Source organism: Streptomyces sp. NPDC005728, assembly GCF_040630895.1.
In the GTDB taxonomy this organism is placed as follows: domain Bacteria; phylum Actinomycetota; class Actinomycetes; order Streptomycetales; family Streptomycetaceae; genus Streptomyces.
On record NZ_JBEXYL010000039.1, the window covers coordinates 1 to 57,281 of the forward strand.

Annotated in this window: 47 protein-coding genes and 9 pseudogenes; 19 read left to right on the forward strand and 37 right to left on the reverse strand. The window is 68.6% G+C overall.

Features of this window, described 5'->3' with window-relative positions:
- Positions 1–269, reverse strand: a pseudogene (locus tag ABZ471_RS25145) (RNA-guided endonuclease TnpB family protein); the annotation flags it as partial.
- 71 nt (positions 270–340) lie between these two features.
- Positions 341–901, reverse strand: a complete 561-nt coding sequence (locus ABZ471_RS25150; RefSeq protein ID WP_359069155.1) for a hypothetical protein — start codon at positions 899–901, stop codon at positions 341–343.
- Between the two features lie 247 nt (positions 902–1,148).
- Between ABZ471_RS25150 and ABZ471_RS25155 the strand changes: the two genes are divergently transcribed.
- From ABZ471_RS25155 to ABZ471_RS25165, 3 genes and pseudogenes are all read left to right on the forward strand, one after another.
- Positions 1,149–1,553, forward strand: coding sequence for a hypothetical protein (locus ABZ471_RS25155; RefSeq protein ID WP_359069157.1), 405 nt, complete (start codon positions 1,149–1,151; stop codon positions 1,551–1,553).
- A 51-nt stretch (positions 1,554–1,604) separates the two neighbouring features.
- Positions 1,605–2,356, forward strand: a pseudogene (locus tag ABZ471_RS25160) (IS5 family transposase).
- Positions 2,356–3,260, forward strand: a pseudogene (locus ABZ471_RS25165) (IS110 family transposase); the annotation flags it as partial. The pseudogenes ABZ471_RS25160 and ABZ471_RS25165, both read left to right, overlap by 1 nt.
- A gap of 47 nt (positions 3,261–3,307) precedes the next feature.
- On the opposite strand, the pseudogene ABZ471_RS25170 reads toward ABZ471_RS25165, so the two are convergent.
- Positions 3,308–3,975 (reverse strand): annotated as a pseudogene (locus ABZ471_RS25170) (SOS response-associated peptidase).
- A 56-nt stretch (positions 3,976–4,031) separates the two neighbouring features.
- On the reverse strand, positions 4,032–4,175 hold the full coding sequence (locus ABZ471_RS25175; RefSeq protein WP_359069158.1) for a hypothetical protein: 144 nt from the start codon (positions 4,173–4,175) through the stop codon (positions 4,032–4,034).
- A 233-nt stretch (positions 4,176–4,408) separates the two neighbouring features.
- Between ABZ471_RS25175 and ABZ471_RS25180 the strand changes: the two genes are divergently transcribed.
- On the forward strand, positions 4,409–5,122 hold the full coding sequence (locus tag ABZ471_RS25180; protein ID WP_359069160.1) for an SDR family NAD(P)-dependent oxidoreductase: 714 nt from the start codon (positions 4,409–4,411) through the stop codon (positions 5,120–5,122).
- A 258-nt stretch (positions 5,123–5,380) separates the two neighbouring features.
- Here the strand turns inward: ABZ471_RS25180 and ABZ471_RS25185 are convergent, their stop codons facing one another.
- Positions 5,381–6,982: a TROVE domain-containing protein gene (locus ABZ471_RS25185; protein ID WP_359069162.1), complete on the reverse strand. Its 1,602-nt coding sequence runs from the start codon at positions 6,980–6,982 to the stop codon at positions 5,381–5,383.
- A gap of 752 nt (positions 6,983–7,734) precedes the next feature.
- On the opposite strand from ABZ471_RS25185, the gene ABZ471_RS25190 reads away from it, so the two are divergent.
- Positions 7,735–8,133, forward strand: coding sequence for a TetR family transcriptional regulator C-terminal domain-containing protein (locus ABZ471_RS25190; RefSeq protein ID WP_359069163.1), 399 nt, complete (start codon positions 7,735–7,737; stop codon positions 8,131–8,133).
- Positions 8,134–8,187: 54 nt separating this feature from the next.
- Here the strand turns inward: ABZ471_RS25190 and ABZ471_RS25195 are convergent, their stop codons facing one another.
- Complete coding sequence (locus ABZ471_RS25195; protein WP_359069243.1) at positions 8,188–8,427, reverse strand: ATP-binding protein; 240 nt, start codon at positions 8,425–8,427, stop codon at positions 8,188–8,190.
- A gap of 1,245 nt (positions 8,428–9,672) precedes the next feature.
- Between ABZ471_RS25195 and ABZ471_RS25200 the strand changes: the two genes are divergently transcribed.
- Complete coding sequence (locus ABZ471_RS25200) at positions 9,673–10,827, forward strand: PLP-dependent cysteine synthase family protein (protein WP_359069164.1); 1,155 nt, start codon at positions 9,673–9,675, stop codon at positions 10,825–10,827.
- Positions 10,824–12,119 (forward strand): MFS transporter, encoded by a 1,296-nt coding sequence (locus tag ABZ471_RS25205; RefSeq protein ID WP_359069166.1) that lies wholly within the window; start codon positions 10,824–10,826, stop codon positions 12,117–12,119. The genes ABZ471_RS25200 and ABZ471_RS25205 overlap by 4 nt, the downstream gene beginning before the upstream one ends.
- 342 nt (positions 12,120–12,461) lie before the next feature.
- On the opposite strand, the gene ABZ471_RS25210 is transcribed toward ABZ471_RS25205, so the two are convergent.
- Both ABZ471_RS25210 and ABZ471_RS25215 read right to left on the reverse strand, forming a co-directional pair.
- Positions 12,462–12,863, reverse strand: a complete 402-nt coding sequence (locus tag ABZ471_RS25210) for a hypothetical protein (RefSeq protein WP_359069167.1) — start codon at positions 12,861–12,863, stop codon at positions 12,462–12,464.
- Positions 12,860–14,005 carry a molybdopterin-dependent oxidoreductase gene (locus ABZ471_RS25215; RefSeq protein WP_359069244.1) on the reverse strand — a complete coding sequence of 382 codons (1,146 nt, stop codon included), beginning with the start codon at positions 14,003–14,005 and terminating at the stop codon, positions 12,860–12,862. The genes ABZ471_RS25210 and ABZ471_RS25215 overlap by 4 nt, the downstream gene beginning before the upstream one ends.
- A 1,033-nt stretch (positions 14,006–15,038) precedes the next feature.
- On the opposite strand from ABZ471_RS25215, the gene ABZ471_RS25220 reads away from it, so the two are divergent.
- A complete protein-coding gene (locus tag ABZ471_RS25220; protein WP_359069169.1) occupies positions 15,039–16,265 on the forward strand; it encodes a PP2C family protein-serine/threonine phosphatase in 1,227 nt (408 codons plus the stop codon).
- A gap of 334 nt (positions 16,266–16,599) precedes the next feature.
- Here the strand turns inward: ABZ471_RS25220 and ABZ471_RS25225 are convergent, their stop codons facing one another.
- The gene (locus tag ABZ471_RS25225) at positions 16,600–17,730 is read right to left on the reverse strand and encodes a sulfite oxidase (protein ID WP_359069171.1); all 1,131 of its coding nucleotides are present in this window, start codon (positions 17,728–17,730) and stop codon (positions 16,600–16,602) included.
- Positions 17,731–18,308: 578 nt separating this feature from the next.
- On the opposite strand from ABZ471_RS25225, the gene ABZ471_RS25230 reads away from it, so the two are divergent.
- The 3 genes from ABZ471_RS25230 to ABZ471_RS25240 are packed head-to-tail and all read left to right on the forward strand — an operon-like array spanning position 18,309 to position 21,115.
- Positions 18,309–18,518: a ferredoxin gene (locus ABZ471_RS25230; protein ID WP_359069246.1), complete on the forward strand. Its 210-nt coding sequence runs from the start codon at positions 18,309–18,311 to the stop codon at positions 18,516–18,518.
- Positions 18,508–19,875: an FAD-dependent oxidoreductase gene (locus ABZ471_RS25235; RefSeq protein ID WP_359069172.1), complete on the forward strand. Its 1,368-nt coding sequence runs from the start codon at positions 18,508–18,510 to the stop codon at positions 19,873–19,875. Before ABZ471_RS25230 ends, ABZ471_RS25235 begins: the two co-directional genes overlap by 11 nt.
- A 34-nt stretch (positions 19,876–19,909) precedes the next feature.
- Positions 19,910–21,115, forward strand: coding sequence for a cytochrome P450 (locus ABZ471_RS25240; protein ID WP_359069174.1), 1,206 nt, complete (start codon positions 19,910–19,912; stop codon positions 21,113–21,115).
- 163 nt (positions 21,116–21,278) lie between these two features.
- Here ABZ471_RS25240 and ABZ471_RS25245 read toward each other — a convergent pair whose 3' ends face one another.
- Entirely contained in the window at positions 21,279–21,455 is a 177-nt protein-coding gene (locus ABZ471_RS25245; protein WP_359069175.1) for a hypothetical protein, read from the reverse strand.
- Between the two features lie 582 nt (positions 21,456–22,037).
- Between ABZ471_RS25245 and ABZ471_RS25250 the strand changes: the two genes are divergently transcribed.
- From ABZ471_RS25250 to ABZ471_RS25260, 3 genes and pseudogenes are all read left to right on the forward strand, one after another.
- A complete protein-coding gene (locus ABZ471_RS25250) occupies positions 22,038–24,110 on the forward strand; it encodes a hypothetical protein (RefSeq protein ID WP_359069176.1) in 2,073 nt (690 codons plus the stop codon).
- Between the two features lie 40 nt (positions 24,111–24,150).
- On the forward strand, positions 24,151–24,441 hold the full coding sequence (locus ABZ471_RS25255) for a hypothetical protein (RefSeq protein WP_359069177.1): 291 nt from the start codon (positions 24,151–24,153) through the stop codon (positions 24,439–24,441).
- A 223-nt stretch (positions 24,442–24,664) separates the two neighbouring features.
- Positions 24,665–24,790, forward strand: a pseudogene (locus ABZ471_RS25260) (IS5/IS1182 family transposase); the annotation flags it as partial.
- Between the two features lie 126 nt (positions 24,791–24,916).
- Here the strand turns inward: ABZ471_RS25260 and zwf are convergent.
- From zwf to ppgK, 6 genes are read right to left on the reverse strand one after another with little or no spacing between them, the layout of a single operon-like run.
- On the reverse strand, positions 24,917–26,326 hold the full coding sequence (gene zwf / locus ABZ471_RS25265; RefSeq protein ID WP_359069178.1) for a glucose-6-phosphate dehydrogenase: 1,410 nt from the start codon (positions 26,324–26,326) through the stop codon (positions 24,917–24,919).
- A gap of 10 nt (positions 26,327–26,336) precedes the next feature.
- Positions 26,337–27,071 carry a 6-phosphogluconolactonase gene (locus ABZ471_RS25270; protein ID WP_359069180.1) on the reverse strand — a complete coding sequence of 245 codons (735 nt, stop codon included), beginning with the start codon at positions 27,069–27,071 and terminating at the stop codon, positions 26,337–26,339.
- 5 nt (positions 27,072–27,076) lie between these two features.
- Entirely contained in the window at positions 27,077–28,090 is a 1,014-nt protein-coding gene (gnd, locus tag ABZ471_RS25275; protein ID WP_359069248.1) for a phosphogluconate dehydrogenase (NAD(+)-dependent, decarboxylating), read from the reverse strand.
- A gap of 28 nt (positions 28,091–28,118) precedes the next feature.
- A complete protein-coding gene (locus ABZ471_RS25280) occupies positions 28,119–28,433 on the reverse strand; it encodes a hypothetical protein (RefSeq protein WP_359069181.1) in 315 nt (104 codons plus the stop codon).
- A complete protein-coding gene (gene tkt / locus ABZ471_RS25285; protein ID WP_359069183.1) occupies positions 28,430–30,496 on the reverse strand; it encodes a transketolase in 2,067 nt (688 codons plus the stop codon). Before tkt ends, ABZ471_RS25280 begins: the two co-directional genes overlap by 4 nt.
- Before the next feature lie 51 nt (positions 30,497–30,547).
- A complete protein-coding gene (gene ppgK, locus ABZ471_RS25290) occupies positions 30,548–31,321 on the reverse strand; it encodes a polyphosphate--glucose phosphotransferase (RefSeq protein ID WP_359069184.1) in 774 nt (257 codons plus the stop codon).
- Between the two features lie 549 nt (positions 31,322–31,870).
- Between ppgK and ABZ471_RS25295 the strand changes: the two genes are divergently transcribed.
- The gene (locus tag ABZ471_RS25295; RefSeq protein ID WP_359069186.1) at positions 31,871–32,881 is read left to right on the forward strand and encodes a hypothetical protein; all 1,011 of its coding nucleotides are present in this window, start codon (positions 31,871–31,873) and stop codon (positions 32,879–32,881) included.
- 83 nt (positions 32,882–32,964) lie between these two features.
- Positions 32,965–33,192 (forward strand): annotated as a pseudogene (locus tag ABZ471_RS25300) (hypothetical protein); the annotation flags it as partial.
- 91 nt (positions 33,193–33,283) lie between these two features.
- On the opposite strand, the gene pknB reads toward ABZ471_RS25300, so the two are convergent.
- The 9 genes and pseudogenes from pknB to ABZ471_RS25345 form a co-directional block, all read right to left on the reverse strand.
- Entirely contained in the window at positions 33,284–35,200 is a 1,917-nt protein-coding gene (gene pknB, locus ABZ471_RS25305; protein ID WP_359069249.1) for a Stk1 family PASTA domain-containing Ser/Thr kinase, read from the reverse strand.
- 270 nt (positions 35,201–35,470) lie between these two features.
- A complete protein-coding gene (locus ABZ471_RS25310) occupies positions 35,471–35,824 on the reverse strand; it encodes a DoxX family protein (RefSeq protein ID WP_359069187.1) in 354 nt (117 codons plus the stop codon).
- On the reverse strand, positions 35,821–37,662 hold the full coding sequence (locus ABZ471_RS25315; RefSeq protein ID WP_359069188.1) for an acetoacetate--CoA ligase: 1,842 nt from the start codon (positions 37,660–37,662) through the stop codon (positions 35,821–35,823). The genes ABZ471_RS25310 and ABZ471_RS25315 overlap by 4 nt, the downstream gene beginning before the upstream one ends.
- A 92-nt stretch (positions 37,663–37,754) precedes the next feature.
- Positions 37,755–38,003: pseudogene (locus ABZ471_RS25320) on the reverse strand (FAD-dependent monooxygenase); the annotation flags it as partial.
- A 20-nt stretch (positions 38,004–38,023) separates the two neighbouring features.
- A complete protein-coding gene (locus ABZ471_RS25325) occupies positions 38,024–38,962 on the reverse strand; it encodes a fumarylacetoacetate hydrolase family protein (protein ID WP_359069190.1) in 939 nt (312 codons plus the stop codon).
- Between the two features lie 34 nt (positions 38,963–38,996).
- The gene (locus ABZ471_RS25330; protein ID WP_359069192.1) at positions 38,997–40,142 is read right to left on the reverse strand and encodes a VOC family protein; all 1,146 of its coding nucleotides are present in this window, start codon (positions 40,140–40,142) and stop codon (positions 38,997–38,999) included.
- A gap of 212 nt (positions 40,143–40,354) precedes the next feature.
- Entirely contained in the window at positions 40,355–40,528 is a 174-nt protein-coding gene (locus ABZ471_RS25335; RefSeq protein ID WP_359069255.1) for a hypothetical protein, read from the reverse strand.
- A 61-nt stretch (positions 40,529–40,589) separates the two neighbouring features.
- Positions 40,590–41,138, reverse strand: a pseudogene (locus tag ABZ471_RS25340) (DUF2993 domain-containing protein); the annotation flags it as partial.
- A gap of 225 nt (positions 41,139–41,363) precedes the next feature.
- On the reverse strand, positions 41,364–41,828 hold the full coding sequence (locus tag ABZ471_RS25345; protein WP_359069194.1) for a TetR/AcrR family transcriptional regulator: 465 nt from the start codon (positions 41,826–41,828) through the stop codon (positions 41,364–41,366).
- Positions 41,829–42,018: 190 nt separating this feature from the next.
- Here ABZ471_RS25345 and ABZ471_RS25350 point away from each other — a divergent pair.
- Positions 42,019–43,628 (forward strand): annotated as a pseudogene (locus ABZ471_RS25350) (MFS transporter).
- Positions 43,629–43,843: 215 nt separating this feature from the next.
- Here the strand turns inward: ABZ471_RS25350 and ABZ471_RS25355 are convergent.
- Positions 43,844–44,491: a TetR family transcriptional regulator gene (locus ABZ471_RS25355; protein WP_359069196.1), complete on the reverse strand. Its 648-nt coding sequence runs from the start codon at positions 44,489–44,491 to the stop codon at positions 43,844–43,846.
- 121 nt (positions 44,492–44,612) lie between these two features.
- Positions 44,613–45,248 carry a TetR family transcriptional regulator gene (locus tag ABZ471_RS25360; protein ID WP_359069198.1) on the reverse strand — a complete coding sequence of 212 codons (636 nt, stop codon included), beginning with the start codon at positions 45,246–45,248 and terminating at the stop codon, positions 44,613–44,615.
- A 524-nt stretch (positions 45,249–45,772) separates the two neighbouring features.
- On the opposite strand from ABZ471_RS25360, the gene ABZ471_RS25365 reads away from it, so the two are divergent.
- Positions 45,773–46,459, forward strand: a complete 687-nt coding sequence (locus ABZ471_RS25365) for a GntR family transcriptional regulator (protein WP_359069200.1) — start codon at positions 45,773–45,775, stop codon at positions 46,457–46,459.
- Positions 46,460–46,559: 100 nt separating this feature from the next.
- On the opposite strand, the gene ABZ471_RS25370 is transcribed toward ABZ471_RS25365, so the two are convergent.
- The 4 genes from ABZ471_RS25370 to ABZ471_RS25385 all read right to left on the reverse strand — a co-directional run bounded on the left by ABZ471_RS25370 (position 46,560) and on the right by ABZ471_RS25385 (position 50,386).
- Complete coding sequence (locus ABZ471_RS25370; RefSeq protein ID WP_359069202.1) at positions 46,560–47,549, reverse strand: zinc-binding alcohol dehydrogenase family protein; 990 nt, start codon at positions 47,547–47,549, stop codon at positions 46,560–46,562.
- Between the two features lie 346 nt (positions 47,550–47,895).
- Positions 47,896–48,540 (reverse strand): 3-oxoacid CoA-transferase subunit B, encoded by a 645-nt coding sequence (locus tag ABZ471_RS25375; RefSeq protein WP_359069204.1) that lies wholly within the window; start codon positions 48,538–48,540, stop codon positions 47,896–47,898.
- Entirely contained in the window at positions 48,537–49,187 is a 651-nt protein-coding gene (locus ABZ471_RS25380; protein WP_359069250.1) for a 3-oxoacid CoA-transferase subunit A, read from the reverse strand. Before ABZ471_RS25380 ends, ABZ471_RS25375 begins: the two co-directional genes overlap by 4 nt.
- Before the next feature lie 5 nt (positions 49,188–49,192).
- A complete protein-coding gene (locus ABZ471_RS25385) occupies positions 49,193–50,386 on the reverse strand; it encodes a thiolase family protein (protein WP_359069206.1) in 1,194 nt (397 codons plus the stop codon).
- A 70-nt stretch (positions 50,387–50,456) separates the two neighbouring features.
- Here ABZ471_RS25385 and ABZ471_RS25390 point away from each other — a divergent pair, with 70 nt between their 5' ends.
- A complete protein-coding gene (locus ABZ471_RS25390; RefSeq protein ID WP_359069207.1) occupies positions 50,457–51,365 on the forward strand; it encodes a LysR substrate-binding domain-containing protein in 909 nt (302 codons plus the stop codon).
- Positions 51,366–51,379: 14 nt separating this feature from the next.
- On the opposite strand, the gene ABZ471_RS25395 is transcribed toward ABZ471_RS25390, so the two are convergent.
- The 6 genes from ABZ471_RS25395 to ABZ471_RS25420 form a co-directional block, all read right to left on the reverse strand.
- Entirely contained in the window at positions 51,380–52,192 is an 813-nt protein-coding gene (locus ABZ471_RS25395) for an ABC transporter ATP-binding protein (RefSeq protein ID WP_359069209.1), read from the reverse strand.
- Complete coding sequence (locus ABZ471_RS25400; RefSeq protein ID WP_359069211.1) at positions 52,180–52,986, reverse strand: ABC transporter ATP-binding protein; 807 nt, start codon at positions 52,984–52,986, stop codon at positions 52,180–52,182. Before ABZ471_RS25400 ends, ABZ471_RS25395 begins: the two co-directional genes overlap by 13 nt.
- Before the next feature lie 25 nt (positions 52,987–53,011).
- The gene (locus tag ABZ471_RS25405) at positions 53,012–54,295 is read right to left on the reverse strand and encodes an ABC transporter substrate-binding protein (protein WP_359069213.1); all 1,284 of its coding nucleotides are present in this window, start codon (positions 54,293–54,295) and stop codon (positions 53,012–53,014) included.
- A complete protein-coding gene (locus ABZ471_RS25410; protein WP_359069215.1) occupies positions 54,292–55,434 on the reverse strand; it encodes a branched-chain amino acid ABC transporter permease in 1,143 nt (380 codons plus the stop codon). The genes ABZ471_RS25405 and ABZ471_RS25410 overlap by 4 nt, the downstream gene beginning before the upstream one ends.
- A 62-nt stretch (positions 55,435–55,496) precedes the next feature.
- Positions 55,497–56,390: a branched-chain amino acid ABC transporter permease gene (locus tag ABZ471_RS25415; protein ID WP_359069216.1), complete on the reverse strand. Its 894-nt coding sequence runs from the start codon at positions 56,388–56,390 to the stop codon at positions 55,497–55,499.
- Positions 56,391–56,392: 2 nt separating this feature from the next.
- Positions 56,393–57,241 carry a fumarylacetoacetate hydrolase family protein gene (locus ABZ471_RS25420; RefSeq protein ID WP_359069218.1) on the reverse strand — a complete coding sequence of 283 codons (849 nt, stop codon included), beginning with the start codon at positions 57,239–57,241 and terminating at the stop codon, positions 56,393–56,395.
- Positions 57,242–57,281: the final 40 nt, after the last annotated feature.

Consider the following 57,281-nt stretch of genomic DNA (forward strand, 5'->3'; position numbering starts at 1 on the left):
TCGCGTATGAGCTGCTGCTGAGGTACCGACGAGCCGTCCCTCAACCAGGGGGTTACCCGCCGGGCCTGGGTCAGCATCCGGTCCAGCGCAGCCGGACCGACCTACTCACCCGCGGTATGGGCCTTCTTCGAGCGGGCCACGCACTCGTTCCAGATCCACCGGCACCGGTCCCACTCGGCTTCCCACGCACGCCACGCCGTCTTCGACAGGCGCACACGGTAGGTGATCCGGGCATACCCGGCCTCCTCCGTGATCGCTCCCGTCGTCATACACCCGAACCTACCCGGGGGGACTGACAGTTGGGCTGCCTCATCACGCACCGGCAACTCAGTGCATGGTGCTACCCGTTGTTCGTGACGGACCTTGCCCTTGCCGACGTTACATAGTACGGGGAGCCACGCCAGTTCTCGCGACCTACGGCAGACAGTGCCGGCTTCCATAGATGGACGCCGTGCCGACGTTCCCACCAGATCGCAGTCCACCAGGTGTGAAGGAGTCCGAGGCCCAGTATCAGCTGAAAGCCCAGGCCAAGGAGTGGCAAATGGGCGATGTACGCACCTCCGAGCGTCACCAGGAAAACGAAGGCCGCCACGCGAACGCAGCCTCGCCGCAGTTGGCGAGTCCGTTCCTCGTTCGGCTCCAGCACCGAGGCGTCTTCGACCGCCACAGCGGAGCTGAATGCACGCAGCTGACGCGGCCGGTACACCAGAAGATTGACCGCCCAGAGTAGCGCCAGAACGACAATGCCGCCGATCTGAACGCGCCCAGCGGTGCCGGAGAGCCTCAGATCATCCAGAGTGGAGAAGATCAGTACGTCCGCTGCAATCCCCACCATGATCCCTGCCAAGCCTTCTCCAAGCTCAGCAGCAACAATCCGCACAAGCGGTGGCGCATCAGCCATGGCAGTTTCACCCTCCCCCGTCGAGCGGACCGTCCTACATCGAACACTGTCCGCCCACGGCCGTCCAGGGCTCGCCAGGCCTCCTTGGCTACACAGGAGGTGTCTGAGGTGAAGTCTCCGGCGTCTTACTGATCGTTTCAGAATGCCTACCGACGGAGATGTCGGAGGCCCCGTGGAACAATCGCTTCGAGCGTGGAGGGGGCGACGCGGAATGGGACAGGCTTCGGCTGCGAGAGGGCCGCACGCGGTGACAGCGCACGACCTCGTGATCGGTTACGTCGATGCGCTCAACGCTGTTGGTGAGGCCATGAGGGTGGCGGTCCCCTCGATTGAACAGCTGGCGGACGTGCTCGGCCTGGTCCGTTCGCACCGGATCAGCCGGAACGGTGAAATCGGCGCCTACTGCTACAGCGTCCACGGAGCAGGCTGCCGCTTCACCAGCCACAACGGCACACAGATCGACGTGGATTTTGCGGCCGACGGGACTGAGATCTTCGATCTCTGGCGCCTGCGCTGCTACGGGCGGAGCTTGCCTGAGCCTCATGACCCGACGGATCAGGACTTGCGGACCGCGGTGGAGTCACTGACGCCTCTGCTCGCCGAGGTACGGCCCGGGTGGTTCAGCGTGGCCGAAGCCAGGGCTTCAGTGTGAGACCGGCGTGTCGTGTGGATGTCTGCGGCCCTGACGAGGAGAGTCCGCCGGGTGTCCGATGAGCTTGTCCCCGATGATCTGTGGGATCGCATAGCCCCACTGCTGCCGAAGCCACCCGAACGCAGGCACCGGTACGCGGGTCGGCTCCGGGTACCTGACCGCGTGGCGCTGGCCGGAATCGTCTACGTCCTCCGCAAGGGCGTTGCCTGGAGAGAAGTCCCCACGTCAGTGGTGGGCTGCTCCGGCGTGACCGCCTGGCGCCGGCTCCGCGACTGGACCGAGGCCGGCGTCTGGTCGCAACTGCACGCGGCACTGCTGACCGAGCTCCGCAAAACCGGGCTGCTGGACATGGACGCTGCGGCCGTCGACGGCTCCCACATCCGAGCCCTCAATGGGGGGACCAAGTCGGCCCCTCGCCGGTCGACCGAGGACGTCCCGGCTCCAAGCATCACCTGATCGTCGATCGCCATGGAACCCCACTCGCGATCTCGTTGACCAGCGGCAATCGCCACGATGTCACCCAGCTGATTCCGCTGCTGGATGCCATACCCCCGATCCGGGGCATACGCGGCAGACCCCGCCGCAGGCCCAAGAGGCTGTACGCCGACCGCGGCTACGACTTCGACAAGTACCGACGCCTCCTCTGGCAGTGGGGCGTCAAGCCGCTCATCGCGCGCAGAGGAGTCCCGCACGGATCCGGGCTCGGCCGCACTCGATGAGTGGTGGAGCGATCGTTCGCCTGGCTCCATCAGTTCAAACGACTCCGCATCCGCTACGAACGCCGGTCCGATCTCCATCACTGAGCGATGCCAAGGACGCCTTCATCATCGCTGCTCAGGCCCGCATGCGCCGCGGCCTGGAAGCAATGGACCGCAGCGACGACATCGCCGTGGACCTGCGCATCCTCACGTCGCGCCGCCTGGACCTGGCTACGGACCGCACCAGAACGATCAACCGGATGCGAGCCCAGCTGCTGGAGTACTTCCCCGAACTGGAACGGGCTTCGACTACAGCACCTCCAAGGCCGCCCTGATCCTTATGAGCGGCTACCAGACCCCGGCCGAGCTCCGCAGGATCGGTAAGAGCCGGCTCGCGACCTGGCTGAAGAACCGCAAGGTCCGCAACTACAACCAGGTGACTGCCACGGCCGTTGAGGCCGCCGAAGCCCAGCACACCGCCGTCGCCGGCGAGAGGCTGGCCTCCGTCATGGTGGAAAAGCAGGCGAGGGAGGTGATGGCCCTCGATGAGGAGATCGACGAGACCGATGTCCTGATCGAGGGCCGGTTTCATGACCACCTCGCCGCCGAGATCGTCCTGAGCATGCCCGGCATCGGCCCCATCCTGGCAGCGGAGTTCATCGCCCACACCGGCGGCGACATGAGCGTCTTCGGCAGCTCGGATCGCCTGGCCGGCGTCGCCGGCCTGGCCCCCGTCCCCAAGGACTCCGGACGCATCAGCGGCAACATGCGCCGCCCTCGGCGCTACAGCCGCCGCCTCCTGCGGGTCTTCTACATGTCAGCCATGGTCGCCGCACGTTCCTTCCCCGTCTCCCACGCCTTCTACGAACGCAAAAGAGCCGAGGGAAAGAGCCGCAGACAGGCAATCATCGCGCTCGCGCGACGCCGTGTGAACGTCCTGTGGGCCCTGATACGCGACGGTCGAACCTTCGAGACCACCCCACCACCGCCCCAGGCCGCACTCGGCTGAGACGCTCACACACTGTCACCGAAACCGGTTGGCAACTCCATTGGGAATCAGTAGAGCCAGTAAGGCGTGATCGCGTCGAGGAGTTGAGGGCCCTTGTTGCGGACGTTGTTGACGGCCGTGGCGGCCGGGCGGGCATCCAGGTGCCCGCCCGCGGGCTGGGTCAGCAGGTTTCGCCGTTCGTCGGGATCTTGGTGTGCGGGGTCGAGCCGCTCCTCGTAGTGGTCCTCGGTGAGCGCGAGGGGTATGCAGGGGTGCACATGACCGGCTGCGTCGATGGCCTCGGTGAGGATAATCGTGCAGGTCATCAGCCACGCGGCCGGGTCGTCGTCCTGCTCGACGACCGGGTCGCGCCAGTACTCGTACACACCGGCGAGCGCCTGTAGAAGTCGTCAGCCGGCAGCAGGCAGCGGCGTTTGACGACCGCGCGGCGGAAGGTCGGCTTCTCGTGCACGGTCTCCACCCTGGCGTTGATCATCCACGTGCCGATCTTCACGTCCTTCACCCAGGACGGCACCAGGCCCCAGCGCAGCGGTCGCAGCTCACGCCCCACCGGGGCGTCATCGGAGCCGCGAGGGCCACGCTCGAGGACGGCCCACACGTCGTTGGTCGGGGCCACGTTCCAGTTCGGTGCGAGCACGTCCTCGACACGCTAGTCGGTGACCTGGAAGAGCTGGGCCAGGTCCTGCGAGCTGCGGGTGGAGACGCCGCTCTCCATGCTGGTTGGCCACGCTGAGCATGACAGTCGGCCGTTCCCCGAGGTTGGATTCGGGGCTAGAGCAGGCCGATGTTGGTCAGCGGGATGTTCCAGTCGTCACTCCCTATGCCGCCCTGGCTGTCCCGAGCCGCGGCCGGTAATGCGGTCAGCATCAGCCCGGCGACGGCAATGGCCAAGGCAGCGGCGACACGACGCTTCAAGATTCCTCCTCGACGGCAACAACACCGACCACCCTCATCCGAGCCGACCGCCCCCGCCTGCCCAGACACACCGCTCAGCCTGCGGGTTCAGCCACTCGGGCTCGCTCAAATGGCTGCCGAAGTGGCCATCGGGGGTGGGTCCAGCCAGCGTGCTCAGACACGCCCCTTTGGCCGGCTGCCCGTTTGCCTTCCATCATCCAGTGGGGGTCTTCACGGAATTGGAAGGAGCTCCCATGTCCAAAGTGATCGCCATCTTCGGAGCCGGTCCCGGCCTCGGCGCATCCGTCGCCCGCCGATTCGCCCGCGAGGGCTTCCGCGTCGCCCTGGTCGCACGCCGCAAGGACCGCCTGGACGCCCTCGTCGAGCAGCTCACCGCCGAAGGTATCGAGACAGTCGGCTTCACCGCCGACCTGTCCCGGCCCACTGAGATGCCCGCCCTGATCGCAGGCATCCACGACCACTTCGGCCGCATCGATGTGATCGAGTACGGCCCGATCAGCGGCGAGCAGAGCTTCTCCCCGGCCACGAAGCTGGACGCGGCCACCTTGGAGAAGGACAGCCCGCTGCTGCTGCTCACCCCCGTCGAAGCGGTCCGCGCCGTGCCGCCGGAGTGGACCGGGCGCGGCAACGGCGCCTTCCTGATACCCACCGGTCACACCGCCGTGGAACCGCAGCCCCACATGAGAGGTGTGGGCCCGCTCATGTCGGCCGCTCGCAACTGGCTTTACTCCCTCAACGGCGAACTGGCCCAGATCGGCGCGTACGCCGGTACCCTCTCCGTCGCGGCCTTCATCGCAGGCAGCGAGATGGGCGAGCTGGCCGCCACGGCGATGCCCGACACGGTCGGCCCGCTCGTCGACCCGGACGACCTCGCCGCGCACTACTGGGACATGTACACCAAGCGTGACCGCGTTGAGCAGATCCGCCCCCAGCCCCAGCCGGACTGACTCGGTAGCCAAATGTCCCAGGCCGTGGGCGGCACACGCCGGCCACGGCCGGTCGGCGACGCGGCCAACTAGGTGTATCGATCACGAGCGTTGTTGACATTCATGGGTCTTGATCATGGCGAAGACGTTCGGTGTGGTGGAGCTGTCTAGGACTGCACCACACGGAGGTCTTCGTGCCCCACCGTAATGCCCGGCTGACCGTCTTCGGGAGACGGTTCCTTGTCGAACGTCAATACAGCTAGGCCGTGTCTGAACGGATCAGGCCAGCTCTGCGGTCCACGGCCAAGCGGCCTCGCGGCTGGCCTCGATGAGGCCGACCATCCGGAACGCGGCGTCCGTGAGGCCGCCGAAGGTGTGCCGGTGGGGGCCCGTTGGGCTGTGGGCGGGCCGGTACCCCGCCAGGTTCCAGATGTAGACCGGGATGTCGGCCGGGACCGGTTCGGCCGGCCCGCCGGGGCCGTAGGGGGCGGCCTGCTCGTCGGTGACGATCAGGACCCGGTTGTGCTCACGGTAATGGGTCCGCACCGCCTTCGTGGTGTGAGTGCCTCCGAGACTGTGGAACCGTTTCAGCACCTCGAGCACCGGCTCGCCCGGCTCGAACGGCACCTCCGCGCTGCTCCAGCCGAACTCCACCAGATCCGCCTGCTCGGCACGCATGGCCAACGCGGTGCCGAACACGGCCGCTGCGTCCGCCCGAGTCAGCTTGGACCGCTCGGAGACGGCGTCCCAGAACATGGAGTCGGACCGGTCCACCAGGATCAGAGTCCGGCCGGGCAAGGGCGGTACGTTGGCCAGGGAGTGGCCCAGTGCCCGTTCCAGCGCGGCCGCCCAGCGCTGCGACGGCGCGTGCTGGTGGGCGGCCAGATAGCGGAAGGGGAACTGCCGGGACCGGGCGACTTCGGAGGCGTCCGAGAGCTGTGCGGCGACCCGGGCCGCGACTTCGTCCGAGACCCCCGTCTCGTCGAAGTTCCGTAGGTTCCGCAGGAGCGCCATCGGCGCCATCGTGGGGATCACTGCTTCCCAGACAGCGGCGTCCATCGGTCCGTGGAGCCAGCCCGCCAGGGCCTCCCACGTCATGCCTGCCGCGGCCAGCAGCTCGGAGCCGCCCGGCCCGGTCACCACCGTGTGCCGCTCGTCCGCAGCCGACTCCATCAGCGCCCGGTGGGCGGTCAGCAGGTGGTCGGAGGCCGGCGGAAGCGCCTGTTGCGGGTGGTAGCGGCGGTCTAGGGCGTACCGGAAGAGTGCACCCTGCCAGGGCTTGTCCGGGTCGGGTGAGGCGTGCACCAGGTTGAGCACGTCGCCGAAGCGGAGGCCCTTGGACGCGGTGTCGTACTTGAGCAGGGACCGGGACGTGTACAGCCGGCGTACGCCGTCGGCGATGCCCCGCTTCACGGGCTGCGGCACGTTTCGCCCGTGCACCGAGATCCAGTAGGCGAGCAGTTCGCCGGGCTCGTCGGCGCGCTGGAGCACCGAGTCGATCACGGACCGGTTGGACGGGCCTCCGGACTCCCCGGCCTCAAGCCGGGCCTGCACGTACGCGGCAGCGCCCACCAGGGACGCCGTGCGCATGTTGCCCTCGCCGCGCAGCCAGCGCAGCAGGCCGGCCGTCCACACGGGGTCCTGGAGAGCGAGTTCACCGACGAGACGTGCGTACCGGTCGTCCCGCTCCTCACCGCTCTCGTAAAAGGTCTGCTGGGAGACGAAGTTGCCGACTGCAAGGAGGAAGAGCTCCTCGCGGGGCTCCCGGACGAAGGCCGGGCCGCCCTGGTAGGTGCAGAAGTCCGGCCTGACGGACCCGTGTTGGAGCCGTGGTGGGGGCAGGGAGCGGGCGGCCGCCGAGACGTGCGGGGCCACGAGCATCTCGGACCAGATCTTGGAGACGCGTGGGGTGTAACGAGGCAGCGAATCCCCCCGGATTCAAAGGATTGGACGGCCCCGGCCAAGAGGCCCGACGGGGCGAAGGCGCCCGCGCCTGCCGAGATCAAAAGGGGCGGCGGCGTCACTTGGTTGTCAGAAGGAAGTAGCCGCAGCCGAGCGCATCGGAGGCGCGGTCGCGATGCCAACGTACAAGTGTCACCGGGCCGCACACCAGCGATTAACGCAGGCCCGTTCTCGGACGTCATGCGTGTGATCGTCCGGCAGGTCTCCGACTGCCCCACGTCGTGGGTTGTGGGCTGGCGCTGTTGCCCGCCAAGAGCGATTCAGCGGCTCCAGGCGGCAGATCACCGCATCGTCTTTTGCTCCTCCCGGGCGTTCGCTCCCGTGCCCCGAAACACCCTCCCCTGCATCGCCCTGATGGCCACTCGTGAACCGAGAGCAGTGCCGGGGATGGCGGGACTTCGGGCTCTGTCAGTGGGGCCCATGCCGTTCGGCCAGGGGATACACAGCAGATGGGCGTTGACCGCAGGCCCCGAGGAGAGCCGGTTTCTGGAGGCGATGTTCACTCCGGGGGCGCACGTGGGCACGCATGCCGAAGATCCAGCGAGATCCGTGCACGTCGTCGAGGTGACGAAGGTAAGCCCGATCCGTGTGCCGAGCGGCCGGACGACCTGGAACGGGCTGCGCTGCTCAATGCCGCGCCGGCCGAATGTTTCCGGACCTGGACCCGACGGGTGGGGCAGGCAGTTTCCGCAGCGCCGGCGGCCAGCCCACGAGACCAGCTGAAACTCGCGCTCACCGCGGTGATCGATGCCTTCGGCGAGATGCGCCCGGCCATCATCGGCTGTGTCGAAGCCTTCCCACCTGCCCTGCGCTCGGCCGCACTTCGCACTCAACTCGCCGTTCACCTGGCCGAGACCCGCCAGTCCGGCGCAGCACTGATCACCTGGTCCCGTGCCGAAGCCGGCCTGGCCCTCCCGGTGCCCGCCGAGGTCATGGCTTCCATACTCGTCGCCTTGAGCGAGGGTTTGATGCTCCAATGGCTGCTCGATCCCGCTGGCACACCTACCGCAGACCAGGCTCTCCAGGCTCTGGGAGCCCTCGCGCCCTTCCTCGCGCCCGACCCGCAGTGAGCCCTTCCCCGCTCGGGCGGGGACGATCGAGCGTGACCGATTACCGACGGCGGCCTACCAGCACAACCCAACTGGCGGGACCAACCGCGGGCGCCGCGGACCATGCATCGGGGGGATACCGGGGCCCGTATCAGTCACGCGGAGATCCACCCAGTCCTTGTCCTGGCGAAGTGTGAGGGTGACCGTACCGCTCCTAGGTACGAACTTCAGGGCGTTCGTGAGCTGGTTGGTGACGATCTGTCGCAGCCGTACCGGGTCGCCGTCGACGCAGACCTCGGCCAGGTCGCCGAGCAGTTAGAATCACGGCATGATTACGGTCTGGTCGCACCGACGCATGGCAAGGGCGCGCGTTTCCGCGGCGCTGCCGCGCGTCGTGGTCCTTGCCGTACTTCTGCTCGGAGTCCTCTTCGCCCATGGCATACATGTCGAGGGCGTCAAAGGACACTTGTCGACCCGTGTCGCAGCCGCCCTGACGGACCCGGCCGAGACCCGGTATCGCGCCGCCGACGAACGTGCGCCGTTCCTGGCCGTGGCGTTGGACGGGGAGGACGACGGGCACGGCCCGTCGCACCCCTCCGAGCACTGCGCCTCCGGTCAGCCGCAGCAGGGGGCATCCGTGGCGTCTCCCTGCCTTGCCGTATCAGTTCGCGAACCGGTCACTTCGGTTCGTTCATCGGTGCAGCCGGGGCCAACCGGCGCCGCACTCCACACGGCGTCTGCGGTGGCCATGAGAGCGGCCGTGGTCCAGCAGGTGTAGCAGCCGCAGGGTCCTCCCGCCCGGCCGTTCCGCCACCGCAGCCGTCCATGCCGGACTGCACGCAGGACCGGCTCGCGGGTGTCCTGCGCGACGAGACCAGGGGCGGGTGTCCGACGTGACGTGCCTCCTGATGCGGCTCGTCGACACCGTCCGTTCCTCACCACCCATGCTCGCCGCTTCCCTCCCTTCCCAGCCGGCGGGAGGCGGTCGCACGGAGGTCCTGTGCTGCTTCATTTCCGCACGCCGCTGCGCGTCCCGTGCACTCCATCCGGCTCGCCCTGGCCGCGCCGACTCGTCACCCTGATCCAGGGTGTCCTGCTGCTGGTGACCGTCCTGTGCTCCGTCAGCCACGCGGAAACCGAGGAAGCACACGGGGCAATGCCTGCAGCAGTCACGGCATCGACGGCGATGCCGGGCGGCGCCGAGCAGCACGCACCGCACACCGCCCATGACTGTCCGCCGGACGCGGTCATCCGCACGGCGCCCCAAGAGCCGGAGCAGCCACTCGCCGATACGAAGCCGCCGGCAGCAGCCGCTGCCGCAGCAGTGGCCCTGGGACACCCGCGAGCGCTCTCTGGGACACGCCGACGGCAACGACCACGCAGCGGCCGGGCGGCGCTCGTGCGTACGTCTCGGTGGCGTATCTAGACCTCTCGCCCGCAGCCGGCATCGCAGGCTGCCGCGTCCTGTCGACGCCGAGTACGGACGAATCAGCGATCCGCCCGGTCGTCGTGGACGCGCCCGATGAACCCCCACCTGATTCATCGAGCGAGAGCGAAAGCATGCAGTCATTGACGAAGACCGCCCTCACTTCCGGCCAGTCCACCCTGTCGGCACTGATCGGGAACACGCCGCTGCTGCGCGTGTCGGAGCCGCTGGCCCCGACAGGCCGCGGCTTCTGGGCCAAACTTGAGGGCTTCAACCCCGGCGGCATCAAGGACCGTCCGGGACTCCACATGGTCGAGCGCGCCCGGGCCCGCGGCGATCTGCGGCCCGGCGGACGGATCATCGAATCCACCAGCGGCACCCTGGGCCTGGGGCTCGCCCTGGCCGGCATGGTGCACGGCCACCCGGTCACCCTGGTCACTGACCCGGGCATGGAGGCGGCCATGACCCGGCTGCTGACCGCGTACGGCGCCCAGGTCAACGTCGTCTCCGAGCCCCACCCGACGGGCGGTTGGCAGCAGGCTCGCCGCGAACGCGTGCAGCGGCTGCTGGAGCGGCACCCGGGCTCCTGGTGCCCGGACCAGTACAGCAACCCCGACAACGTCGCCGCCTACACCCCGCTGGCCCTAGAACTCGCCTCCGAGCTGAGCCACATCGACGTACTGGTGTGCAGCGTCGGCACCGGCGGCCACTCCGCGGGCGTCTCCCGCATCCTGCGGCAGCTCTACCCGGAGCTGACGCTCGTCGGGGTGGACACGATCGGCTCGACGATCTTCGGCCAGCCCGCGCGGCCCCGGCTGATGCGCGGCCTCGGCTCCAGCATCTATCCCCGCAACGTCGCCTACGGGAACTTCTCCGAGGTGCACTGGGTGACCCCCGCCGAAGCGGTGTGGACCTGCCGCCAACTGGCCGCCTCGCACTACGCCACCGGCGGCTGGAGCGTGGGCGCCGTGGCTCTGGTGGCCGGCTGGCTCGCCCGGACCATGCCGTGCGAAGCCCGTATCGCGGCGATCTTCCCCGACGGACCGCTGCGTTACCTGGGCACGGTGTATGACGACGACTACTGCGCCGCCCACGGTCTGCTGGACTCTCCTCCGGCTGTGGAACCGGAGGAGATCGGCCGCCAGGACGAGAAGGAGGTCGCATGCTGGACCCGGTGCTCAACCGTGGTCGATCCCCTCACGCTCCAGGACGTGTCGAAGGAGGAGTCCGACGAGAACCTCGGGGACGTCGCCGGCACGGGGTCCGACTCGACGGAGGGGGTCCGGTGACGGGGCTGTACAAGCAGGTGCGTTCGTACGAGCGAAGCGTCCAGTTGCTGATGGTGAATCAGTTCACCATCAATCTCGGCTTCTTCATGCTGATGCCGTATCTGGCCGCCCACCTCTCCGGCACCCTTGGCCTGGCCGGTTGGGTCGTCGGACTCGTCCTCGGCGTGCGCAACTTCAGCCAGCAGGGCATGTTCCTGGCCGGCGGAACGCTGGCCGACCGGCTCGGCTACAAACCGGTGATCGTGGCCGGGTGCGTTCTGCGCACTCTCGGCTTCGCGAGCCTCGGGCTGGTGGACTCGCTGCCCGCGCTGCTCGCAGCGTCAGCGGCGACGGGACTGGCCGGCGCACTGTTCAATCCGGCGGTACGGGCCTATCTCGCCGCGGACGCCGGGGAGCGCAGGGTCGAGGCGTTCGCGCTGTTCAACGTCTTCTACCAGGCAGGGATACTGCTTGGCCCGCTGGTGGGGATGGTGCTGACCGGGGTGAACTTCCGTGTCACCTGCCTGGTGGCGGCCGGGATCTTCGCCCTGCTCAGCCTCGTGCAGATCCGCGCGTTGCCCGCCCGGCGCAAGGGCACCGGGGAGGAACGCGGCGGGGATCGCGAGGGCGTGCTCACCCAGTGGCGGGGCATCCTCGCCAACCGGCCGTTCCTGCTCTTCTCGGCAGCCATGATCGGCTCGTACGTGCTGACCTTCCAGGTCTACCTGGCCCTGCCGTTGGAAGTGCGCCGGCTGGGCGGCGAAGGGGAGTTCGGGACCGCCGCCGTGGCAGTGCTCTTCGCGGTGTCCGGACTGAGCACCATCCTGGGCCAGACCAGGGTGACCGCCTGGTGCAAGGCTCGCTACGAGCCCGGCCAGGCACTCGTGAGGGGCCTGGCAGCGATGAGCCTCGCGTTCGTGCCGCTGCTGTTCGCGACCGCCGTACGCGTACCCGAGTCCGGCATGGGGCTGCGGCTTCTCGCCACGGTACCGCCGACTCTCGCCGCTCTGCTCCTGGCCGTGGGCACGATGATCGCCTACCCCTTCGAGATGGACACCATCGTCCGACTCTCCGGTGACCGGCTCGTCGCCACCCACTACGGTCTGTACAACACCGTCTGCGGCATCGGCATCACCGTCGGGAACCTGCTCACCGGGGTCGCACTCGACTCGGCCCGTGCCTCCGGGATGCCCGCACTGCCGTGGATCTCCCTGACCGTGCTCGGCCTCGCCTGCGCGGCCGCCCTTTACGGGCTGCACGCCACCGGTCGCTTGCAGGTGCCCGTCACCGAGCCGCGGCCTGCCATCGCCTGACCCACCTGACACAAGGATCGGGGGCGGGTACCGCTGGGTGCCCGCCCCCACCGGGAACGTGCCGCTCCCGGAGCGATCTACGACGCCTCTGCAGGTTGTTGACCTGCAGAAACAGCGGCGCAGTGCAAGAGGTGGTGGAACGTCGTCGGGCGTACGCAGGACGACGTTCCGGCGCTGTTGTGGACGGGGCAGCAGTCGATGGCGGGGCACCCATGCGGTCGTCCGAAGGACACCGAAGCGTCGCATCCGGTCGCCGTAGGAGGCCGCCCCGGCCCCCAGCGTCCCTGCCGGGTGCGCGCAAGACATCCGTAAGACGGCGGAGTTCGGGACGTGCCGCGGTCCTTACGACGGTGGCCGCCGGCTGCGGGCGAAACCCCGCACGGCAACCAAGAGGGCCGTCACCGTGGCCACGGCCACCACTGCGATCAGCCAGTTGCGGGGATAATCCAGCGGCAGCACCGAGGAGTTGGCGCGCGTCCCCGGGCGCAGCAGCACCGGCGCCGCCACCAAGGTCAGCGCACCCGCGACCAGCAGCGCCCCGCGGACCGGCCCGCGCATCCCGCCACGCACCAGAACCAGCCCGGCCAGCAGCACCAGCGGCGCGATCAACGCGTCGTGCAGCACCACGGCCCCGCCCAGCCAGACCAGCACGCCGGTCAGGTCTGGGACGTCGATCAGCAGGGAGGCGCCGACACCCATGAGCGCCACGCCGGCCACACCCGCGAGGAGACGTGTCACCTTCATGCGAGTACCTCCAGCCGGCCCACCCACTTGGTCTGCAGCACGCCGGGACGGTTGGGGGCGATGAGCCGTGCCGGAAAGCCGTGGTCGGGGTCGAGTTCCTCTCCGTTCAGACGCAGGGCGAGCAGGGTCAGCGGGTCCCGCGCGTGTTCGTGCCCCATCTCCGACACCCGGTAGCCACCGCGCAGTTGCAACGACACCACCCGCACCCGCACATGCGGCGGCGCGCCCGCCCGCTCCAGCAGGTCCACGACCCGCACCCCGGTCCAGTGCGCCGACTTGCTCCAGCCCTCGACGCAGGCGATCGGCAGCTCCACCTCGTGCTGGGGCAGAGCACGCAGCTCGTCCAGCGTCAGCGTGTACGGCCGCGGGCCGGCCACCACCAGCCGGTACTCCTCGTCGGCGATCCGGCCGACTCCGGCCGCTGCGGCGGTCCGGTTGACGGGCAGGGCCTGCGGGCCCTTGTCCGGATGGCGGGGCGCGAACAGGATGAAGTCCCCGAGAGGAGTGACGGACTGACCGACCGTGGTCAGCGTGACGGCCCCGACTGCCGCGCCCACCGCGGCGAGCAGCGACCGACGGTCGGCGCCGTCCTGCACGGGCAGGGCGAGAGTCCCGGGCGACCGCCGGCTCCAATGCGCCCGTATCTCCGGGGCCTTGACCGCGAAGTGCAGGACCAGCGCTCCGACCACCAGCCACGCCACCGCGTAGTGCACCGGCACGAACGAGAACGGCCACGGGTACCACTGGACCGTGTTCAGCAGACCGGTCGCCAGCTCGAATACGGCCCCGGCGACCAGCACCGCGATCGACAGCCGCTCCAGCGCGTGCCGGACCGACCGCAACGGCGGCCACTCGAACAACCGTGGATACACCGTCCACAGCTTGGCCAGCAGCAACGGAATCGCCGCGATGCCGGACGCGACATGCAAGCCCTGGGTGACTCGGTAGCCCCATGCCGGACGGCTCGGGATGTCATTGGCCAGCCAGCTCGGCGGATGTTGCATGAAGTGGCTGATCAGACCGGTGACGAAGCAGACGAAGAACGCCAACCCCAGCCACCGGCCGATCGAGGTCGCCGTGCGGGCGTCATGCAGCCTGCCCTGGAACACCGGCGGAGAGACACGCAGTTTCATGCCCTCCATCCCACTCGGCACGAGGCCGCTCCGGAAGCTGTGAACCCTTACGGAACAGGGACGTCACCGGGCTATCGGCGGAGGCCGGGTGAGCTGCCGCTGCAGGCCCACCGGATGGCGAGCCCTGCCGGACGCGGCGCTGCCGCCAGGACGACCCGGACGCCGGGGGACGCTCTCGTACAAGATGCAGCACACATGGCGCTACCCCGCCGTGTCCCCTCCTTGTCCGCCCTTCGCATCCAGCCGTTCAGGACGGCGCACGGGCAGGCCGTCCCGATCCGGCGTCGCGTGGCCGTTCCACCAGGCAACGCCCGGGACTTCGAACCGGTCGGGCCCCAGCCACCCGCACGCGGTCGCTACATCCACCACTGTCTCCGTTCACGCGGCTCTCATGACGCGGCCTCCGGTGACTCGGTCCCACTCCGGGCCCGTCGCAGTGGTGGGTGTACGGGGGACGGGTCACCCGGCTGCCCGAGGGCGGGACAGGCGCACTTCCTCGAGGTCGAGTTGCCTCTGTACGTGCCTCAGCACGGTGCCGCCCATCGCGCGTCCGTCACGCAGACGGAGTACGGCGGCGCCTTTACGGGCGAGCAGGGACCGGCGCAGCGCGGTACCACCTGCGGCCCAGCAGTCGGTCACCGAAGAGGAGCTTGTGCATGGCCCCCGCTCCTTCAGCCCGCCGCCGTGGCCGAGCTGCGAGCCGGGCCTGATGCTGCTCGTGCCACAGCAGCCCCAGCTCAGTGATGAGTTCACCGATCATATCCGGCGACCACTCCGTGACCCGGTACTCCGCCACGATCGGCTTTCGCGCCGGCCACCGGCCATGCACAGTTCAACGAGCTACCAGAGCCCCGAGCCACGGCCAGCCGCGCACGAGGTCGTCGGGCGAGGCGTTGCCCGGGCAAGGAGGTCCGACAGTGCATACGCCGTGGGGTGACATGCCGCGCATGGCGTAATGAGCCGCCCCGGTGGCTTGAGCAGGTCACGTTGTGCCAAGGCAGCGACAGGCGTAGGTGGCGGGAGGGTGGTGGCGGAACGGGCCATGGGCGAGAAGAGTGTGGAGCAGCCGGAGGGTTTCGGTGAGCGGCTGCTCGGCTTGCTGCTGGACAGGGCGCAGCAGATGCCGCCGCAGCTGATCGCCCCGCTGATCGCGGAGGAGGTGGCCAGGATCGGCGGCCGTGACGTCTCCATCCTGCTCCAGGACTACGCGCAGGAGCTGCTGGTGCCGCTACCGGGCAGGAAACTGCACGTCAGCCAGCCTCAGCCGGTGGCCGACTCCCCCGCCGGCCGGGCCTTCCTGCGGGCGCAGATCGTCGAGGTACCGCAGGCCGACGTCGGCGTCCGGATGTATCTGCCGCTGCTGGACGGCAGCGATCAGGTGGGTGTGATGGCTCTGACCCTGGATACCGTCGGCGACGACGACCGGCGCCTGCTGCGCCGGCTGGCCGGCCTGGTCGCCGACATGCTGATCACCAAGAACGCCTACACCGACCAGTTCTTCCTGGCCCGGCGCAGGGAGCCGATGAGCGTGTCCGCGGAGATCCAGTGGAGCCTGCTGCCGCCTCTCACGATGTCCTTGCCGCAGGTCGTCGTTGCCGGCAATCTGGAGCCCGCCTACCGTGTCGCCGGTGACAGCTTCGATTACGCCCTCAACGACAACGTACTGCACATGGCCCTGATCGATGCGATGGGCCATGGCTTGGACGCTGCCGTCATGGCGACCGTCGCCATCGGTGCCTACCGTCATGCCCGGCGCGTGTTCATCAGCCTGGCCGAGAAGTACGTCTTCATGGACGACGCCATCTCCCAGCAGTTCGGGCCCGACCACTTCGTCACGGCACAGTTGATGCACCTGAACATCGCCACCGGGGAGATGGAGCTGGTCAACGCGGGCCACCCCGCGCCGCTGCTGATCCGCGAGGGCCGGGTCGTGCGGCAGCTGGAGAGCGCGACAACGCTGCCCGTCGGCTTCGGTGGTGAACTGCCCCGGGTCAAAGAACACACGCTCCAGCAGGGCGACCGAGTGCTGTGCTACACCGACGGCATCATCGAAGAACACGTCGCCGGTGGGGAGCCATTCGGCGAGGAACGCCTCATCGCCTGCGTCAACCGCCTCGGGGAAGCGCCGTCAGAAGGGATGCGGGCGGACCTGCGCCGGCTCTCCCACACGTTGAAGAGGGAACGAGGCGGGCGCACCAGCGACGATGCCACCCTCTTCATGATCGAGTGGCGCGGTGGCGCCGCCGATCACCTCGCAGTTCTCGACTGAACATCTCGACGTCGACCGCGCCCGTACAGCCCGACGCGAAGGACAGGCCGGCCCGCAGGCTGATGGTTCTCATCGACATTGCCGCGTCATCCGCTCGCCGAGTGCCGCCCACAAGCGAGGACATGCGATCGCTCTCACTACACGCAACGCCTGCCGATCGGGCGGGCCGGCTCTCCTCTTAAGCCGCGACCCATGCCAGACAGACAGGACATCTCCAAGCTGACACAGGTCGGGCGGGCTGTCCGAGCCTGCGGTGCAAGCGGGTGTCGGTCGCCAGCCGAACGGTCGAACCAGTGCGGTGGGCAATCCCCCTGGCTCGCCGGTGCTCCGGCTGTCACGCGGTGTCGGCGGGGTCCGGGCAGAACACCGGAACGCGCTGGACGAGGTTGTTGGCAAAGCCGCCCCGGTTCCAGGGCTGTTCCAGCGGCTGGGTGTTCCCCGCCTCGTCCGTGGCGCGGGCGCTGAGCACGTGGTCGCCGGGGACGGCGAACCACCTGCGGGACCACCGGCGCCAGGACCACCGGTGTCCGTGATCCCGTTCGAGCTCGGCAGGGTGCCAGGTCGCCCCGCCGTCCGTACTGACGTCCACCGACGTCACCGGAGCGCGTCCCGACCACGCCCGTCCTTCGAGGAGGACCGGGCCCGGCGGGACCACCCGCGTGCGGGACATGAAGTCGGGGAAGCCAGGCGGTATCAGGAGGGCTCGAGGAGCGATACACGTGACCGGCTCACCCGCCTCCGCCGACTCCCGTCTGATCCGGTAGGCGACGGACTGCTGGAAGCCGGTGAAAGGAGTGTCGGTGACGGTGATGCCGCACAGCCACTTCACCTGGGCCATCCCGTACCAGCCGGGCACCACCAGGCGCAGTGGCCGGCCGTGCTGGGGTGGCAGGGGTGCGCCGTTCATGGCGTAGGCCACGAGCACCTCGGGGTCCTCGCACGTGGCGACGTCGAGGGGGAGGCTGCGCTGGTAGTCCTGCTCGACACCGCGCTCCACGCCGTGATCGGCGCCGGTGAACACGACGTCGACGGCGTCGGATGCGACACCGGCCTCGTCGAGGAGCAGGCGCAGGGGCACTCCGGTCCACTCCGCCGTACCCACCGCTTCGACCAGCCACGGCTGGCTCACCGGCCGCGGTGACAGCAGGGCCCTGCCGTTGCCGGCGCACTCCAGGGTCACGCGTGTGGTGACCGCTGGGTAGGTGCGCAGCTGCGCGGTCGAGAGTGTCAGCACATGCTGCACGCGTCCGCTCACGTTGAGCTGCCAGGCGGCTTCGTCCATCACGTGGGGGATGTCGTAGTGCGTCAGGACGTAGTGCAGGCCCGGAGGGGTCACGTCGTAGCGCATGGCTTCCAACGGCAGACCGTGGTTCCGGGTGGCCAGCGCCAGTTCGTCCTGCCCGAGGCCCTCGCCTGCCGCGGCCAGCCAGGCGGGAGCGCTCACGCCGGTGAGTCGCCGCCCCATGGTCTGATTATTCGCTTACGACGCCGCTCGTGCATCGGCACGGGGACGGCGCAGTGCGTCTCGCTCGGAGCCGCTCGAGCGTCTCCCCTCGCGGTCGTGTCAGTCTCGTCCGGGTGGGACGTTCCTCCATGGCCGTTCGGTCGAGCGCGACCTGGCCAGGGGTGCCTTCGGCGCACGACGGTAGGTCGGCGCAGTTGACGAACAGGGCGGCGTGTGCGTGGAAGCGACAAGCTTGGCTCGCCCGACCACGCGAGACCGACCAAGCCACCCGCCTCGCAACAGCCCAGCTCAATGCCCGAGATCACCCTCTCCTCACGGCATGGACCCACCCATCATGGGATCCGCAATCACCGCTGAGGTGCACGTGCCCGGCTGATCACCACTGGGCATCTCAGCCGCGCCCAAACCGGCAGCGATCGAGGATCACCGTATCTGAGCCGATAGGAGCCGTCTCAGTGTGTGGTCAGTGGACCAGCCACTGAGACGCGGCTTCAGGCGGCCGCAGCCCAGCGCGCGCCCGGACCTCTCCGGGACTAGAAAGGAAGGAGAAGCCGGTGTGCCGGAGGGAGTGACCAGTGATGCAGATCCTGGTGGACCTCGCCCGTTGCCAGGGCTATGCGCAGTGCGTGTTCCATGCGCCGGAGATGTTCGAGCTGCATGGCGAGGAGGCACTGCTGTACCACCCGGCTGTTCCCGACGAACAGCGCGAACGCGTGCTCCAGGCCGCGGCGGCATGTCCGGTCCAGGCCATCCTGCTGGGTGAGGGGGTGAGTCCTGGTGCCCGGTGACCTTCGAGAGGGCCGGATCGTCGTCGTCGGCGCCTCGCTGGCCGGCTTGCGGGCTGCCGAGAAGCTGCGTGAGGAGGGCTTCACCGGTTCCCTGACCGTCGTCGGGGACGAGCCCCACCCGCCGTACGACCGCCCGCCCCTGTCCAAGCAGGTGCTGTTCGGCAAGGTCCCGGCGGACGCCACCGTGCTGCCGATGCGCCGGGATCCGGAGGCCGAGTGGCGACTGGGCGTACGCGCCACCGGACTTGACATGGCCGGGAAGCGGGTGCTGCTGGCCGACGGGGAGTCGCTGCCCTACGACCAAGTGCTGATCACCACCGGGACGCGGGCGCGGCCCTGGCCGAATGCACAGGAGGCGGCCCTGGACGGAGTTTTCACTCTGCGCACGAGCGACGACGCACGGCTCCTGGCCGAGCGGCTGGCTTCCGGTCCGCGCCGGGTGCTGGTGATCGGCGCGGGCTTCACCGGCTCGGAGATCGCCTCGGCCTGCAGGGAGCGCGGTCTGGAGGTCACAGTCACCGAACGCGGCCCCGCACCGCTGGTGGGCGCACTCGGCGGGACGCTGGCGAAGCTCGCCGCCGCCATGCAGCGCAACCACGGCGTGGACCTGCGCTGCGGGGTCACGGTCACCGCGCTGCGCGGCAACGGGCACTTCACCGGCGCGGACCTCTCCGACGGCAGCCGGGTCGACGCGGACGTGTGCATCGTGGCCATGGGCGCGGTCCGCAACGTCGAGTGGCTGGCGGAGTCCGGACTGGCCGCCGGTCCTCGCGGGGTCGCCTGCGACGCCGGGTGCCGGGCCTTCACCATGTACGGGCTGGTCACCGACAGCGTCTTCGTGGCCGGTGACGTCTCACGCTTCCCGCACCCGCTGTTCGACTACCAGCTGCTGTCGCTCGAACACTGGCGCAATGCGGTGGAGCAGGCCGAGGTGGCCGCCCACAACATGGTCAGTCCGGAACCACTGCGGCGCCCGCACCTCGCCGTCCCGACGTTCTGGTCGAGCCAGTTCGGTCTCAATATCAAGTCCGTGGGCGTCCCCACCTTCTCCGACCAGGTGGTCATCGCCCAGGGCTCGCTGGAGGCCCGCCGCCTTGCGGTGGTCTACGGCTACCGCGGCCGCGTGACCGCCGCGGTCACCGTCGACATGGCCAAGTCGCTGGAGTACTACCAGGACCTGATCGAGACCGCCGCTCCGTTCCCGCCCGTGGCCGGTGCCTCCGACCGTCCGCCGGCGGCCGAGGTCCCGATCCCTTCCGATGTGCCGGATCCGAGCGTGCTCTCCCACGGCCCCACCGTCGCGCTCACCGGTCACCTGCCGGACCGCCGACTGGCCATGATGCGGCCCAGCGGGTGACCCATCGTCCCGCCCGTCCACAAGGAGCCCAGCCATGACCGCCGACACGCTGCTGCAGCGGATCACCGACTACGCCAACCGCCCCAACCCCTGGCCGCTGTACGCGGAACTCCGGGAGGCCGGTCCCGTGGTGCCGCAGCAGGACGGCAGCTACCTGGTCGGCACCTACCACGAGATCGTCGCCCTCCTGCACAACCCGCGGATCAGCGTGGACCCCCGCAACCTCAGCACCCCGGCGACCGAGCCGTCGGAGGAGACGCGGAGACTGCCGTTCCTGCGGCTCGACGATCCGGAGCACCAACGGCTGCGCACGCTCACCATGCGGCCGTTCGGCCCGCCGCACAGCCCAGGCCGGATCGACGCGATGCGCGGCGAGATCGCCCGGATCACCGAGGAGCTGATCGAGTCGATCCGAGACCGCGAACAGGTCGACATCGTGGACGACTTCGCCTACCCCCTGCCCGTCTCCGTCATCTGTCGGCTGCTCGGCGTCCCGCGCGAGGACGAGCCGATGTTCCGGGAATGGACCGACGTCCTCGTCGCGGGTGCCGACATCGGATCCGGCGAGGACACCGCGCAGCGGCAGAAGGCGGCCGTCCAGGCCCAGCAGGAGATGGGCGGGTACCTGCTGGGCCTGGCTCAGCAGCGTCATGGCCGTCCGACGGACGACCTGCTCTCCGCCCTCATCAACGAACCGGACCCCGCCCTGCGACTGGCCCTCGACGAACTGGCCGAGACGGCCATACTCCTGCTCATAGCCGGACACGAGACCACCGTCAATCTGATCACCAACGGCGTCCTCACGCTGCTGCGCCAGCCCGACCAGCTGGAGCGGCTGCGCAGCGATCCCGGCCTGCTGCCACGGGCGGTGGAGGAACTCCTGCGCTACGAGCCTCCGGTCCACATGCGGGAGCGCATCCCCCTCGCCGACGTGGACGTCGCGGGCACCACCCTGCCCAAGGGCGCGTCCGTGATCGTTGCGCTGGCGTCGGGCAGCCGTGACCCCAAGCGCTTCCACGAACCGGACCGGTTCGACCCCACCCGCCCGGACAACGAGCATCTCGGTTTCTGCAGCGGTGTCCACATCTGCTTCGGGGCACCGCTCGCCCGCATCGAGGCCCAGACCGCACTCGGCGCGCTGATCCCCCGCCTCGGCGCCGCGTCCCTGGTGCAGGACCCTCCGCTCTACCGGACCAACGCCATGCTCCGCGGACCCCGCCACCTCCCCGTCGCGTTCTGAACCGGCGTCTGCGCGCCAGGCGCTCGTAGGCTGCGCCTGTATCGCAGCAGCGGTCCCTGGCGGGGAGGTGCTTCCGGTGCTGCCGTGCAGAAGCCGCCGGGTCCGTCGGTGTTTCCGCGGCGCGGGGATCTACGGGAACCTCGGGTCGGGCGAATGCTGTGCGCTATTCCTGTGTCGCCGCCCGGTCCTCCTCGACGGGCAGGCCCACCGGGCGGCGGCCCGGCGGCTGTTGCGGCTCGGGGCGCACAGGTGCGGGCGGGATCCGGCGGTCCACCGGGGTGTCTGCGGTCAGGGTCGTCGGCTCTCCGTGACGCAGCACGACCAGCGGTTCGCCGTCCACCAGGCGGTAGGGCTCACCTGGCTCCCAGCGAGGCGTGCCATGGCTTCGGCGACCCTGACCAGGTTGCCGAGGATGAGGCGGATCCCTGCCTTGGAGGGCTTCCGGCCGACCGGCACCCGTGCCACTCGTACGGCGGACCGAAGGCGTCGGCCTCTTGAGCTTCACGGCCAGGAGTAGCGCGGCCCGCCGCGCAGACCCCACGCAGGCGCCCATGCCGACGCGGGGCAGAGCCAGGTGGCGAGCACCAGGACAGGTACGCGCCCGGGGCGCGGCTGGGCACTGCCGGCCCAGCCACTTACAGACCGGTTTGCTCCCGACCGCGCCACCGTTTACACCCCTGCAGGGACGGCCGGTTCAGTACACGACGCGGCCCGGCCACCGGGCACGCATGGCGTGATCGCTTGCACGGACCGCTGCGGAACGATCTCGGCGCAACCCGCCGGGTCCGCTGTGCCGGTGCCGGAGCACCGTTCGGTGGTCCGTCCGGGTGGCTCACCGCGACCCGCCATGCCACTCCGTGCAACAGTGCGAATGCGGACTATTCGAGTGCCGGGTGGAGCGACGCGGAACGGAGGACCCGGGATGCTCAAGGAAAGCGAGCCCGCAGAGGGCACCGCTGCGGGAATGCTGACGGCGGACGAGGCGGCGCGAGTGGAGCAGCTGCGGGCCCGGCTGGGGCTGGTGGCCGGGGCGGCGGAGAGCAAGTACCTGCGCGGGCTGCGGCGCGGTGACAAGACCGGTGTGCTGATCGGCGCGGCGTACCACGCCGCTGACCGGCACCGGCAGGGCCAGAGCCTGACCGAGCTGGAACAGGGCCTGGTGGGCGTGCTCCGGACGATGATGTCGCAGGCAGAGATGCACGCGGCGGGGCAGGTCTACCGGGAGGCAGTGGCCACGCTCGGGAGGCTGCAGACAGTCCCGCAGTGGGTGACGGAACTCCCGGTGTCGCAAGGGATCCATGCAGAGGACTTCATGGCGCACCTGCCGGAGGTGGGCGCAGAGGCCCACACGATGCCGAACGTGTCGCTGGCGAGCGTGGACGCGCTGGCGGCCGGCGAGCCGGTCGACAGCAAGACGTTCGTCGAGGCGGTCTCCGAGGTCGGGTTCGGTGCGACCGTGTACGACACCGCACCCCCGGCACCCGGCCAGCCGACTCAGCACGGCGTATTCCGCGCCGAGGTGGAGCTGGACAAGTTCTGTGTGCGGCGAGTGGTCGGCGACGGGCTCAGCGGCCGGAACGACGTCTACTGGACGGTCGCGTCCTCCTCGGACAGACAGGGCGGCAGCCCGTTCAAGTCGCAGGAGTTCGACGCGGTCGAGCACGGCCAGACCCGCACCTTCGCTCAGGATCCGGCCCACCGACTGGTCTTCAATGGGGACGCCGACCAGCACCTGCTGTTCTCCATCACCACCTGGGAGGCGGACCACAGCAACAGCAGGTGCTACGACGCCCTGTTCCGGGGACTGCAGCAGGCAATCGAAGTCCTCGAGTCGATGCCCTCCTTCGGCTTCCCCATGAACTACCTGCCCAACTGGGTGGGCGCCGCCTACGAAACCGTGAAGTTCTTCACGGAGTTCCACGAGCACTTCCGCCGCCACGACGACCAGTCGTGCACCCGGGTGATCGCCCTCACCCGCAGTGCGATCACCACCCTCTACCACCGCGGCACCGACACCTGGGAGTTCAACGGCGACGGCTGGCACTCCCTGACCATCAACTACACCGGCGAACGCCCGCCCACCCTGACCGGCGCAGTGGAATACACCGTGTTCAGCGGCACCGATGTCGACACCAAAGACCTTGACGAGGCCAACGACTGGACCGAGCCGGTCCCCCTCGGCTGGCTCAGCAACACACCGGCCGCCCTCGCCTCCCACGCGGGCGCCCTGCATGCCATGTTCACCCGCCCGGACAACGACGCGGTCCTGTACAGCGTCTGCAGGAACGGCACTTGGTCCACCCCCGTCCACGTACGCGACTGGGTCACCAAGTCCCAGTCGGCCATCACCGTGTTCAACGGCACCCTGGTCTCCAGCCACATCGGCACCGACCAGAGCATCTACGTCAGCCGCCTGGTCAACGGCACATGGGAACCAACTCGGAGCCCGGTTCCCAAGGCCGTCCACGGCCTGTCGATGGCCTGCGCCCACGACCGCCTGTACCTGGGATTCGTCCCGCTGAACCCGGCGTGGGAGGACTGTCCCTGCACCGTCTCCGCCGACGCGAACTTCAGGTGGACGTTCCTTCACGGGCCCATCTTGGGCGAGGGGATCCCGGACTCCAAGACCAACCACCCGGTGAGCCTGGCCAACTACAACGGCGCACTCGCCGCAGCCTTCACCCACACCGGCTGGGAAGACAGAGTGTGGGTCGGACAGCGACCGACCAAGGACCCCGAGTACGACACGATCGAGCACAACGACGGAGCCGCAGCCGGCCACGGCCCGACCCTCGTCACCGGACCCGGCCCCGACAAGCTGTTCGTCCTCGGCCGCAGCCGCCAGAACCAGCGCCGGCCACTGATCAGACAGCGACACCTGGAAGGATCGACCTGGCGCCAGGTCGGCCGCATCACGGTCCCCGGCATCCTCGAAGGCGAGTTCAGCGGCGTCTGGCACGACGGCAAACTCCTGGTCATGTACCGCCACCCGTAGCCCACTCACCGACCACCCCACCACCGACACACCACCCTCGATGAAGGCGGCCGAAGGCGCCGCCACGGCCGGCGGTGAAGTGCCATGGACCGTCCACGCAAACGCGGGATCGGCGCGCACCAGTCCCGCGACGTGTCCGACACGCTCGGCCCACTCCTGCTCGTCGCAGTCACCGCCCGCGAACATCGGCGACCGGGACGCAGTAGGTCTGCCGACCCGGCTGCGCCGCCTGCACCATGACATCACCTTCCTCTGGGCCAACGGCGGCTACACCGGCCCCCTCGTCGACTGGCCCCGCTGCCTGCGCCCGAGCTGCCACCTGTGCCGCTGAAGGCGTCGGGCGGGACGATACGACGGAGCGGCCGTAGGGATCCAGGAGGCGTCCGAGCAACTTGTCCTGGCGCAGGGTGATGACGCGGTCGACGATGTCGAGGCTCGGGTGAGCGGAGGCCGGCTGGGTTTCCAGGCGCAGTACGTCACTGACCGAGTGCAGGCCGGCCTGGAGGATGAGGTTGTGGGGGCCGCCGACGGCGGCGCAGACCACCAAGGGCCACCCGGTCGACCGTGTACGCCTGAGCAGCAAGCGCCAAGTCCTCGTCTACGGGCAGGGCACCTCGCTCCCGGTGTCGCTGACCGGCGGAAACCGCAACGACGTCACCCAGCGGCTGCTCTTGCTGGACAAGGTCCAGCTGTGGCCGGCAGGGAATTCGATCTTCCTACGGTGCTGGTCCTAGGTCCGCCGGACCCGTTTCTCACCCAGGTGGCCTGATCATCTTGCCGTTCACCAGGTCCGGGGCGCGGCTGTGTCAGTCGGGGGACCGCGCCGGCAGCCATGGTTCGTGCCATCGCGGGTATCCGGCGACGAGCCTGCTCGCTCCCGCCGGTCCCCAGGTCCCCTGCCGGTAGCTCTCCGGGGCGCCGGGCGCCTCCAGCAGTGGCTGGACGATTCGCCACGTCTCCTCCACCGAATCCTCTCGGGTGAACAGGCTCGCGTTGCCTTGCATTGCATCACTGAGCAGGCGCTCATACGGTTCGGGTGCCTCGCCCAGCTCGGCTGCGAAGAGGAGGTCGAGGTCCACCAGTTGCGTGTCCTGCTTGCCCGGCTGCTTTGACTGGATGCGGAAGTTCATGCCGGGCCTCGGATCGATCCGCAGGATCCACTGGTCGGGCTCGGGCGCGAGCCGCCCCGCGAACGCAAGCCGCGGCGGGCGCTTGAACACGATCCGGATCTCGGTCACTCGCTCGGGGAGCGACTTGCCGGCGCGGATGAAGAACGGTACCCCGGACCAGCGCCAGTTCTCGACCTCCAGCCGCAGTCCGACGAAGGTCTCGGTGCCCGAGCCCGGCCGCACGCCGGGGATCTGCAGGTATCCTTCGTACTGCCCGCGGACGTACCGGGCCGGGTCGGCGTCGGGGATCGCCCGGAACACATCCACCCGGCGGTCTCGGAGCGCGTCCGCATCGGCGGCCGACGGCGGCTCGGACGCCACCAGGGCGAGCAGCTGCAGCAGATGGTTCTGCACGACGTCACGGAGGGCGCCGACCGGGTCGTAGAAGTTGCCGCGGTCCTCGACCCCGAAGTCCTCGGCCATGGTGATCTGCACGCAGGAGATGTGGTCGCGGTTCCACACCGGCTCGAACACGGAGTTGGCGAACCGCAGGAACAGAATGTCCATCGCCGGCTCTTTGCCGAGGAAGTGGTCGATCCTCAGCAGCTGGTCCTCGTCCAGGAGCTGACGCAGCTCGGCGTTGAGGGCGCGCGCCGACGCGAGGTCGTGCCCGAACGGTTTCTCCACGACAACCCGGGCGCCCTTGGTCAGCCCGGCGCCTGCCAGGCCGCCGACCGCCCGGGCAAACAGCGACGGTGGGATCTCCAGGTAGAAGACGGGGCACCGCCTGCCGTCGACCGCCCGGGCGAGGCGATGGAACGTCTCCGGGTCGGCGTAGTCGCCCTGCACATAGCTGAGTCGGGCGGCGAACCGGGCAAAGACGCTGTCGTCGAGTGGCTCGCCCGCTGCCTTGATCGCCGTGCGGGCGTGGTCACGCAGCGCGTCGTCGGACCAGCCGTCGCGCGCCACTCCGACGATCGGGCAGGTCAGCAGCTTGCGCCGCTCAAGCCGATAGAGCGAGCGGAACGTCATCTTTCGCGCGAGATCCCCAGTGATCCCGAAGATGACCAGCACGTCTGCGGGAACGTTCGACGAGTTCAAGGCCATCGGATCCCCCTTACGGAGCCGGCAGGGCAATAGGGTCGGGCGTCATGGTCATGCTGGCGACCGGGCACCGGCGTGAACAGGGCCCCGGTCGGCCACCGCCGCGTCCGCGAGGACGAGCAACGCTGCCGCCTCGACCCGGCCGGCGGGAATCGACCGGTCTCCCGTAACGAGTCTGGAGAGCGGTTCGCGCTTGTCCGCTCCGGTGATGAGCCAGAGCAACTTGCCGGGCGCGAGCGAGCGCAGGACAGGTGAGTGCCATGCGCTGGTGGCTCATGCAGGGCGCCGTCAGGGCCACCAGCCGGTACGAGAGTTCGAGCAGCGGGTCACGTGGCACCAGCGAGGCGGTGTGCCCGTCCGGGCCGGGGCCCTGGTGAACGAGGTCGAAACGCTCGGGAAGCGACCGCCCGTAGGCGGCGGTCGCCGCGTGAAGGCCGGCGTCGTTCACGGGCGTCGCGATGACTTCGGCCGGGGTCGCACCGAGGCTCTCCCGCAGGTGGATGAGGTTGCGGTCCGGGTCGCCGTCGGGCGGGACCCGCTCGTCGGCCTGGAACACCGCCACATGCTTCCAGGGGACGTGCTCTTGTGCGAGCCGCGCGAACATCGCCCATGGCGTGTGCCCCCCGCTGACGGCGAACGTGAATCGGCCGTGGGCTTGTACGCAGGCCTGGGTCAGCCGCCCAACGAACGCCGCCGCAGTGCCGGCGACCGCATCGGGGTCGGCGACGACCCCGAGTTCGTGATGCACAGCCCTCAGCCCTTCTTTTCGGCGTGCCCGCCGAACTCCGAGCGCATCGCCGAGAGGATCTTGTCGGTGAACTCCCCCGACTCTCTGGACTCGAAGCGCTCGTAAAGCGAGGTGGTGATGACTGGTGCAGGGACACCTTCGTCCACCGCGGCGAGGACGGTCCAGCGGCCTTCCCCGGAGTCGGAGACCCGCCCGGCGAATCCGTCGAGGGAGGGCGAGCCGGCGAAGGCGTCGGCGATCAGGTCGACCAGCCACGAGCCGACGACCGAGCCGCGCCGCCAGACCTCGGCCACCTCGCCGACGTCGATGTCGTACTGGTAGGCCCACGGATCGCGCAGCGGCGTCGTCTCTGCGTCGACCTCCTGCCGGCTTTTGCCGGCGTCCGCGCGCTTGATGATGCTGAGTCCCTCGGCGATCGCGGCCATCATCCCGTACTCGACCCCGTTGTGGACCATCTTCACGAAGTGCCCAGCGCCGTTCGGCCCGCAGTGCAGGTACCCGAGCGGGGCGGTGCCGTCGGTCCGGGTCCGGCTCGGCGTCGGCTCGGCGCTGCCCTCGCCGGGAGCGATCGTCTTGAAGAGCGGGTCCAGATGGGCCACGACCTCATCCTCGCCGCCGATCATCAGGCAGTAGCCGCGCTCCAGCCCCCAAACCCCACCGCTGGTCCCGCAGTCGACATAGTGCAGGGACTTGCCGGCAAGACGCTCGGCGCGTGTGATGTCGTCACGGTAGTAGGAATTGCCGCCGTCGATCAGGATGTCGCCGGGCTCCAGCAACGGCTCGAGCTGGTCGAGGATGGAGTCGACAATCGCAGCCGGAAGCATGAGCCATACGGCCCGTGGCTTGTCCAGTTTCGCGACGAAGTCCCGGGGTGAGTCGGCGCCCGTCGCGCCCTCGCCGGCCAGTTCGGCGACGGCGGCCGCGTTGACGTCGGACACGACGCAACGGTGGCCGTCTCGCATCAGCCGACGCACCAGGTTCGCCCCCATCCGGCCGAGCCCGATCATCCCGAGCTGCATGGGCTTGTCTGTCGCCATGTGGCGCCTCCTAGTCCTTGAGCGTGCGGTAGTGCCGGATCAGCGCGTTCGTGGACGAGTCGTGGCCGAGTTCAGGGTCGGTCGCGCTCTCGAGCGCCGGGATGATCGCGACAGCAGGCACCTTGCCGAGTTCGACGCCCCGCTGGTCGAAGGAGTACCGACGCGACCGAGCCGACGGCGGGGTCGTGGCCGGCCTGCACCTGGCGCTCGGCGCCACACAGGAAGGCATCGGCTGCGGCCCGGTTGTGGTCTGCGAGAGCGACACCGCCACGTTCACCGGAACGCCCGAGGCGTTGGCCTCATGGAGCGCCTGGGTTACGTTCACGCCTGCTCCCTTCCGGCGGCCACGCACTCGCGGGCAACCTGGGCGACCTTCTCGGGGGTGAAGCCGAATTTGGTCAGCAGCAGCTTGAGCGGCGCCGATGCCCCGAACGTGTGCATGCCGACGACCGCGCCGCCGTCACCGACGTAACGGTCCCAGCCAAAGGTCGCCGCCTGCTCGATGGCGACCCGGGCCCTGACCCCGGGCGAGATGACCGAGTCGCGGTATTCCTTGGACTGGCGATCGAACAATTCCCAGCAGGGCATGCTGACCACGCGAGCCGCGAGGCCCTCGGCGGCGAGCTCGTCACGGGCCGCCAGCGCGAGTTGCACCTCGGACCCGGTGGCAAGCAGGATGACGTCGGGCTTGCCGTCCGCTGCGTCGACCAGGACGTAGGCTCCTCTGGCCACCCCGGATGCGGCCCCCATCTCGGAGCGGTCCAGGGTCGGCAGTGCCTGACGGGAAAGGACCAGCACCGCCGGCTCGTGCCTGAGCGCGGCGACGACCCGCCAGGTCTCGACGACCTCGTTCGCGTCGGCCGGGCGGAACACCAGCAGCCCCGGCATCGCGCGCAGCGACGCGAGCTGCTCGACTGGCTGGTGGGTCGGACCGTCCTCGCCGACCCCGATCGAGTCGTGGGTGAAGATGTGCACGACCGGGATCTCCATCAGCGCTGAAAGCCGGATCGCGGCGCGCGCGTAGTCCGAGAAGATCAGGAACCCCGACCAGTACGAACGCAGCTTGGTCAGCGCCATCCCGTTCGTGATCGCGGTGGCGGCGTGCTCGCGGATCCCGAAGTGGAGGTTGCGCCCCGAGCGGTCATCGGCCTGGAAGTCGCCGGCTCCGGAGAACGTGAGGTGGGTCTTGGTCGACGGCGAAAGGTCCGCCGACCCGCCGACCAGCCACGGCACCGCTTGGGCAAGGGCGTTGAGCACCTGCCCGCTGGAGTCACGGCTGGCGACGCCCTTGGGGTCGGCCGCGAAGGTCGGCAGCGCCGACTCCCAGCCCGCCGGCAGTTCGCGCCGCTGGATGCGCCCCAATTCGTCTGCCAGCTCGGGATGGGAGGTTCGGTAGGCCTCGAATCGAGCCTCCCAGCTCGTCCGGGCTTCGCGCCCGCGCGCGCCGACGCCTGCGGCGAAGTGCTCGTAGACGCCGCCGGGAACGAAGAAGTCCTTGTCTTCCGGCATCCCGAGGAACCGCTTGGCCGACTTGACGCCCTCCACGCCGAACGGCGCGCCGTGCGCCTTCGGGGTGTCCTCGACCGGTGACCCGTAGCCGATGTGGCTGTGCACCACGATGAGCGTCGGGCGCTCCTTCTCGGACGTGAAGGTGTGCAGCGCGCGGGCCACCGCGTCGAGGTCGTTGGCGTCGGCCACGGTGGTGACGTTCCAGCCGTAGCCGATGAACCGGGCCGCGACATCCTCGGTGAACGCGATGTCGGTGTGGCCCTCGATCGTCACCCGGTTGGAGTCGTAGATCCAGCAGAGGTTCGACAGCCGCTGGTGGGCCGCGAGCGAGGCAGCCTCCGAGGAGATCCCCTCCATCATGCAGCCGTCGCCGGCCATCGCGTACACGTCGAAGTCGAAGAGGGTGAAGTCCTCGCGGTTGTACCGTGCGGCGAGCCACTGCCCGGCGATCGCCATCCCGACAGAGGTCGCAACGCCCTGGCCGAGCGGGCCGGTCGTGGTCTCCACGCCGCTGGTCCACCGGTACTCCGGGTGCCCGGGACAACGCGAGCCGAGCTGGCGGAACGTCCTGAGGTCGTCGAGGCTCACGGCGGGTCGGCCGAGGATCTCATAGTCGGGGTCGACAGCCTGCACGCCGGTGAGGTGGAGCAGCGACCAGAGCAACGCGGAGGCGTGTCCTTCCGACAGCACGAAGCGATCGCGGTTGGGCCAGATCGGGTCGGCTGGGTCGAAGCGCAAGAAGCGCTGCCAGAGCGTGTACGCGACCGGCGCGATTCCCATCGGCGTTCCCGGATGGCCGGAGTCGGCCGCCTGGATGGCGTCCATGCACAGAGTGCGGATCGTGTTGACGGAAAGTGTTTCCAGGTCATTGCTGCTCAATGCGAGCCTCCCTGAAGGTGCCGCCCCTGCCCTCATATCGAGCACGGCAGACTAGGGTTGAGCCTTCCCGGCCGGGGCGAAGAGCGCCGCGCCGACAATGCCCGCATCGTTCAACAGCTGCGCCGGCACGATCTCGGTCCTGAGCTCGATGTACGGCAGGAACTTGTCGGCCTTCTTGCTGACGCCGCCGCCGATGACGATCAGGTCGGGCCACAGCAGCCGCTGGACGAGCTCCAGATACGTCTCCACACGGTGCGCCCATTTCTTCCAGGACAGGTCGTCGTGCTCGCGCACCGACTCCGCGGCCCAGTCCTCGGCATCCTCGTGGTGCAGCGGAAGGTGCCCCAGCTCGCTGTTGGGCACCAGGATCCCGTCGGAGAAGACGGCACTGCCGATACCGGTGCCGAGCGTCACCATCACGACGACGCCCTTGCGTCCCTTGCCGGCTCCGAAGCGCATCTCGGCGATCCCTGCCGCGTCGGCGTCGTTCACCACCCTCACGTCGCGGCCGGTCGCTCCTGCGAAGAGCTGGGCGGCGTCCGCTTCCATCCAGGCCGGGTCGATATTGGACGTCGTCTGGACTCTGCCGCCCCGGATGACGGCCGGGAGCGTCAGCCCAACCGGTCCTTGGACGCCGATCTGGGCGAGGACCTCCACGACCACGTCCGCGACTGCCCCCGGAGTCGCCGGATGCGGGGTCGGGATCCGGACCCGCTCACCGATGATGCTGCCGAGCTCGAGGTCGACCGGCGCTCCCTTGATACCGGTCCCACCGATGTCGACCCCCAGCACATGGGCCGTCCTGTCCGGAATTGCCTGCGCCACTGCCCGCTCCCCTCAGGGGTCGGCCCAAAATGTGTTGTGTGAGTTTTAGGCCGGCCCCACAAGAGCTTCGCCGTATAACACTTAATATTCGCACACACCTCTTATGCTCGCCACACCACCCTTATGAGGCCATATCGAAAGTAAAAGGGTATATTCAAGCATTACATGCCGACATGAGTATTGGCTTTCCCCTCCGTTCGAGAGGAACGCGCCTGCGACTGATGCCAGTCGCGACGGTGCCCTCCAGCAACTTTCGGAAATCAAGCCGACCGGGAACCTCTCCCGCATCCATGAGCCGTCGCCAATCCCCACCCGGGCCGGCCGCGACCAGAGCTTACGGAGGCGTGATGCAAACCCGACCGCGCAGTGCAGGCGGTCCAACAGCTCCATGACGCCGACGTCGTCTCGAACTCGCGCCGCGAGTCGCCGACGGAGCAGCCTGGGCTGGGCGAGCACGAAGCCCTGTCCTCGGAACGATGCTTGGTGGAGCCCCCGGTTGCGGCGTTTCCGCAACCGCAGAGCGGAGCACGCCTTACTGCCGTCCTGACAGTGCGAGCGTGGCACGCGGTGGCGGCCACCTCCAGCGGGCCGGCATCCTGCTCGTGCCGGCTCCAACTACGGTGCGGACACACCCGTGCCCAGCTCACCACCGGATTCGACATCGGAACCATCACGGCGTACCAGTACCTGGCCGGAGCCGTTGAGATCGTCGAGAACAAGATGCCGCAGGATCTGATCGGCTCCTCCTCGCGCCACTGCTTCGGCGACTCACCGGAGGCGGCCACGACCGGGCACCTGCCCGACATCAAGACTCCGGTCATCCCGGCCCACCACGATCCAGCACAGGCAGCGATCTTCTCCGACGTCGTCAACGCGTACGGACGGCACATCGCGAACGACCGGCAGGGCGGCATGCCGGCGGGGCTGCGCCACTCGATGGGCGGCATGATGTCCGACCACATCGGTGACATCCACCAGCTCCTAGGCCAGGAGCGCGACGTGCCCACAGACCTCAGCGGCCTCCCCATCGAGAAGAAGGGCCTGGTCCCCGTCATGCATGCGATGGCGGAGGACGGACACCCGTTCGGACAGGTGCACGACGCCGAGACGTCGTACGTCTCCCAGGAGCTCAACAAGTACGACGGCCAGGCGTTCTTTGAGGAGCACGCGCCCGGTGCCGACAAACTGACGGCGTTGCAGGACTGTCCGACATGGCGCGACGGGACGCTGCACAGGCGGATGGCAGCCGTCCTGATGACGGCCACAACGGGACTCACACAGCAACTCGGCCGCTCCAAAACGTCGTTCAAGGGAGCCCGCCACCGCTCCCCGGTTACTCGAGAAGCATGCCCCGACCGCCGGAATGGCGTGCGGCCTCCCGGGCTTCAGCGTGCCCGTGAAGTACACCGAGGAGTTTGCGACCGAGAGCGACTTCAGGCTGTGGAGCTGCTCGCTCGGTACCGGAAACGGCCATATGCACTTCACCGTCTCGCAGGCTCCGTACCTGGTCCGGCTGGGCGGCTCCGATTCCGGCCCCGGGTCCACGACGCTGAAGTGTGATGTCAGGCAGACCCTCGTACAGACCGGCTGCGCCCAGGCTGTGGCCGCGGGGTGGAGGTGCTTCCTCGGCGTCCGGTGCTGACCCTTTGCTGACGCCCGAAGGTGTGCGGTACCTCTGACCTGGGAAGAACCGTCGACCACGTGGTATGTGGTGGAACTTCGTCGCCCGCTCCCAGGTGGAGATCGAGCGGGCCCGCGAGGACTGGATGAACGGGTCGGGATTTGGGGAAGTGAAGGGGTACGACGGGGATCGGCTGGCGGCTCCGGAGCTTCCGCCTGTGCCGCTGAAACCGCGGGGCCGGGTGCGCTGAGCCGGCTTTTTCCACCCATGGAGCGAGTATCGCCAGGCGGGGGGCAGCGCACCCCGTCCCGTTGAATCGACCTGCGTCGGCAAACAGGGACCTACGACGCACTCGGCGACGGGGATGCGCTCTGTGCGGCTTCGCCTTCCCCGGACGACGCCGTCTCCTCGGTGACGACGATCACGGTGCTTCCCTCCGCGACCTCGCTACCCACCTGTGGCGTGCTGGAGGTCACGATGGAGTCGGACGCCTGGGAGGAGCCGGAGGCGACACTGACAGTGAGTCCGCGGCCGTCGAGCTCACTGCGGACCTCAGCCAGCGTCTTGCCTACGATGTCACCGGGGATCTCGACGGTCTGCTGCGCCTTGGCTATCTGAATGTCGATCGTGCTGCTGGGGTCGACTTCGGAGCCCGCCTGCTCGCTCTGGCCGATGACCGTGCCCGGGGTGGCGTCGCTTTCGACCTCGGTAGTGCCTCCCAGTTTCAGGTCGTGCTCCCCCAGCAGCTTTGTGGCCTCGTCCACGGTCTTCCCCGACAGGTCCGGGACAGTGGACTTCGCCTCTTCCTTGGCCACGGTGAGGGTGATCTCAGTGCCCTTCTCCGCCTTTTCACCGCCGTCCGGACTCTGCTCGAGGACCGTTCCGGCGTCCTTGCCGGACTCCACGTGCCGGGTCGTCACCTGGAATCCCTTGCTTTCCAGGATGCGCGAAGCGTCGTCCTCGTTCTTGTCCACCACGTCCGGTACCTCGACCTTCGGTGAACCCGTCGAGACAGTGACGGAGACGGACTCGCCCTTGGCGAGACGGCCATCGGTGGGGCTCTGCGTGCAGACGTGGTCCTCAGGCTGGTCGTCGCACGGCCCCTTTTCGGCAACCGTGACCGTGAGTCCGACGTTGTCTGCCGCCGTACGTGCGTCGTCGAGCGTCTTTCCGACCAGAACCGGGACGTCCGCCTCGCCGTCGGCGGCCGAGCCCCGCCCGAACATGAACCAGCCCAGTCCGACCGTCAGTACGACGACCGCGACACCGGCCACGATCAGGGCGCTGGTCCCTCGCTTCCCTCCCCCCTCGTCCGCATCGTCGCCATCCCCCTCGTCCGGCCTCCCGAGCGGCTCCCGCGGAGGCACTGCCGCAGGCGCGAAGGCGCGGGTATCCAGACACCCCATGACGTCGTCGAGCATCTCTGCGGCGGACTGGTACCGGTGAGCACGGTCCTTCTCCAGGGCCCGCAGGACGAGCGCGTCCATCTCCGGAGTGACCAAGCCATTGAACAGACTCGGTGGCTGCGGTGCCTCCTGGACGTGCTGGTACATCACCGCCACGGGAGAGTCGCCGAGGAAGGGCGGCCGGTAGGTGAGGAGTTCGTACAGCAGACATCCCACCGAGTAGAGGTCGGACCGGGCATCGATCTCCTCGCCCAACGCCTGCTCCGGAGAGAGGTACTGCGCGGTGCCGATCACCATGGACGTCTGGGTTAGACCCATGTCCCGCATGTCGCGTGCGATCCCGAAGTCCATGACCTTCACCTGACCGGCGCGGGTCACCATGACGTTGGCCGGCTTGATGTCCCGGTGCACGATGCCCTGGCGGTGGGCGTGCTCAAGCGCCTGGAGGATGCCCTCGGCGAGTTCGAGAACACGCTGCGGCGTCAACGACGGCTGGGCGTAGAGCGCCTCGCTCAGCGGTGTGCCGTCGACGTACTCCATCACCAGGTACGGCACCGGCACGGCGACGCCGTCCTGCCCGTAGGTCAAGTCCTCGCCGGTGTCGTAGACCGCTGCGATCGCCGGATGGTTGAGCGAGGCTGTGGACTGAGCCTCTCTGCGGAACCTCGCCTGGGACACATGGTCCTGAGTGAGGTCGGCCCGCAGGGTCTTGACCGCGACGATCCGGTCCAGCCGGCTGTCGTGGGCCAGGTGCACCTCGGCCATGCCTCCCTGCCCGAGCAGCCGCCTCAGTTCGTAGCGGCTGCCGAACGCTGTCGGCGGCCAGGGTATGACGGGAGCCGGATGCCACACGCCTCCACCCGTACCGGCGAAGGTCGGCTCGTCTGGTCCAGGGAAGTTCACAGCACGTCTCCACAAGGGTCACGGGTCCGGGTCGGATCCCGGCGGGCGTTCGGGCCGGTCGCACCATGTCCTGCGCCTGTCGGCCCGAAGCGGTGGCCCCGCTGGTCGCGATGACCGACCCGGCCGAAAGATCGGCGCGGCCGTCATCGGTTCCAGCGAGCGGGAGACCCGTGATGCATCGACGGGCCTCCCTCATAAGGTGGTGCACATCCTTTTCCGTCAGCCGACGGCCACCACCGTCCCCGCGTATGCCACCGCCGCCAGGGCCAGCACGGCCGCCGGCACCGCTCGTACCACCGCGTCGTGGTGGCGCAGGTGCACCACCACGGCTGCGACCATCAACAGCGCCAGCCCAGTCGCCGCGGCCGCCCCGAGCGGAGCCGAGGCCAGCCCGCACAACAGCCCGAGGGCTCCGGCGACCTCCAGGAAGCCGACGACCCGGTAGAGGCCGGTCGTCATGCCGAGATGTGCCGCCGCCTGGCGCATGAACGGCACCGCGGCGAGCTTCGCCAGACCCAGCAGGAGGAAGACCGGGGCCAGCACGACGGCCAGGGTGAGGTGTGCGGTGCTCATGCCGACCGACCCCGGCGCTCGGCACCCAGGCCGGCGTAGTAGTCGATGAGGTCCGGAGCGTCCACCGCGGCGGGGTTGACGACCTGCTCGACCGAGGCGCCCTGGAGCAGGCGTTTGACCGGTACTTCGAGCTTCTTACCGGTCATGGTGTGCGGAATTCCCGGCACTTCGAGGATCTCGTCGGGGACATGGCGGGGTGAGGCGCCCGTACCGATGGCGTCGCGGATCTTCTCCCGGAGGGCGTCGTTCAGAGTCACGCCGGCGGCCGGGACGACGAACAGCGGCATCCAGTAGCCGCCGTCGGGTTCCTCCGCGCCGATGACGAGGGCTTCGGTGATCTCGGATAGGTGTTCGACGACGTCGTGGATGTCGGCGCTGCCGAGGCGCACGCCGTTGCGGTTCAGTGTGCTGTCGGAGCGGCCGTGGACGATGACCGAGCCGTGGCCTGTGACGGTGATCCAGTCTCCGTGCCGCCAGATGCCGGGGTAGGTGGAGAAGTATGCGTCGTGATAGCGGGTGCCGTCGGGGTCGTTCCAGAAGTACAGCGGCATCGACGGCACAGGGCGCGTGACGACCAGTTCGCCGACCTGCCCGGTGACCGGGCGGCCCGCGGTGTCGTATGCGGCCAGCGCCACGCCCAGGTGCGGAGCGGACAACTCGCCAGCCCACACGGGGGTGTTGGGCGCACTGCCGGCGAAGCCGGAGACGATGTCGGTGCCGCCGCTCTTGGCCATGCCCAGCAGGTATTGGGGGCTGGTGCCGAAGACGGTCACCTTGTGGCGCGCGGCTAGTTCCCAGAGGATGTCGGGCCTGGCGTACGGTGCCGGGCTGCCGTCGTAGGTGCATGTCGTGGCGCCGGTCAGCAGGGTCGATGCGATCAGGTTCCACATCATCCAGTGAGTGGTGGTGTACCACAGTAGGCGGTCGCCGGGGCCGAGGTCGGAATGCAGGCCGAGGGTCTTCAGGTGTTCCAGCACGACGCCGCCGTGACCGTGGACGATGCCCTTGGGCAGGCCGGTGGCGCCGGAGGAGAACACCACCCACAGGGGGTGGTCGAACGGGACCGGCACGCAGGTGAGTTCCTCGGTACGGGTGGCGGCGTCCTCCCACGGCACGGCCAGCGACGGGTACGCGTGCGACGGCCAGGGCAGGCCCATGTGGTCCACCAGCACCGTGGCCTTCAACGTCGGCAGCTCACGGGCGAGTTCGAGGGCGGCGTCGCGGCGGTCGTGGGCAGTGCCGTTGAAGTGGTAGCCGTCGGCGGCGATCAGTACCGTGGGTTCGAGCTGGGCGAACCGGTCGGCGGCGGCCTTGGGCGCGTAGTCCTGTCCGCACACCGACCACACGGCACCCAGGCTCGCGGCGGCCAGGAAGGCCACGATCGTGTGCGGGATGTTGGGCAGATATCCCACGACCCGGTCGCCCGACCTCACCCCCAGGTCGCGCAGGGTCACGGCGACGGAGGCGACCTGGGCCCGCAGCTGACTCCCGGTCACCTCGTAGCCGGAGCTGGTCTCGTCGAGGGCGAGCACCGCCACGCCGTCGTCGGGGAGACGGCGCAGGGCGTGGTGGGCGTAGTTGAGGGTGGCGCCCGGGAACCAGCGGGCACCCGGCATGGTCTCCTCGGCCAGGACCTCCTCGTACGGGGTGTCCGCGTCGATGCCGAAGTAGTCCCACACCGCCGCCCAGAAGCCCGCCAGGTCGGTGACCGACCAGCGGTGCAGGGCAGCGAAGTCGGTGCCGTCCCGTCCGGCGTGGCGAGCGAAGTCCACTATGCGGCTGCCCGCGACGGCCTGCGGATCGGGCGTCGTGAAGGGGTCCGGATACGGCGTGATCATCGTGCGGCGCTCCTCGGCAGGCTTTTCTCGACGGTGCGTGGGGAGGGTCGGGGGCCACCCGTGGTGTGCGGCAGGTGCGCCCAGGCGGCGGTGTCGGCCGGGCGGGCGATCGCGGCGAACTCCTCGCCCACGCCCGCGGTCCGGAGGATTCTGCCCGCCTCGTCGTCGGTGGCGACGGCGCGCGGGAGAGGGCAGACGCCCCGATGGCGCTCCACGACGACGCCGCGGACTCCGCGCCGGGCGAGCAGGAGGGCGGCGGTCACGCCCACCGGCCCGGCGCCGTTGACCACGACTGGGACGCGTTGTGCGGCGTTCGGTGACGGCGCCTGGTCGACGGTCATGTACGGCTCACCTCGGGTCCCTACTCGGCGTCCGTGACGGGAGTGCGCTGCTCCCCGAGGTCGATCCGGCTGTCCGGGGTCGAGATCGTCGCCGTGATCACGTCACCCGTGCGCAGGTAGTGCGGGTTCTTCGCCTGGCTCTTGAAGAACGCCTTCCACTTCGCGGCGGGAGGCAGCAGGGCGCCGATCTTCTCGATCGCCTTGGGCGGGGCCTTGAGCGCGGTGCCACCGGGGGTGCCGGTAAGCAGCAGGTCACCGGGGTCGATTGCCTGGAATCGGGCGAGCAGGGTGAGTGCCTGCGCCGGGCGGACGATCATATCGGCGAGGGTGCGGTCCTGACGCCGCTCGCCGTTCACCGACAACGTCAGCCGCAGGTCCGGGAGATGGACGAAGTCCTCCGGCTCCAGCAGGGTCAGGCACGGGCCGGTCGGCGTGAACGTGGGGTACGACTTGCTCTCGTAGAACTGCGTCTTGGTCAGCTGGACGTCGCGGGCGCTGATGTCGTTGGCGATCACGAGCCCGGCGACGTATGACGGCAGGTCGCGTTCCTCGACGACGGTGCCGACGGGCAGAGGCGTGCCCATGACCAGGCCCAGTTCGATCTCGTAGTCGAGGAACTTCACGTGCGGCGGCCGGACGACGCTCTCGTGCGGCCCGCTGACCGACCCGGAGGCCTTGCGGAAGAACGCCGGCGGGATGTCGCCCCTGAATCCCGACTCACGGGCGTGGCTGCGGTAGTTGACCATCTGGGCGATCACCCGGCAGGGGGTGGTGATCGGCGAGAGAGCGACAAGGTCGGCAACGGGCGTGCCCTCGTCGTCCGAAACGGCCGCGTCGCGTACGGAGGCGCGGTCGGCGATCAGTTCGGCGGTGGTGACGGCTTCGGTCTTCACGGGGACGGCGCGCGCGTCGCGCACCACCCACCAGCCGCCGGCGGTGCGCAGGACGTTGGTGCTCATGTCAGTGCCCTTGTTATGTGATGGGGAGTCGGGGTCAGGAGTTCATGGCCTTCATCAGGCCCAGGAGGCGGGCCAGGTCCATCTCGTTTTCGCCCCGCAGGGCCTGGACGACATCGCGGACGCGTTGCGGGGAGGGGCTCGCGCCCAGGAAATCGCGGGTGGCCGGCGGGCCCCACTGGGCCAGGCCGCTCGTCGACATGGGTGCCCAACCGGGTTCGACGTCGCAGGAGAAGAGATCGCCGTCGGCGAAGTGCTCCAGCATGAAGCGGTCGGGGTCGCGCCAGTAGTCGAAGAGCTGGCTGCCCAGGATGTGCCGGCCGATGCCCCAACTGCGTTGGTAACCGCGCTCGGCCAGGTACTCGCCGCCGGCGGCGATCGAGTCGAGGTCGGTCACCTGGTAGGCGGAGTGGACATAGTCGGTGCCCGGCCCCAGGTGCATGGCGAGCGTGTGGTGGTCGGCCGGCACACTGCCCTGGTCGCAGCGTATGAACGCCATGGTCGGGCCACGGTCGCGCTGCCCGTCCAGGAACAGGAAGTCGGACACGATCATCCCGAGTGTGTCCAGGTACCAGTCCAGGGCCCGGGCGAAAACCCGTGTCTCCAGCACCACATGGCCCAGCCGCTGTATACGGGACGGCTCGCGCGGCGGTCGCTGGGTGGCGTTCGCACGACGTCGAGCGGTGCCGGTGTTGAGCGGCAGCGGCTGTTGCCCGGGCAACTCGGGCAGTTCCTCGCCACAGTGCACGACGCGCACCGGGAAGCCCGAGGGGTCAAGCAGATCGACCACACCGCCACCGCCCGGCACGTCGGCGTCCCGTACGGTCATGCCCGTGGCCCGGGCCAGCCTGTCCAGGTCGGACCGTTCCGCCGTACGGAACGCAGGGCCGATGAATCGAGAGGTCCGGCCACGCCGGATAACCATGCAGGGCGAGCCCGCGAAGGTGCCACGCAGCCACAGCTCATGCTCGGTACGCGCGGAGATCTGGAAGCCGAAGTCACGGGCGAAGACCTCGGCCCGGTCCAGATCCGGCTTCTCGAACTCCAGCCAGGCCAGGTCCGCCACCTTGATCACCGGATTCCGGGCCCTGCCCGGATGCTCGCCACGCAGAGCGCCTTGCTCGCTGTGGAGGTCCTGGTGGGCCGTCTTGACACTGGCCCCCTTGACGTGGGTTTCAGACATGGTGCCCTCCGAGCGACATTGCCGTAATGAGGAAATTATCAACTGTGACAGTTCCGTCGTCAAGCCGTTCACGGTGTGACTGATGAATTAATCACAACTGATGCAGCCATCGCACCGCCATTGGACTCGGCGCCTACCGAAGAGAACGGCCTGGCCACCCGGGCGCTGCGCGCTCTCCCGGCACCCCCGAACCCGCCTGACCGGTCGGCATTTCACGCGGCGGACGACGCGCTCGGGCGGAAGGTGACGGACGTGCCGGTGAAGCGGGCATCGATCCCGCCGTCCGTGGGCGTCACCGATCGCAGGTGAAGTCCCTCGGGGATGTTCTCGAGCGGGATGGGCTTCGACAGGGCCTTGTCGAGCAGCTCTGCGGCGGGAGGGATCAACTCCCTGAGTGACCCGGATACCCGAGAAGGCGATGCGGTTGCCGCCGGCCGCCGAGATGGCCGCACTCACGGTCACGTCCCCGCCGAGCGGAAGGCTGACCGTCGCATCGACCAGTCCCGCCCTGCCCCCCTGCGAGATCCCGAGGCCAAGGGTGCTCGACAGGTCGTCGTACGACAAGAATGCGGTCGCCTCGACGCTGCGCGCATGGGCCTCCTCGGCGCTCCCCGAGGTTTTCAGTCCATTCACACCGACGACCAGCCTCGTCACCGGCAGCGGCCGGGCCGTTCCGCGGGCCGGTATGTCATGGGCCGTGATCTCGACATGCCGGAGGCTGCCCGCAGCCAGCTGCGTCAGCACGGGAAAACCGCCTACATGCACGTCAGGCCGCCGAGAAGTCCCCATCCCCTTCTGGAACGCCTCCGCCGTACGACTTGCCGCACCGGCTGCGGCAATCCGGTCGACCACGACGGCGCCGACCAGTATCACCGCCAGGGACGCGGCGGCGACGATCGTGCGCCGCCTCCTTGGAGAGGGCGGGCTCGCGTAGACGGAGGAGTCGCCGTAGTAGGGCTCACCGATCGGTTCGTCATCGGACTGGAACGGGTACATGAGTGTCCTCTCCGGGAAAGACTCGGGAACTTCTCGGGATATGCGCCTGGGGTCTGGACGCCCATGCGCTCGGGCCGCGGAGGCTGCGGACGCGGGTGACGGCGAGGTCGCCGTCCACGCCCATGGCGATCAGGGCGGCAGCCGCGGTGCCCGTGCCGTCGTCGCTCCAGGTCCCGGCGTTGACGCAGTCCAGGAGTCCCAGCAAGTGGCCCTCCAGCGCCCGGCTCAGCGGGCCGGCCGGAACGCCGGTCTGGAAGACTCCCTGCCGCTGACCGGTGTCGATGATCGCCGCCGCCGCCTGGCGCGCGGGGGCCAGGATCTCGGCGACCCGCTCGGCCCCGAGATCCTGGGGGCGAGGCGGAGCAGCATGCGGTACCGGTCACCGACGGGCCACACGGCGAGGACGAAGCGCACCAGCTCCGTGACGACGTCCGACTCGGGAGCACCGCGGACAGCGAGTGCCTGCCGCAGCGCCTGCGCGGCGTCCTCCACGAGCCCCTCCACGAGCGCAGCCCTTCCGTTGAAGTGGCCATAGACCGTCCGGCGCACCACGCCTGCGGCTTCGGCGATGTCACCGAGGCTGCTGTCGGGATCGCGGCCGAGTTCCTGTCGCGCGGCTTCGAGGATGCGAGCCCGGGTGGGGCGCGTGCGGCTGCGCCCCGGGGGTTCGGGCATGTATGCGCTGGCCATGGGTCCTCCGGTCGGTCGGCGGTAGGAGGGCGCCTCGATAGTTGCACAGCAGCGAGCAATTAACTAGTCTGCACATCAGTGAGCAATTAATCGTTCCGGTGCCACGCAGGCCCACGGCCGCGACCACACCGCTCACCCCGTTCCGCGAACCCCCGAAGCCTCCGCTTCACCTCCCGCCGAGGAGATTTCGATGCCGCTCTTCGCCACCACACCCGTCGAGAAGACGACGGGGCCCTACCCGCGTCGCTGGTGGGCCCTGATCGTGCTCTGCCTGAGCCTGCTGATCGTCGTCATGGCGAACACGTCGCTGATCGTGGCGGCGCCCGATCCCGAGACCTGGGCCTGTCCAGCAGTGACCTGCAGTGGGTCATCGACGGCTACACCGTCCCGTACGCCGCCCTGATGCTGGTCCTCGGCTCGATCGGCGACAAGTACAGCCGCCGCGGCGCCCTGGTCCTGGGTCTGCTGATCTTCGCGGGCGGCTCGGTGATGGGCAGCCAGGTACACCACACCGACCTGGTCATCACCGCCCGCGCGATCATGGGCATCGGCGCCGCCGTCGTCATGCCGGCCACGCTGTCCCTACTGGTCGCCGTCTTCCCGAAGGCGGAGCGCGCCAAGGCCATCACTGCGTGGTCCGCCACCTCGGGCCTCGCCATCGCCGCCGGGCCGCTCGCCGCCGGATGGCTGCTCCAGCAGCACGCCTGGGGCTCCACCTTCCTGATGAACGTGCCCATCGCCGTCCTCGGAGTCATCGGGGCGCTGCTCCTCGTGCCGCTGTCCAAAGCCGACGACATGGGCGGCATCGACTACGTCGGCGGTCTGCTGTCGATCGTCTCGGTCGGCTCCCTGGTCTACGCGACCATCGAGGGTCCGCACTTCGGCTGGGGCACCGGCCCGATCACCGCGGCCGTGGTCGCCGGCGTCGGCCTGCCGGCCTTCGTCGCCTGGGAACTGCGCCGCCCCCACCCCATGCTGAACGTCCGCAAGTTCACCGAGCGCCCCTTCTCCGGCTCCATGCTCGCGGTGCTGTTCTTCTTCTTCGGCACCTTCGGCTCGATCTACTACTGCACCCAGTTTCTGCAGTTCGTCCTCGGCTACGACGCCCTGGGGACCGGCGTACGACTGCTGCCGCTGGCCGGAGCCGTCTTCGCCGGTGCCGCGGTGACCGGCCGGATCGCCCCGAAGCTGGGCGTGAAGTCGGTCGTGGGCACCGGCATGGTGATCGGCACGGCGGGCGTCTTCCTGCTCACACGCATCGAGTCCGGCTCGACGTACACCGACTTCCTCGCGCCCCTGCTCATGCTCGGCTTCGCGATCGGCCTGAGCGTGTCCCCCGCCACCGACACCATCATGGGCTCCTTCCCGGAGTCGGAACTGGGCGTCGGCGGCGGTGCCAACGACACCGCGCTCGAACTCGGCGGCTCCCTGGGTATCGCCGTCCTCGGCTCGCTCCTCGCCACGTCCTACAAGCACAAGTTCACCGACCTGATCGGCGGTCACCTCCCGGCCGCCGCGATGGACACCGCCAAGGACTCGGTGGGCGGCGGCCTCGCGGTCGCCGAGCAGGTCGCGAAGAACCCGCAGGGCGGACCCCAGCAGGCCCAGGTCCTCGTCCACGCCGTCCACGAGTCCTTCGCCCACGCCATCGCCCAGACCAGCCTCATCGGCGGCATCGTCATGGCCGTCGGCACCCTGGACGTCATCACCGTCCTGCCGGGCCGCAAGCACGCCGGCGGGCACCGTCGGCGGGGCACCGTGGTGGCAGCGGAGGAGACCGATTCCGTGGGCGTGGCCTGAACCCCACGGGGTCACGGGCCGGACAGCTGATCCGGTCTGCACCGCCCGAGGACGGGCCGTGCCCGAGCGGCGCACGGCCCGTCCTCGGGCGGTGCCGGGAGGGGACGCCCGGCACCGTCCCGATGCGGCGCCACCGTCAGGGCGTACATGACGAGACCCCGGTGTTATCGCACCAGGGTCTGTTCGAACTTCTGCACCAACAGCAGCGACGCGGCTCAGCCGCCGACGGCATCCTCCGCCGCCGACAAGGCGACCGCTTCGTCGACCACGACGCGTGCCCGCTTCTCCGGGACACCGGCCGCGATGAGCGTGGCGACAGCCACCCGAGTGCCGTCGTCCTCGAACGCACCCGTGTTGACCTCCTCCAGCAGGGCGACCGTCATCGCCTCCAGGCCGGCGCTGAGCACTGCTGGCGGCAGATGGGAGTGGAAGACGCCCTCGCGCTGTCCCTGCTCCACGATGACCGTGCCCCTGATACGGGCAGGCTTGAGGATCTCGTCGACACCTTCCACGCCCAGGTCCCGCCGGGCCAGTGCCAGGAGCATCCGGTAGCGGTCACCCACCGGCCAGATCGACAGGGAGAAGCGCGCGAGTGCCCGCTCGGCCGACTCGGTCACTGGCGGTCCGTCCGCCACAGCGGCCTGGACGGCTTCGGCGGCCTCCTCGGCCAGCGCCTCGAGGAGCGCCGCGCGCCCGGGAAAGTGGCCGAAAAGAGTGCGCCTGACGACACCGGAAGCGCGAGCCAGCTCCTCCAGGGTGATATCAGGGTTCCGTCCGAGCTCCTGGCGCGCGGTGGCCAGGATGCGTGCCCTGTTGGACCGCGCGTTGCGCCGCTGCGGCACGCGGCCGACGGACTGGGACACGAAAGACCTCGATGAAGACCGGAAGAGGAGCAAGTGTGCCCATTGTGGCATGCACGTCCCCGTCACCATCGGCTGCCGCCACCCCCACAGGACCGCTCCGATCAGTGACGACGCACCCTCGTCAATGGAGGTCGGGCAGAGGGGACCAAGCGACGTCATGGGCGTCCTCGGAGGGGACGCCCAACATGCGCAGCAGCATCTCGGCCAGGACCGACGCGGCCTCGTCGCCATCACGCTCGGGCTGGGCGAAGCGGAGCTCCACCAGCCCCAGCAGGGAACCGCCCAGGGCGGTCACCGCGACCGTGGGGTCAGTGATACTAAAACGGCCGGATGCAATGCCCACCTCCACGTCACGTATTGCGCGCCGCCCCAGGCCCGAATCCGAGTGGAGATAGTTGAGGCCCCGGTGACGCACGACCTGCATCAGCTCGGGCCGGGCGTCCGCCAACCGTGCACTCAGGCGAAAGCCGGCCGCGACAAGTTCCGCAGGGTCATCGACGTCTTCCAGGTACTCGTCGAAGGCCTGGCCCAGTTCTTCGAGGGCGTCACGCACCGCCGCGTCGAACAACTCCGTCTTGGATTCGAAGTGATTGTAGAAGGTGCCGAAGCCGAGATCCGCGCGTTCGGCGATCGCCTGGATGCTCGCGCTGGTGTCTCCGGTCTCCGCGAGTATCTGCCGGGCCGCGCGGACGAGCGCCTGACGAGTCTCGGCACGGCGTCGTTCGAAGCGGTTGCTGGGCGGCGCTGACGTGGGCATACCCATCAGTCTACCCATGCGCCCCATCGCGCCGGAGTTCTCATGAGTCAGCCAGTACGGCATTGACGCATTCATCACTCACCCTTGGAGCCCATGAGCTGCCCGAGTCTGTTGATCGCGGGCGGAGGATCGCGGGACACGGCCCCCGCGTCCATCTCCTGACTCGAAATAGCCGCAAAATAGCAGAATATGGGCATTCTTCTTGCCGTCAGCCTTACCTCATCGCTCACCTTTGGAACGCGGCGAACGGACATCGCCATCTTGCTCGGAATTCGACAAGAAATGGGGGACGAAACAGATACATACCGAGCCCCCTGGTGGCGTCAGGATTTCCTCCGTTTTCAGCCCCGCAAACTCTGATTGCTCGGGAATCCCGAAGTCGGGACGGGCGGCCTTGCTGACCGCCGGCTCCCGGTGACCCTCCGCCGCGGAGTGTCAGCACCTCAAGAGTCGACACTGATAGTGACAACCGTCACATGAAGACATTGTGCGAAAGTTCTGGTGAGAGTCGGTAGTCTTGGAGCATGGCTCGCACGGGGAAATCCGAGACTCTCTCCAGTCACGTATACGCGGAGCTGCGGCGCGCGATCTTGAACGGGGCCTACGAGCCAGGCGCTCGTCTGAAGCCGGCCGAACTCCGACTGGAGTTCGGTGTGAGTGTGAGTGTCATCCGAGAGGCACTGTCGCGGCTGGCCGAGCAGCGTCTGGTGAACGGTCAGCACAACCAGGGCTTCCGAGTGGTCGAGCTGACGGAGAAGGGTCTGCGCGAGCTGACCGACCTTCGCGTGCTCATCGAGGGGTACGCGCTGCGCCAGTCGATCTCATTGGGCGACTTCACCTGGGAGTCACGGGTCGTCGCGACTCATCACCTGCTGGCGCGTACACCCACCCGGTCGGAGGATGACCCGCTGCACACCACCGAGCAGTGGGCCGAGGCGCACCGGGATTTCCACACGGCGTTGATCTCGGCGTGCGACATGCCGATGCTCCTGGAGATGTGCAGCTCATTGTTCGACGCCAGTGAGCTCTACCGGCGTCTGTCCGCCCCGTTGACCGCCCAGAGCAAGCGCGATGTCGCCTGTGAGCATCAGCAGATCTGCGACGCGGCGCTGGCTCGGGACGCCGATCTCGCGGTCGCACGACTGAGTGATCACTTCAACCGGACCACCGAGCTGCTGATCAACGCCCGCGAAGCAGAGCCTGACGCCTGACGAGGCGGCGCCTGCCGGCTGAGTGGCTGACGATCCCCAAGGGGACGCTGACACCCACGCGAGGGCCACCGCGAACGTCTCGCGGGGTGTCAGCGGGGTGTCAGTGCTCGAAGGTGACCACTGTCTTTGCGCGCGGCGACCGGTCCATCCGGTGCCACGCCTCAGCGACGTCCTCAAGCTTGTAGACCACTGTCGGGAGGCTCAGACCTCCTTGAGAGGCAAGCTCGAAAATGCTCTTGCAGTGCGTGTTGAAAGTCGCCGGGGAGTACTGGGCGTTGGTGTGACCTCGGATCTCGGCCGGCTTCGACCGCATGGTCTCGCTACGCAGGATCAGCTCCGCACCAGCACTGGCTCCCACGTTCACAAGCCGACCCCCGGCCCCCAGCGTGGAGAGGGCGGCGCCGGCGGGCGCTCCCCAGAGCAGATCGACAACCAAGTCGACGGGTGCGCCCGCCGCTTCGAGAATGCGCTCATCGAGACCAGGGACACCGTCGGCGCCAGGCAGTGTCACGGGGACCACTCGGCCCGCGTCAAGGAGGGCCGCTCCAAAGTCCTCCGAGCCCGTCCGGCTCACTGCGATGACGCGGCGGGCCCCGTGCTCGAGCGCGACGTGCACCGCGCATCGTCCGACCGCGCCGGTCGAGCCCAGGACGACCACGGTTTCGGCCGGGACCAACCCCCCGCGTTCCAGGAGGGCCAGAGACGCGGTCGTGCCGGCGAATCCGATCGCCGCGGCAGTGGTCGAGTCGAGGTCGGACGGAGCACGGATGAGGCTCGCGATGGCGGCGTTCACGGTCTGCGCCATGGTGCCCGGCGCGTTCGCGGGCATGCGGAAGTACACGCGGTCACCGGCCTTCCACTCGCCCCGGTCCGCCTGTACGACACCGACGGCTTCGCGGCCGGGAATCGAGGGCAACGGCGGGTTTCCGCCGTACCAGTTGCCGGAGGTGATGAGCTTGTCGACAGGATTGAAGCCGGCGGCATGAACCTCGATGGGCACGGTGTCGGCGGTTGGGGCCGGCGCGGGAACGGCGGTTGGGCGAGGCGCCTCACCGAGTTTGTGAATTCCAGCGGCCCAGACCTCGCTCATGATGCAGACCCTCCGTCACTGTTCGGTTATGGGCGAACCCACTTGTGTACCTGTCATCCTGACAGTGACTGATGGCTTAATCAAAGATGAGATAGATATCAATCAAGTCGGAAATCGTGCTGACCCACGACGTCCTGATGGCCCGGGGGCCGGTGGTTCCCTCCGACCGGCAGGACCTGTCCCCCCTGTGCGGACGTCATGTGAGACCGACCGGCACATGGATCGCTCGAGCGTCGGGGGGTGGACGGCCGGCCCGAGAATGCTGCCTTTCGAGCCGGCCTGCATCGCAGCCGGCACTCCCCTGCGTGCGAGGCAGGGGTGAATCATGCCGGTCGGCTCCGCTTGGTCACTGCGCGCGCAGCGGCACCTCCAGGCGTTCGGAGAGTTCGTCGAACGTGATGCCGTAGGTCTCGAGAACCGTCGCGGTCCCGGTCTTGTCGAGCTCGAAGACGGCCAGGTCGGTGTAGACCCTCGACACGCAGGCAAGCCCGGTCAGTGGGTAGGTGCACTCCGGCACGAGCTTCGGTCTTCCGCCCTTCGTGAACAGCGTCATCATCACGAACACGCTTTTGGCACCTATGGCCAGGTCCATGGCGCCTCCGACGGCCGGCACGGCATCGGGCTCGCCCGTGTGCCAGTTCGCGAGGTCGCCCTTGGGCGATACCTGGAACGCGCCGAGGACGCAGACGTCCAGGTGGCCGCCGCGCATCATCGCGAAGGAGTCCGCGTGATGGAAGTACGACGCACCCGGCAGTTCGGTGACCGGGATCTTTCCGGCGTTGACGAGGTCGTGGTCGGTCTCGTCGCCGATGGCGGCGCGGCCCATGTTCAGCATCCCGTTCTCGGTGTGGAGGGATACGCCGGAGTCGGCCGGAAGGTAGTCGGCGATCAACGTCGGCTGACCGATGCCCAGGTTGACGTACGCGCCTGACGGAATGTCGTGTGCGACCCGAGCTGCCATCTGGAGCTTGGTCAGAGGTCCGCCGCTCATACCGCCACCAGCCTGTCGACATAGATGCTCGGGGTGATGACCGACTCCGGGTCCAACCGGCCCGGTTCGACGATTTCGCGGACCTGCACGATCGTGAGACCCGCCGCGGTGGCCATCACCGGACCGAAGTTTCGTGCGGTCTTCCTGTAGACGACGTTTCCCAGGCGGTCGGCGCGATGGGCGCCGATGAGCGCCACGTCGCCCTTGATCGGGTACTCGAGCGCGTAGTGCCGACCGTCGATCTCGCGGATCTCCTTGCCGTCGGCGAGGGGTGTGCCGACGCCGGTGGGACTGAAGAAGGCACCGATGCCGGCTCCTGCCGCTCGCAGTCTTTCCGCGAGATTCCCCTGGGGCACGAGCTCGAGCTCCACCTTCCGGGCGCGGTACAGGTCGTCGAAGACCCAGGAGTCCGCCTGCCTGGGGAATGAGCAGACGACCTTGGTGACGCGTCCCTGCGCGAGGAGGGCGGCGAGACCGGTGTCGCCGTTGCCGGCGTTGTTGCACACCACGGTCAGGTCCCGGGCGCCCTGATCGATGAGCGCGTCGATGAGCGCGACCGGCATGCCCGCCAGCCCGAAGCCGCTGATGAGAACCGTGGACCCGTCTTCGACGCCGGCCACCGCTTCGACCGGGTCGGCGCAGATCATGGCGCTCACGCGACGTTCTCCAGCACGACGGCGAGGCCTTGGCCGACGCCTATGCAGATGGCCGCGACGCCGTAGCGGCCGCCGGACTCTCGTAGCCGCTTTGCCAAGGTCCCGAGTACGCGGCCGCCGGACGCGCCGAGCGGATGGCCGATGGCGATGGCCCCGCCCATGGCGTTGACCAGGGCCGCATCGCGCAGTCCGGACTCGAGCCACGCGTCGACGCATGCGATGGACTGCACGGCGAACGCCTCGTTCAGCTCCACGGCGTCGACTTCGGCCCACGTCACCCCGGCCTGCTTCAGTGCTCGCCCGGCAGCTTCGACGGGGGCGTACCCGAACTGCGGGGGATCCACCGCGACCACTCCGCGGCCCGCTATGCGGGCCAAGGGTGCCGAGCCGATGACGCCGGCCGCGTCCGGGGACCCCAGGAGAACGGCGGAGGCACCGTCGCTCAGCGGCGAAGCGTTGCCCGCGGTGATGGTGCCGTCAGGCTGGAAGGAAGGCTTCAGCCCTGCCAGTGTCCGCGTGTTCGACCCCGGCCGGATGCCCTCGTCCCGCCCGAGATCGATGCCGGCGACCGGGACCACCAGATCGTCGTAGAACCCCGCGGACCAGGCTGCGTCAGCCAGGTTGTGCGAGGCGACCGCAAAGTCGTCCTGCCGCTCACGCGAGATGCCGAACCGTTCGCCGAGCAGCTCGTTGGCCTCGCCGAGGGAGACCGTCCACTCCGCGGGCATCCTGTCGTTGACGAGCCGCCAGCCGAGCGCGGTCGAGACCGCGGTCGTGTTCCCGGCGGGGAACGCGCGTGACGGCTTCGGCAGGACCCAAGGCGCTCTGGTCATCGACTCCACTCCACCGCACAGGACGACATCGGCGTCCCCGCACTCGATGGCCCGGGAGGCCGACATCGCGGCGTCGAGCGAGGAACCGCAGAGCCGGTTCACCGTCGTGGCAGGCACCTCGACGGGGAGTCCTGCGAGAAGTACCCCCATCCGGCCGACGTTCCTGTTGTCCTCACCGGCTTGGTTCGCACAGCCCCAGTAGACGTCCTCTACGGCCTCCGGCGCGAGGCCCGGTACCTGTGCGAGTGCTCCGGACATGACGGTTGCCGACAGGTCGTCCCGGCGGGCGGCAGCAAGTGCGCCTCCGAAGCGGCCGAATGGTGTGCGGGTGGCGGCGTACAAGTATGCGGATTTCATAGGGCAAGGCTAGGCAAGTGGACCTAGCGCGGGCCAATACATAATTGGCAATGATTGATAGTCTGTGTGCATGGAAATTCGTCAGCTGCGGTCGTTTCTCGAGGTGGCCCAGGAAAGGCACTTCGGGCGCGCGGCCGAACGCCTGCACATTGCGCAGCCGGCGTTGTCGCAGCAGATCAAGCAACTCGAGCGCCAGGTCGGCCTGAGCCTTTTCACGCGCACGAGCAGGCGGGTGGAACTCACCGAGGCCGGGCTCAGGTTCCTGGAGCACGCGCGCGATCTGCTCGAGGCCGTCGAACGGGTCACTGACGAAATGGGCCTGCTCGCTCAGGGAAAGGCCGGCCGTGTCGCCATGGGGTTCGTGGGGACTGCCACGTACGACGTCCTCCCCCGTGTCGCGCGCGAGGTCAGCCGTGAACTTCCGGACGTCGAGCTCGTCCTGCGTGGTGAACTCCTCACACCACAGCTCGTCGACGGCCTGGTGGATCGCACCTACGACCTCGCGATGTTGCGACCCGAGGGGCTCCGCACGCCAGGCCTGTTGGTCCATACCGTGCGCACCGAGAAGCTGGTCGCGGTCCTGCCCGCCGACCACCCTCTCGCGCACCGCCGCCGCATCGAGTTGGCGGCTCTCGCCGAGGAGACCTTTGTCATCCATCCGTCGGCGAGCCGCTCCTCGATGCACGCCAAGGTGCTCGAAGCCTGCGCGCACGCGGGATTCACACCGAAGAAGTGCCTGGAGGTGGGTGAGACGGCGACGTTGGTCGTGTTCGTCTCAGCCGGCCTCGGTGTCGCCCTGGTGCCGGAGCCGGTGCGGAGCCTGAACCTCGACGGCGTGGCCTATGTCGCACTGGCCGCGCCGACGACCATCGACCTCGCCATGGCCCGCAGGGCCGAAGTCTCGCCGGCGGTGAAACGCGTGGCCGAGCTCGTCACCCGATGCATTGAAAAGAATGCGCCGACGGATTCCCGGGGGTGATTCATCGCGAGGCTTCATGATTCGGTCAGCGCGACACCCAGATACGCGGCCATCACTTCGGGGTGATTGCGGACCTCATCGGGTGTTCCTGTGGTGAGCACCTCACCGAAATTCAGTACTACGAGCGAGTCGGCTGTCGACATCACCATGTTCATGTCGTGCTCGACGAGAACCTGCGTGCAGCTCCCTTCTTCGCGGATGAGCCGCATGACGCATGCCATTTCCTCGGTCTCCTCGTCGTTGAGACCGGCAGCCGGTTCGTCCAGGAGCAGCAGGCGCGGCTTCGTCGCGAGTGCGCGGGCGAGTTCGATGCGCTTGTTCACTCCGTAGGGGAGGGTCGCGATGTCGCGACGCGCGAACTCCGCGAGGTCCAGGAACTCGAGCGTTTCCAGACACACCCGCCGGTGAGCCTTGTCCTGACTCCGCACGCGTGGCGTGCGGGTCATGGCGCCGACGACGCCTGTGTTCATCTGCCAGTGGCGTCCGATGAGTACGTTGTCGAGCGCGGAGAGACCGGGGATGAGCTGGAGGTTCTGGAAGGTCCTCGCCACCCCGAGTCCGACCAGGTCGTGTGGACGTGCCTCGAGCAACGACACCGGTTCGGCGTCGGGGCGATGGAGGACGACGGTTCCGCTGTCGGGTGTGTAGACCCGGGTCAGTACGTTCAGCAAGGAGGTCTTCCCTGCACCGTTCGGGCCGATGAGGGCCAGGACCTGGGCTTTGGGCACGTGGAACGTCACGTCTCGGAGGACGTGGTTGCCGCCGAACGACAGGTTCAGTTCGTCGATGGAGAGAATCGGGTCGGACGTTGTGGTCACTGCATCCATGGAAGGCCCACCTTTTCATCGCGTTCGGCTCGCCTGGGGGCGGACGGCACGAGTTCGCTCCGGCCGTCGCCCAAGTACAGGTCTTTGACGCTTGAGCTCTTGCCGAGTTCTGCCGTGGTACCGGAGGCGATGACGCGCCCGCGCTGCATGACGTAGGCGTGGTCGGCGAGTTGCAGGGCGAGCTCGACGTTCTGTTCCACGAGCAGCAGCGTCAGACCGTCGCGCTTCAGTTCCTCGAGTACGGCGCGGACCTGCTGGATGGCCACCGGTGAGAGGCCGAGACTTGGTTCGTCCAGGACCAGCAGCCTCGGTGAGCTCACCAGCGCGCGTGCGATGGCGACGGTCTGCTGCTGGCCGCCGGAGAGGAGGCCGGCGGGTTCGGCACGGCGTTCTCGGAGCAGAGGGAAACGTTCGAACATGTCCTCGGCGCGCTTGTGGGCTTCCGCCCGGGGGAGGGTGGCTGCGCCGAGCCGGACGTTCTCCTCGACTGTCAGGTGCCTGAACAGCCGACGGCCCTCCATCACCTGGGTCAGTCCGGCTCCGACCGCCGCAGCGGGGTTGCCCTGCGGCAGTCGGGAGCCGAACAGTTCAATGGATCCGCTGGTGACGCATCCACCGTGGTGGGCGAGCAGTCCGGACACGGTCCGCAGCAGTGTGGTCTTCCCTGCGCCGTTCGCGCCGAGGAGGGCCACGGTCTGGCCGGCTTCGACGGACAGGTCTACATCTTCCAATGCCCGGATCGAGCCTCCGTAGCGGACCTGCAGTCCACGTACGGTCAGGACGCTTGCGGTCACGGTCCTTCTCCCTTGCTGAGTCAGGCTACTTGTGGGACCGGTAGTACTCGTCGACCAGGTCGGAGGCGGACCAGGACTTGACGACCTTGAGGGATCCCTCGGTCTTCCGGTCGGCGGTCACGATCGTGTCGGAGTGGTCCGGCACGCCGGGAGTCAGCGACTTCGGGTCGAACTTGAATCGCTCCGGTCCGAGGCCGCCCGTGGGAACGTCGAGTCTGGAGAGCGCGTTGCCGATGGACCCGCGGGTCAGCTTCCCGTCCTCGCTCGCGGCCTTCATCGCGCTGTAGAACATGTATGCACCGGTCCAGCCGATGAGAGCGGGCGGGTTGTCGACCGCCTCCGGGAACTTCTTCTTCAGCGTCTTGCGCGCCAGGTCGATCTGCTTGCCGCCGAGCGCGGCGACCGGTCCCCCGTAGGCAATGGTGAAGTTCTTCTGGAACGCCTTGGAGAACGGCAGGTCGAAGACCGCGGGCGCGAAGCTGGGCTGCAGACCGAGCCAGTCCCACTTGGCGCCGGCCGCGGTGGCCTCGCCGTAGAAGCCGAAGGTCGCTCCGACGGTGCTCGCCATGACGACGACGTCGGGCTTCGACGCCTTGATGCCGGCCAGCTGACCGGAGAAGGACTTGTCGGTCGGGGCGTAGGACTGCTTGGACACGATCTTGAATCCGCGCTTCTTCGATGCGAACTCGAGTGCCGAGAGGGCGCCCTGTCCAAGGGAGTCGGCCTGGTAGAACAGGGCGACCCGCGGGTTCTTGTGGTGCCCGTCCTTTATGTACCAGTCGATGGCGTTGAGCGTGTTGTCCTCGTAGGTGGAGCCGGAGAAGTAGACGCCGTCCTTCTGGTCCTCTTCGGAGCCGGTGTTGGCCACCAGCGGCATACAGTCGTTGCCGATCTGCGCGGCGACCGCGCTGGTGGTCGGGGTGCCGAAGCTCAGCGGTATGCCGGCCACCTGCGAGTTCAGTTCACGGTAGGCCTGAACCGCCTTCTGCGGGTCGTAGCCGTGGTCCTTGACGACCACGTCGATCTTGCGGCCGTCGACTCCGCCGAGTTCGCTGTTCGCGTAGTCGAAGAAGGCCTGGACGCCCTGGGAGAACGGCACGCCGCCGGCGGCGACGGGTCCCGAAAGGTCGCTGAGGACCCCGAGCTTGATCTCCTTGTCGGTGATGCCGACGCTCTGGGAGCAGGCGGCGGACTCGGTGTCCGTCGTCTTGGTGCTCTTGCCGGCCGAGTTCACGCCGCCACACGCCGCGAGCGTGAGCGCTCCGGCGAGCGTCACCGCGAGGTACGCGGGTCTGACACTTCTTCTCATCGGTTTGTTTCCTTTCGGATGAGTACTGCTCGGGTACGAATGCGTTCGGCGATTCGGCTCGCGAGTGTCGCCAGACCACGCGGCTCGAGAACCATGACGACGACCAGAGCGGCGCCGTAGACGACAGCCGTGAACTGTTCGGGCGAGAGCCCGTTGCCGCTCGGGCCGACGGTGACGTACGGCAGGTACGGGGCGAGCGCTTCGACGATCTGGGGCAGGGAGTAGAGGACGGCCGCACCGATGACGGCTCCGTAGACCGATCCCATGCCGCCGAGAACGATGACCGCGATCAGGTCAACCGACATCAGCATGTCGAACTGTTCCCATGAGACGAACGATTGCTGTCCGGCCAGAAGGCCGCCGGCGAGTCCGCAGAGCACGGCCGAGAAGACGAGTGCGGTGCCGCGGTACCGGGCTGGATTGATGCCGAAGCTGCGGGCGGTGATGCTCGAAGTTCCCACCACGTGCAGTGCGCGGCCGATCCGCGAGTCCAGCAGCCGAGTCGAGGCGATGACGCAGAGCGCCAGGACGACCGAGCACAGGAGGAAGTACGCGAGGGACCGCTCGATCACCAGGTTCCCGAACTGAGCGGGCCCCGCGAGGTTCGCTCCGAAGAACGGGATGTCGGTGAGCAGGACTCCGACGGTACCGCCGGTCCAGCCGTCGGCGATCCGGAACACGTGCTGCCCCAGGAACGCCAGGCCCACCGTGATGACCGCGATGTAGACCCCGGCCAGCCGGCTGGCGATGGGGGCGACCGCCCAGCCGAGAACCAGGCAGACGGCCGCTGCGGCCGACAGCGAGATCAGGAAGTTGGGTGCGTAGACGTTGTTGACGTACGCGGTGGTGAAGGCACCGACGCCGATGAAACAGGACGAGCCGAGGTTGACGATGCGCGTCGGTCCGGCGAGCACGGTCAGTCCGATGCCGGCGATGCCGAAGATGGCCGCGGTGGTGGCGACGGTCATGACTTCGCCGGGCCCGTGGACGGCGACTGCGAAAAGAATCGCGATGAGCGCGATCAGTTTCGCGGTACGCGCCGGAGGCCGCGGAATCCGGGTGCGTCGCTTGCCGGTGCTCGGGGTGGCGCCGGTGTTGTCGCCACCCGGCCCCTCGGGTGAGGGTGTGCTCGAAGACATGGCAGTCATCTGGTTGCCATTCGAAGTTGCCGGGCGCGAGCTCGCGCCCTGTGAACTGGTCGTCATACCCGCGACACCTCCCGGCTCCCCAGGAGCCCTTGCGGCCGTACGAGAAGGACGACCAGCATCAGCGCGTAGGGAACGACGAGCTGATAGCCCTGCCCGAGCACCTCCGGCTGCCATGCGCTGGAGACGGCTTCGGCGTAGCCGACGATCAGGCCGCCCATCACGGCGCCGCGCAGCGAGTCCATTCCGCCGAGTGCGACGGCGGGGAGCGCGCGGAGCGCCCAGGTGAAGTTGGACTGGTCCAGCGTGCGCGGGGAGGTGCCGACGAGGACGCCGACCAGGCCTGCCAGGGCGGCGGCGATCAGCCAGACCGCGGCGAGGTTGCGGCGCAGCGAGATTCCTTGGGCCTGAGCTGCCTCAGGATCCTCCGCGCAGGCCCTCATGTTCAGCCCGAACCGGGTCCAGGTCACCACCGCGCCCAGCGCGGCGAGTACCACCGCGGCGATCGCCACGATCCACAGGTCGGAGACCGCGACCAAGTGGTGGAACAGCGACACCGAGTTCGTCCACGGGGAACCGACCTCCAGACTGTTCAACGTCCACTTCTCACGACTCGTCATGAGGGACCGCAGCGCCAGGTCGAACCCGATGGTCGCGACGAGAACAGCGTCCGGCGTCGCGCCCAGGAGCGGGCGCGCGATCAGGCGATAGGCGAGCCAGCCCCCGGCGCACGTGAGAGCGACCGCGCACAGGGTGGAGAGCGTGAAGGGTGCACCGAGGCCGTGGGCGCCGATCTCGTAGGCGGTGTACCCGCCGAGCACGACCAGGGCACCGGCGGCCAGGTTGATGGTGTGGGAGGCCTTGAACACCAAGGCATACCCGAATGCAATGAGCGCGTACAGGCTGCCGACCGCGGCACCGCTGACCAGGATCGTGAGAAGCGTGTCCATCGCTACGCGACGACCACCTTGTTGACCAGGAGGCCGATGCCGTCGATCTCGACCTCGACCAGGTCACCGTCGTGGAGGAACTCCGGCGGCTCGCGGAACATGCCGACACCGCCGGGGGTGCCGGTCACGATCACGTCGCCGGGCGCCAGAGGCGTGAACGTGGAGATGTAGCCGACAAGGGCCGGGACGGAGAAGATCAGGTCCGCGATCGTCGCCGACTGCCGGACGTCCCCGTTGACCCTGGTCTGGATCTTCAGAACGTCGAGGCTCGCCACCTCGTCGGCGGTGACGAGCTGCGGCCCGAACGCTCCGGTGCCGGGGAAGTTCTTGCCGGGCGTCCACTGGGTCGTGTGGCGCTGCCAGTCGCGGACGGAGAAATCGTTGTAGCAGGCGTACCCGGCGACGTGGGCCATCGCGTCCTCCGGGGCGATGGCCGCTCCGGCCTTGCCGATGACGACCGCCAGCTCGCCCTCGTAGTCGAATCGGTCGCTCGCGGGGGGCCGGAGCGCGGGAGCGTTGTGCCCGATCTGGGAGTCGGCGAACCTGGTGAAGATCGTGGGGTGCGTGGCCTCGCTACGGCCGGCCTCGTCACGGTGTGCGCGGTAGTTCACGCCGGCGCACAGGATCTTGCCCGGGTTCGGGACCACGGGCAGGAGCTCGACATCCTCGAGCTTGCGGTCTGCGGTCTCGGCCGTCGCGGCGGCGTCTGCGACAGCGGCCAGGGCAGCGTTCTCCAGGACTGTCCGGATCGAGTCGAGTCCTTCGAGTCGTGTCGAGATGTCCACCAGGCCGTCGTCACGCAGGACGCCGAATCGAACGTCGTCTTCAACGCGGTAGGTCAGCAGTTTCACGGTTGGTCTAGTCCTTTGCCCTCTTGGAGTGTCTGGGGCC

Excerpts from the sequence above, each read along its gene's own strand:
- ABZ471_RS25150 (WP_359069155.1), bottom strand. The coding sequence starts at position 901 with ATGGCTGATGCGCCACCGCTTGTGCGGATTGTTGCTGCTGAGCTTGGA.
- ABZ471_RS25180 (WP_359069160.1), top strand. The coding sequence starts at position 4,409 with ATGTCCAAAGTGATCGCCATCTTCGGAGCCGGTCCCGGCCTCGGCGCA.
- ABZ471_RS25185 (WP_359069162.1), bottom strand. The coding sequence starts at position 6,982 with ATGCTCGTGGCCCCGCACGTCTCGGCGGCCGCCCGCTCCCTGCCCCCA.
- ABZ471_RS25200 (WP_359069164.1), top strand. The coding sequence starts at position 9,673 with ATGCAGTCATTGACGAAGACCGCCCTCACTTCCGGCCAGTCCACCCTG.
- ABZ471_RS25210 (WP_359069167.1), bottom strand. The coding sequence starts at position 12,863 with ATGAAGGTGACACGTCTCCTCGCGGGTGTGGCCGGCGTGGCGCTCATG.
- ABZ471_RS25215 (WP_359069244.1), bottom strand. The coding sequence starts at position 14,005 with ATGGAGGGCATGAAACTGCGTGTCTCTCCGCCGGTGTTCCAGGGCAGG.
- ABZ471_RS25220 (WP_359069169.1), top strand. The coding sequence starts at position 15,039 with ATGGGCGAGAAGAGTGTGGAGCAGCCGGAGGGTTTCGGTGAGCGGCTG.
- ABZ471_RS25225 (WP_359069171.1), bottom strand. The coding sequence starts at position 17,730 with ATGGGGCGGCGACTCACCGGCGTGAGCGCTCCCGCCTGGCTGGCCGCG.
- ABZ471_RS25230 (WP_359069246.1), top strand. The coding sequence starts at position 18,309 with ATGCAGATCCTGGTGGACCTCGCCCGTTGCCAGGGCTATGCGCAGTGC.
- ABZ471_RS25240 (WP_359069174.1), top strand. The coding sequence starts at position 19,910 with ATGACCGCCGACACGCTGCTGCAGCGGATCACCGACTACGCCAACCGC.
- ABZ471_RS25250 (WP_359069176.1), top strand. The coding sequence starts at position 22,038 with ATGCTCAAGGAAAGCGAGCCCGCAGAGGGCACCGCTGCGGGAATGCTG.
- ABZ471_RS25255 (WP_359069177.1), top strand. The coding sequence starts at position 24,151 with ATGAAGGCGGCCGAAGGCGCCGCCACGGCCGGCGGTGAAGTGCCATGG.
- zwf (WP_359069178.1), bottom strand. The coding sequence starts at position 26,326 with ATGGCCTTGAACTCGTCGAACGTTCCCGCAGACGTGCTGGTCATCTTC.
- gnd (WP_359069248.1), bottom strand. The coding sequence starts at position 28,090 with ATGCAGCTCGGGATGATCGGGCTCGGCCGGATGGGGGCGAACCTGGTG.
- ABZ471_RS25310 (WP_359069187.1), bottom strand. The coding sequence starts at position 35,824 with ATGAGCACCGCACACCTCACCCTGGCCGTCGTGCTGGCCCCGGTCTTC.
- ABZ471_RS25315 (WP_359069188.1), bottom strand. The coding sequence starts at position 37,662 with ATGATCACGCCGTATCCGGACCCCTTCACGACGCCCGATCCGCAGGCC.
- ABZ471_RS25325 (WP_359069190.1), bottom strand. The coding sequence starts at position 38,962 with ATGAGCACCAACGTCCTGCGCACCGCCGGCGGCTGGTGGGTGGTGCGC.
- ABZ471_RS25330 (WP_359069192.1), bottom strand. The coding sequence starts at position 40,142 with ATGTCTGAAACCCACGTCAAGGGGGCCAGTGTCAAGACGGCCCACCAG.
- ABZ471_RS25345 (WP_359069194.1), bottom strand. The coding sequence starts at position 41,828 with ATGGCCAGCGCATACATGCCCGAACCCCCGGGGCGCAGCCGCACGCGC.
- ABZ471_RS25360 (WP_359069198.1), bottom strand. The coding sequence starts at position 45,248 with ATGCCCACGTCAGCGCCGCCCAGCAACCGCTTCGAACGACGCCGTGCC.
- ABZ471_RS25365 (WP_359069200.1), top strand. The coding sequence starts at position 45,773 with ATGGCTCGCACGGGGAAATCCGAGACTCTCTCCAGTCACGTATACGCG.
- ABZ471_RS25370 (WP_359069202.1), bottom strand. The coding sequence starts at position 47,549 with ATGAGCGAGGTCTGGGCCGCTGGAATTCACAAACTCGGTGAGGCGCCT.
- ABZ471_RS25375 (WP_359069204.1), bottom strand. The coding sequence starts at position 48,540 with ATGAGCGGCGGACCTCTGACCAAGCTCCAGATGGCAGCTCGGGTCGCA.
- ABZ471_RS25380 (WP_359069250.1), bottom strand. The coding sequence starts at position 49,187 with ATGATCTGCGCCGACCCGGTCGAAGCGGTGGCCGGCGTCGAAGACGGG.
- ABZ471_RS25385 (WP_359069206.1), bottom strand. The coding sequence starts at position 50,386 with ATGAAATCCGCATACTTGTACGCCGCCACCCGCACACCATTCGGCCGC.
- ABZ471_RS25390 (WP_359069207.1), top strand. The coding sequence starts at position 50,457 with ATGGAAATTCGTCAGCTGCGGTCGTTTCTCGAGGTGGCCCAGGAAAGG.
- ABZ471_RS25395 (WP_359069209.1), bottom strand. The coding sequence starts at position 52,192 with ATGGATGCAGTGACCACAACGTCCGACCCGATTCTCTCCATCGACGAA.
- ABZ471_RS25405 (WP_359069213.1), bottom strand. The coding sequence starts at position 54,295 with ATGAGAAGAAGTGTCAGACCCGCGTACCTCGCGGTGACGCTCGCCGGA.
- ABZ471_RS25410 (WP_359069215.1), bottom strand. The coding sequence starts at position 55,434 with ATGTCTTCGAGCACACCCTCACCCGAGGGGCCGGGTGGCGACAACACC.
- ABZ471_RS25415 (WP_359069216.1), bottom strand. The coding sequence starts at position 56,390 with ATGGACACGCTTCTCACGATCCTGGTCAGCGGTGCCGCGGTCGGCAGC.